General features: G+C 69.1%; 55 protein-coding genes (1 of these 55 running past the window's edge). 37 read left to right on the top strand and 18 right to left on the bottom strand.

The features are described 5' to 3' along the window. On the bottom strand, window positions 1-787 hold a 787-nt coding region (locus VGH85_16855; GenBank protein ID HEY2175478.1), incomplete at its 3' end, for a phytanoyl-CoA dioxygenase family protein. A 364-nt stretch (window positions 788-1,151) separates the two neighbouring features. On the opposite strand from VGH85_16855, the gene VGH85_16860 reads away from it, so the two are divergent. Further along, a complete protein-coding gene (locus tag VGH85_16860; GenBank protein ID HEY2175479.1) occupies window positions 1,152-2,624 on the top strand; it encodes an MFS transporter in 1,473 nt (490 codons plus the stop codon). Here VGH85_16860 and VGH85_16865 read toward each other — a convergent pair. Both VGH85_16865 and VGH85_16870 read right to left on the bottom strand, forming a co-directional pair. Next, complete coding sequence (locus VGH85_16865; GenBank protein ID HEY2175480.1) at window positions 2,621-5,059, bottom strand: CehA/McbA family metallohydrolase; 2,439 nt, start codon at window positions 5,057-5,059, stop codon at window positions 2,621-2,623. The two genes, VGH85_16860 and VGH85_16865, sit on opposite strands and share 4 nt — an antisense overlap. A 63-nt stretch (window positions 5,060-5,122) precedes the next feature. Beyond that, the gene (locus VGH85_16870; protein HEY2175481.1) at window positions 5,123-5,920 is read right to left on the bottom strand and encodes an arylamine N-acetyltransferase; all 798 of its coding nucleotides are present in this window, start codon (window positions 5,918-5,920) and stop codon (window positions 5,123-5,125) included. 103 nt (window positions 5,921-6,023) lie between these two features. Here VGH85_16870 and VGH85_16875 point away from each other — a divergent pair, with 103 nt between their 5' ends. Both VGH85_16875 and VGH85_16880 read left to right on the top strand, forming a co-directional pair. Then, a complete protein-coding gene (locus VGH85_16875) occupies window positions 6,024-6,608 on the top strand; it encodes a class I SAM-dependent methyltransferase (protein HEY2175482.1) in 585 nt (194 codons plus the stop codon). Window positions 6,609-6,695: 87 nt separating this feature from the next. Then, window positions 6,696-7,589: an aminoglycoside phosphotransferase family protein gene (locus tag VGH85_16880; protein ID HEY2175483.1), complete on the top strand. Its 894-nt coding sequence runs from the start codon at window positions 6,696-6,698 to the stop codon at window positions 7,587-7,589. On the opposite strand, the gene VGH85_16885 is transcribed toward VGH85_16880, so the two are convergent. The 3 genes from VGH85_16885 to VGH85_16895 are packed head-to-tail and all read right to left on the bottom strand — an operon-like array spanning window position 7,581 to window position 11,598. Next, a complete protein-coding gene (locus tag VGH85_16885; GenBank protein HEY2175484.1) occupies window positions 7,581-10,115 on the bottom strand; it encodes a molybdopterin cofactor-binding domain-containing protein in 2,535 nt (844 codons plus the stop codon). The two genes, VGH85_16880 and VGH85_16885, sit on opposite strands and share 9 nt — an antisense overlap. Window positions 10,116-10,167: 52 nt before the next feature. Beyond that, window positions 10,168-10,614 carry a YdeI/OmpD-associated family protein gene (locus VGH85_16890; protein ID HEY2175485.1) on the bottom strand — a complete coding sequence of 149 codons (447 nt, stop codon included), beginning with the start codon at window positions 10,612-10,614 and terminating at the stop codon, window positions 10,168-10,170. Between the two features lie 24 nt (window positions 10,615-10,638). Beyond that, entirely contained in the window at window positions 10,639-11,598 is a 960-nt protein-coding gene (locus tag VGH85_16895) for a sigma-70 family RNA polymerase sigma factor (protein ID HEY2175486.1), read from the bottom strand. A gap of 78 nt (window positions 11,599-11,676) precedes the next feature. Here VGH85_16895 and VGH85_16900 point away from each other — a divergent pair, with 78 nt between their 5' ends. Further along, window positions 11,677-12,108 carry a nuclear transport factor 2 family protein gene (locus VGH85_16900; GenBank protein ID HEY2175487.1) on the top strand — a complete coding sequence of 144 codons (432 nt, stop codon included), beginning with the start codon at window positions 11,677-11,679 and terminating at the stop codon, window positions 12,106-12,108. A 45-nt stretch (window positions 12,109-12,153) separates the two neighbouring features. Here VGH85_16900 and VGH85_16905 read toward each other — a convergent pair whose 3' ends face one another. The 3 genes from VGH85_16905 to VGH85_16915 all read right to left on the bottom strand — a co-directional run bounded on the left by VGH85_16905 (window position 12,154) and on the right by VGH85_16915 (window position 15,337). Further along, the gene (locus VGH85_16905) at window positions 12,154-13,251 is read right to left on the bottom strand and encodes a permease (GenBank protein HEY2175488.1); all 1,098 of its coding nucleotides are present in this window, start codon (window positions 13,249-13,251) and stop codon (window positions 12,154-12,156) included. Between the two features lie 100 nt (window positions 13,252-13,351). Continuing rightward, complete coding sequence (locus VGH85_16910) at window positions 13,352-13,864, bottom strand: methylated-DNA--[protein]-cysteine S-methyltransferase (protein HEY2175489.1); 513 nt, start codon at window positions 13,862-13,864, stop codon at window positions 13,352-13,354. 93 nt (window positions 13,865-13,957) lie between these two features. Beyond that, on the bottom strand, window positions 13,958-15,337 hold the full coding sequence (locus VGH85_16915; protein HEY2175490.1) for a PLP-dependent aminotransferase family protein: 1,380 nt from the start codon (window positions 15,335-15,337) through the stop codon (window positions 13,958-13,960). A gap of 54 nt (window positions 15,338-15,391) precedes the next feature. Between VGH85_16915 and VGH85_16920 the strand changes: the two genes are divergently transcribed. The 8 genes from VGH85_16920 to VGH85_16955 all read left to right on the top strand — a co-directional run bounded on the left by VGH85_16920 (window position 15,392) and on the right by VGH85_16955 (window position 24,188). Continuing rightward, window positions 15,392-16,027, top strand: coding sequence for a hypothetical protein (locus tag VGH85_16920; protein ID HEY2175491.1), 636 nt, complete (start codon window positions 15,392-15,394; stop codon window positions 16,025-16,027). Between the two features lie 232 nt (window positions 16,028-16,259). Continuing rightward, window positions 16,260-18,161 (top strand): methyl-accepting chemotaxis protein, encoded by a 1,902-nt coding sequence (locus VGH85_16925; GenBank protein ID HEY2175492.1) that lies wholly within the window; start codon window positions 16,260-16,262, stop codon window positions 18,159-18,161. Then, window positions 18,158-18,604: a chemotaxis protein CheW gene (locus VGH85_16930; GenBank protein ID HEY2175493.1), complete on the top strand. Its 447-nt coding sequence runs from the start codon at window positions 18,158-18,160 to the stop codon at window positions 18,602-18,604. Before VGH85_16925 ends, VGH85_16930 begins: the two co-directional genes overlap by 4 nt. Next, complete coding sequence (locus tag VGH85_16935; GenBank protein ID HEY2175494.1) at window positions 18,604-20,610, top strand: response regulator; 2,007 nt, start codon at window positions 18,604-18,606, stop codon at window positions 20,608-20,610. Before VGH85_16930 ends, VGH85_16935 begins: the two co-directional genes overlap by 1 nt. Next, window positions 20,607-21,647 (top strand): chemotaxis protein CheB, encoded by a 1,041-nt coding sequence (locus VGH85_16940; protein HEY2175495.1) that lies wholly within the window; start codon window positions 20,607-20,609, stop codon window positions 21,645-21,647. The genes VGH85_16935 and VGH85_16940 overlap by 4 nt, the downstream gene beginning before the upstream one ends. Next, entirely contained in the window at window positions 21,644-22,891 is a 1,248-nt protein-coding gene (locus VGH85_16945; GenBank protein ID HEY2175496.1) for a CheR family methyltransferase, read from the top strand. The genes VGH85_16940 and VGH85_16945 overlap by 4 nt, the downstream gene beginning before the upstream one ends. Continuing rightward, on the top strand, window positions 22,888-23,268 hold the full coding sequence (locus VGH85_16950) for a chemotaxis protein CheW (protein HEY2175497.1): 381 nt from the start codon (window positions 22,888-22,890) through the stop codon (window positions 23,266-23,268). The genes VGH85_16945 and VGH85_16950 overlap by 4 nt, the downstream gene beginning before the upstream one ends. Beyond that, on the top strand, window positions 23,265-24,188 hold the full coding sequence (locus VGH85_16955) for a diguanylate cyclase (GenBank protein ID HEY2175498.1): 924 nt from the start codon (window positions 23,265-23,267) through the stop codon (window positions 24,186-24,188). Before VGH85_16950 ends, VGH85_16955 begins: the two co-directional genes overlap by 4 nt. Window positions 24,189-24,207: 19 nt before the next feature. Here VGH85_16955 and VGH85_16960 read toward each other — a convergent pair whose 3' ends face one another. Next, a complete protein-coding gene (locus VGH85_16960; protein ID HEY2175499.1) occupies window positions 24,208-25,896 on the bottom strand; it encodes a metallophosphoesterase family protein in 1,689 nt (562 codons plus the stop codon). A 103-nt stretch (window positions 25,897-25,999) separates the two neighbouring features. Then, on the bottom strand, window positions 26,000-26,869 hold the full coding sequence (locus VGH85_16965) for a Rieske (2Fe-2S) protein (GenBank protein HEY2175500.1): 870 nt from the start codon (window positions 26,867-26,869) through the stop codon (window positions 26,000-26,002). Between the two features lie 121 nt (window positions 26,870-26,990). Here VGH85_16965 and VGH85_16970 point away from each other — a divergent pair, with 121 nt between their 5' ends. The 14 genes from VGH85_16970 to VGH85_17035 all read left to right on the top strand — a co-directional run bounded on the left by VGH85_16970 (window position 26,991) and on the right by VGH85_17035 (window position 41,104). After that, complete coding sequence (locus tag VGH85_16970; protein HEY2175501.1) at window positions 26,991-28,052, top strand: DUF2332 domain-containing protein; 1,062 nt, start codon at window positions 26,991-26,993, stop codon at window positions 28,050-28,052. Window positions 28,053-28,343: 291 nt separating this feature from the next. Then, window positions 28,344-29,738, top strand: coding sequence for an MFS transporter (locus tag VGH85_16975; GenBank protein ID HEY2175502.1), 1,395 nt, complete (start codon window positions 28,344-28,346; stop codon window positions 29,736-29,738). A 7-nt stretch (window positions 29,739-29,745) separates the two neighbouring features. After that, window positions 29,746-30,087 (top strand): tRNA-binding protein, encoded by a 342-nt coding sequence (locus VGH85_16980; GenBank protein HEY2175503.1) that lies wholly within the window; start codon window positions 29,746-29,748, stop codon window positions 30,085-30,087. A 67-nt stretch (window positions 30,088-30,154) separates the two neighbouring features. Further along, window positions 30,155-30,958: a metalloregulator ArsR/SmtB family transcription factor gene (locus tag VGH85_16985; GenBank protein ID HEY2175504.1), complete on the top strand. Its 804-nt coding sequence runs from the start codon at window positions 30,155-30,157 to the stop codon at window positions 30,956-30,958. Between the two features lie 145 nt (window positions 30,959-31,103). Next, entirely contained in the window at window positions 31,104-31,517 is a 414-nt protein-coding gene (locus VGH85_16990; GenBank protein ID HEY2175505.1) for a YciI family protein, read from the top strand. A 20-nt stretch (window positions 31,518-31,537) separates the two neighbouring features. Beyond that, window positions 31,538-32,842 (top strand): RNA polymerase sigma factor, encoded by a 1,305-nt coding sequence (locus VGH85_16995; GenBank protein HEY2175506.1) that lies wholly within the window; start codon window positions 31,538-31,540, stop codon window positions 32,840-32,842. A 128-nt stretch (window positions 32,843-32,970) separates the two neighbouring features. Further along, window positions 32,971-34,329 carry a cytosine permease gene (locus VGH85_17000; GenBank protein ID HEY2175507.1) on the top strand — a complete coding sequence of 453 codons (1,359 nt, stop codon included), beginning with the start codon at window positions 32,971-32,973 and terminating at the stop codon, window positions 34,327-34,329. Further along, a complete protein-coding gene (locus tag VGH85_17005) occupies window positions 34,329-35,900 on the top strand; it encodes a hydantoinase/oxoprolinase family protein (GenBank protein ID HEY2175508.1) in 1,572 nt (523 codons plus the stop codon). The genes VGH85_17000 and VGH85_17005 overlap by 1 nt, the downstream gene beginning before the upstream one ends. Then, complete coding sequence (locus tag VGH85_17010) at window positions 35,881-36,981, top strand: DUF917 domain-containing protein (protein HEY2175509.1); 1,101 nt, start codon at window positions 35,881-35,883, stop codon at window positions 36,979-36,981. The genes VGH85_17005 and VGH85_17010 overlap by 20 nt, the downstream gene beginning before the upstream one ends. After that, entirely contained in the window at window positions 36,978-38,075 is a 1,098-nt protein-coding gene (locus VGH85_17015) for a DUF917 domain-containing protein (GenBank protein HEY2175510.1), read from the top strand. The genes VGH85_17010 and VGH85_17015 overlap by 4 nt, the downstream gene beginning before the upstream one ends. Beyond that, on the top strand, window positions 38,072-39,466 hold the full coding sequence (gene hydA / locus VGH85_17020; GenBank protein ID HEY2175511.1) for a dihydropyrimidinase: 1,395 nt from the start codon (window positions 38,072-38,074) through the stop codon (window positions 39,464-39,466). Before VGH85_17015 ends, hydA begins: the two co-directional genes overlap by 4 nt. Beyond that, the gene (locus VGH85_17025) at window positions 39,463-39,804 is read left to right on the top strand and encodes a DUF6092 family protein (protein ID HEY2175512.1); all 342 of its coding nucleotides are present in this window, start codon (window positions 39,463-39,465) and stop codon (window positions 39,802-39,804) included. Before hydA ends, VGH85_17025 begins: the two co-directional genes overlap by 4 nt. Next, window positions 39,801-40,403: a nitroreductase family protein gene (locus tag VGH85_17030; protein HEY2175513.1), complete on the top strand. Its 603-nt coding sequence runs from the start codon at window positions 39,801-39,803 to the stop codon at window positions 40,401-40,403. Before VGH85_17025 ends, VGH85_17030 begins: the two co-directional genes overlap by 4 nt. Window positions 40,404-40,531: 128 nt before the next feature. Then, entirely contained in the window at window positions 40,532-41,104 is a 573-nt protein-coding gene (locus VGH85_17035; GenBank protein HEY2175514.1) for a GNAT family N-acetyltransferase, read from the top strand. On the opposite strand, the gene VGH85_17040 is transcribed toward VGH85_17035, so the two are convergent. Continuing rightward, window positions 41,098-43,623 carry a glycoside hydrolase family 3 C-terminal domain-containing protein gene (locus tag VGH85_17040; GenBank protein HEY2175515.1) on the bottom strand — a complete coding sequence of 842 codons (2,526 nt, stop codon included), beginning with the start codon at window positions 43,621-43,623 and terminating at the stop codon, window positions 41,098-41,100. The two genes, VGH85_17035 and VGH85_17040, sit on opposite strands and share 7 nt — an antisense overlap. A gap of 130 nt (window positions 43,624-43,753) precedes the next feature. Between VGH85_17040 and VGH85_17045 the strand changes: the two genes are divergently transcribed. Next, on the top strand, window positions 43,754-44,092 hold the full coding sequence (locus VGH85_17045; protein ID HEY2175516.1) for a metalloregulator ArsR/SmtB family transcription factor: 339 nt from the start codon (window positions 43,754-43,756) through the stop codon (window positions 44,090-44,092). After that, window positions 44,092-44,631 carry an SRPBCC family protein gene (locus tag VGH85_17050; protein ID HEY2175517.1) on the top strand — a complete coding sequence of 180 codons (540 nt, stop codon included), beginning with the start codon at window positions 44,092-44,094 and terminating at the stop codon, window positions 44,629-44,631. Before VGH85_17045 ends, VGH85_17050 begins: the two co-directional genes overlap by 1 nt. Here VGH85_17050 and VGH85_17055 read toward each other — a convergent pair. The 4 genes from VGH85_17055 to VGH85_17070 form a co-directional block, all read right to left on the bottom strand. Further along, entirely contained in the window at window positions 44,628-45,170 is a 543-nt protein-coding gene (locus VGH85_17055; protein HEY2175518.1) for a DUF1707 domain-containing protein, read from the bottom strand. The two genes, VGH85_17050 and VGH85_17055, sit on opposite strands and share 4 nt — an antisense overlap. 14 nt (window positions 45,171-45,184) lie before the next feature. Continuing rightward, window positions 45,185-45,733, bottom strand: a complete 549-nt coding sequence (locus VGH85_17060) for a DUF1697 domain-containing protein (protein HEY2175519.1) — start codon at window positions 45,731-45,733, stop codon at window positions 45,185-45,187. Between the two features lie 49 nt (window positions 45,734-45,782). Further along, a complete protein-coding gene (locus VGH85_17065) occupies window positions 45,783-46,718 on the bottom strand; it encodes a DUF5996 family protein (GenBank protein HEY2175520.1) in 936 nt (311 codons plus the stop codon). A 106-nt stretch (window positions 46,719-46,824) separates the two neighbouring features. Then, window positions 46,825-47,547: an SDR family NAD(P)-dependent oxidoreductase gene (locus VGH85_17070; GenBank protein ID HEY2175521.1), complete on the bottom strand. Its 723-nt coding sequence runs from the start codon at window positions 47,545-47,547 to the stop codon at window positions 46,825-46,827. A gap of 103 nt (window positions 47,548-47,650) precedes the next feature. Between VGH85_17070 and VGH85_17075 the strand changes: the two genes are divergently transcribed. From VGH85_17075 to VGH85_17105, 7 genes are all read left to right on the top strand, one after another. Further along, complete coding sequence (locus tag VGH85_17075) at window positions 47,651-48,205, top strand: TIGR03086 family metal-binding protein (GenBank protein HEY2175522.1); 555 nt, start codon at window positions 47,651-47,653, stop codon at window positions 48,203-48,205. A 30-nt stretch (window positions 48,206-48,235) separates the two neighbouring features. Continuing rightward, window positions 48,236-48,787: an arsinothricin resistance N-acetyltransferase ArsN1 family B gene (locus tag VGH85_17080; GenBank protein HEY2175523.1), complete on the top strand. Its 552-nt coding sequence runs from the start codon at window positions 48,236-48,238 to the stop codon at window positions 48,785-48,787. Further along, complete coding sequence (locus VGH85_17085; GenBank protein HEY2175524.1) at window positions 48,784-49,152, top strand: YciI family protein; 369 nt, start codon at window positions 48,784-48,786, stop codon at window positions 49,150-49,152. Before VGH85_17080 ends, VGH85_17085 begins: the two co-directional genes overlap by 4 nt. 70 nt (window positions 49,153-49,222) lie before the next feature. Further along, on the top strand, window positions 49,223-49,594 hold the full coding sequence (locus VGH85_17090; protein HEY2175525.1) for an MmcQ/YjbR family DNA-binding protein: 372 nt from the start codon (window positions 49,223-49,225) through the stop codon (window positions 49,592-49,594). Further along, window positions 49,591-50,520 carry a 5-dehydro-4-deoxyglucarate dehydratase gene (locus VGH85_17095; protein HEY2175526.1) on the top strand — a complete coding sequence of 310 codons (930 nt, stop codon included), beginning with the start codon at window positions 49,591-49,593 and terminating at the stop codon, window positions 50,518-50,520. Before VGH85_17090 ends, VGH85_17095 begins: the two co-directional genes overlap by 4 nt. Beyond that, window positions 50,517-51,788, top strand: coding sequence for a glucarate dehydratase family protein (locus VGH85_17100; protein HEY2175527.1), 1,272 nt, complete (start codon window positions 50,517-50,519; stop codon window positions 51,786-51,788). The genes VGH85_17095 and VGH85_17100 overlap by 4 nt, the downstream gene beginning before the upstream one ends. Before the next feature lie 248 nt (window positions 51,789-52,036). Next, on the top strand, window positions 52,037-54,175 hold the full coding sequence (locus VGH85_17105) for an ABC transporter substrate-binding protein (protein HEY2175528.1): 2,139 nt from the start codon (window positions 52,037-52,039) through the stop codon (window positions 54,173-54,175). 7 nt (window positions 54,176-54,182) lie between these two features. Here the strand turns inward: VGH85_17105 and VGH85_17110 are convergent, their stop codons facing one another. Beyond that, window positions 54,183-55,946, bottom strand: a complete 1,764-nt coding sequence (locus VGH85_17110) for an MFS transporter (GenBank protein ID HEY2175529.1) — start codon at window positions 55,944-55,946, stop codon at window positions 54,183-54,185. A gap of 192 nt (window positions 55,947-56,138) precedes the next feature. Further along, window positions 56,139-56,954, bottom strand: coding sequence for an SAM-dependent chlorinase/fluorinase (locus VGH85_17115; GenBank protein HEY2175530.1), 816 nt, complete (start codon window positions 56,952-56,954; stop codon window positions 56,139-56,141). An 18-nt stretch (window positions 56,955-56,972) separates the two neighbouring features. Here VGH85_17115 and VGH85_17120 point away from each other — a divergent pair, with 18 nt between their 5' ends. Together VGH85_17120 and VGH85_17125 are read left to right on the top strand one after the other, a co-directional pair. Then, on the top strand, window positions 56,973-57,620 hold the full coding sequence (locus VGH85_17120) for a phosphatase PAP2 family protein (GenBank protein ID HEY2175531.1): 648 nt from the start codon (window positions 56,973-56,975) through the stop codon (window positions 57,618-57,620). Then, the coding region annotated (locus VGH85_17125; GenBank protein ID HEY2175532.1) for a hypothetical protein crosses the window boundary (this coding region is incomplete at its 3' end): on the top strand, window positions 57,613-57,671 show 59 of its 243 nt. The annotated region continues 184 nt past the right edge of the window. The genes VGH85_17120 and VGH85_17125, both read left to right, overlap by 8 nt.

A 57,671-nucleotide genomic window follows, 5' to 3' on the forward strand; every position in this document is an offset into this window, starting at 1 on the left:
CCGGTGCGGCGCCCAGCGCGATCCCCCGCTCGTCGATGTCAGGATCCTCATGCCTGACGCCTCGCAGGATCATGCCCTGACCCTGGGAGAAGCGGTGCGAGTCGTTCAGCGGCGGGTCGGCCGGGTCGCGGAACTGCACCAGCCAGGTGGTCCGTGCCTCGTCACTGGTGTTGATGCCGGAGCCGTGCACCGTGAGGTAGGTGAAGAACAGCACGTCACCGGCCTCGGCCTCGAGCGGTATCGCCGAGTCCAGCGGCCACTCGTCGATCGGCAGGTGGTAGCTGCCGGCGGGATCGTGCCGTAGCGGGCCGTTCTTGTGGCTCCCCGGTACGACGCGCACGCAGCCCTTCGTGTCGGGGGCATCGTCGAAGTGGAAGATCGCGGCGGCCATCCGCCCGTATTTGTGCGGGAAGAACGGATGGTCCTGGTGCATCGGGAAGGGCGAGCCCTTCTCCGGCGGCTTGACGAAGAGCTTGGTGTGGTGCAGCTGCACGTCCTCGGAGCCGAGGACCTGCGCGGCGATGTCGACGAACCGCGGGTCGGTGAGCAGCCGGCTGAAGGCGGCCGAATAGAACTGCGTGTCGTGGAGGTGCTGCAGCGAGGTCTTCACCATCGTGCCCGCAGCCTCGCGGCCGGACGCCCAGGTCGCGTCGGGCTGTTCCTTCCGGCGCTCCAACACGGCGTGCGCCTCGGCCCGCATTTCGGCGGCCTCGCGCTTGGACAGCAGCCCCTTCACCAGAACGTAGCCGTTCTTGCGGTACGCGCGCTGCTCAGCGGCAGTGAGCATGGTCAGATCCTCCAGGCCGAATCTCCGTCGGCGCGATCGCTCGATCGCGGGGTTGTGGACGAGCCTAGAACACGCTCTCCGGACGGGGAACGCGGACTTCCACCGTGGCGCGGTTCACTGAAAGAGCCTCGTCACCGCCAGCCCAGCGCTGCCCCGCCGCCCACATGATCGTGATCGGATAAAGCCGCGAAACGCCGTGCAAATCCGATCACGATCATGAACCCGGGGGCGCTGCAGCTACTTGGCCCACGCCGGACGACATCGCCCCGAGCCCCGCCGAGAGCGCGCTAGCCGGTGCCGCCCGTCCAGGTGGTGGCTGGCTGTCGGTTGACTTCGACCATGCTCTAAATTTTAGGGTCAGACCATGGGACCCAGCCGACGCCGCCGATTCCTGGTCCTCGCCATCTGCTGCGCCAGCATGCTCGTCGTGGTGATGGACATCTCCATCGTCAACGTCGCGTTGCCCGCGATCCGCGCCGACCTGCACGCCTCGGTGTCGGGCCTGCAGTGGACGATCGACGCCTACACCCTGATGCTGGCCAGCTTCCTGCTGCTGGCCGGATCCACCGCCGATCGAGTCGGCCGTCGGCGGATCTTCCAGGTGGGTCTCGCCCTCTTCGGGGTGGGCTCTCTGGTGTGCAGCCTGGCCCCGAGCATCGGCTGGCTCATCGCGGCGCGTGCGCTGCAGGCCGTCGGTGGGACGATGCTCAACCCGGTGGCGTTGGCGATCGTCGTCACCACCTTCCCGGACCGGACTGAGCGGGCCCGAGCCATCGGCGTGTTCGGGTCGATATCCGGCCTCGCGCTGGCGCTGGGTCCGATCCTGGGCGGCGCCCTGGTCGACAGCTTCGGCTGGCGTTCCATCTTCTGGGTCAACGTGCCGATCGCGGCCGCCGCCATCGTGTGCACGGCACTGTTCGTGCCCGAATCCCGCGCCGCCCGGGCGCGTCGGTTCGACCCGGTGGGCCAGGCCCTGGTCATCCTGATGCTGGGCAGCGTCGTCTACGCGATCATCGAGTCCACCCGGTTGGGCTGGACCTCGCCGGTCATGCTCGGCCTGCTCGCCGTCGCCGTGGCCGCCGGGGTGGGCATCCTCGGCTACGAGCCACGGCGGGTCGACCCGCTGCTGGAGTTGCGCTTGTTCCGCAGCGTGCCGTTCAGTTCGGCGATCCTGTTGGCGCTGTTCGCCTTCTGCGGGTTCGGCGCGTTCCTGTTCGTGACCACCCAGTACCTGCAGAACGTACGCGGCTTGTCGGCGATGAGCGCCGGACTGTGCCTGCTCCCGGTCGGGATCCTGATCCTCGTTCTCGCTCCGCTCGCCGGCCGACTGGTCGGAGCCTGCGGCCCTCGACTGCCGCTGGTGCTCGCCGGAGCCGCACTGGCCCTGGGCGGTGGCGCGTCGCTCTGGCTCGCACCGACGACGCCGCTGCCGGCCGTGCTCGCGATCTACGGGCTGTTCGGCATCTTCCTGGGCACGGTCAACGCGCCGATCACCAACTCGGCGGTCTCCGGAATGCCCACCTCGATGGCCGGGGTGGCCGGCTCGTTGGCCTCGACCGGACGGCAGACCGGCACCAGTCTGGGCGTCGCGATCTCCGGCACGATCGTGGGCTCGGCCGTTGTCCGCGGGGGGACGGCGTACACCAGCGCCGAGCACACCGTGTGGTGGCTCCTGCTCGGGCTCGGCGTCGGCATCCTGGTGCTGGGGTTGCTCAGCACCGGACGATGGGCCCGGGGCACCGCACGGCGGGCGGCGACCCGGTTCGAGGAAGTGGACCCGGGGTCGTCCAACCCCACCTTCCGCGCCGACGACCGGACGCCGGCCGGCAACGTCTAACGCAGGTCGCGGGCCCGGGCCGCGAGCGCGTCGAGGGCTTCGCCGAACGGGCGCTCGAGCCAGTCGAGATGGTTGGCCTCTCCGTGGTGGTGCGTCGTGAGGCGGTCGTCCCGGAGAGGGGCGGTGTGCCGGACGTAGTCACGGGTCCCCTCGACCAGCGTCCGGATGTAGTGCAGGCCCTGGGGGTCGGCCATTCCCCATTCGCCGCCGCACGCGACGTACACCGGGGAGGTGTGGGCGAACACTCGCCGACCCCACTCGTCGAGATGGTTGTCGACGCCGTACGCGCGGCACGCGATCCAGGAGTGCCCGTCGACCCGGACCTGCTCGGAGAGGGACAGGCTCCGGCCGCCGTCGGTCCTGGCCGCGGCGATCACCTCGCCGTTGCACACGAGTTCCAGGGAGCGCAGCGGGAAGACGCTGGTGACCGCGGCGTCGACGGTGACTGTGCCCGGCCCGGTCAGCTCGACCGTGTCACCGGCTTCCCGTCCGTCGACGGTGAGCGTGAGCAGTGGGCCGCCGGACAGGAAGGTCCGGCCCGCCCGCACCGCGCGACACCAGCCGTCGTAGGACTCGTCGCCGTCGAGCCGGGCGTAGGTGCGGTAGAGGCCGACCGGGACCTCGCTGGACATCTTGTCGGTGCCGCCGACGAGCGGTAGCCGGTAACCGCAGTTGAGGTAGCGGTAGTACTCGAGCAGGGCATTGTCGGACTGCGCGAGCATCTCGACCGCATCGGCCCGCCCGGTGGCGACGAGTACGGCGGGTTCACCGTTGGGGTTGGGGAAGTGCGCGGCGACGACGGTGCCACCCTGCCCGTGCGCACGGTCGGCCCAGTCGCTGAGCGTCGCATCCAGCGCACCGCCGAGCTCTCCCTCGTCCGGCCCGTCGGTGCACCACGGCATGACGGGCTCCTTCAGACCCCACAGGATGAGGTGCCCGAGGGCGTGCTGGCGGTTCTCCTGGCCGACATAGGTGAAGTAGCCGCCGCCGTCGACCACGGTCGGGCGTCCGGTGAAGTCCTCGGTATTGGTGAAGAGCGCGCCCCACTGTGACTGGAGGAGGTTCACCACGCGCAGGTCCTCGCCCAGCTGCTCGAGCTGCGCGCCGGGCGTGGACAGGAAGTGGACGTGGGAGTCGCCCGACCACCAGCCGGCCGCGGCCAGGTCGGTCATCCGGGCGATCCGCAGCGTCAGCTCCCGCTGACCGGGCTCGATCCGTACGGTCTGCCGGAGCGGTTCGTATTCGAAGCCGCGGGCCACGTCGACGAGAACGTCGCCTCTCGGCAGCCATCCCTGGCAGGTGCCGTCGATGTAGGCGTAGGTCTGCTGTCCGAGCCGGACGTCGCCGCCGACGTCGTAATGCCAGGTTCCGAGGTTGGAGGCGACGTGGTTGTGGTGGCCGTGCGGCTGGTAGGGGACGCCGGCGGGGGAGCGGAAGTGCACCCGGCACGGCACCGGGCGGCCGGTCGCGTCGTCGAGCACGGTGACGTGCACCCAGTTGCGGCCGCTCTCGGCGACCTCGAAGCGCACCCGGCCGTCGTCGATCCGGCCCTCGCGCTGCACCTCTTCCCACTGCGCCTGCCCGAGCTGCTGTCCTTCCCGGCGTACGACGACCGTGGCGGACGGGACGGCCGCGATGGAGGTGTAGGCGGGACTGGTGCCCGGCTCGCCGACGGCCGCGCCCCATCCGGGCCGGTCGTCGTCGCCGGGTAGCCGCTGCGGATAGGTCGCGACGCCACGGTCGACGGTGACGTCGAGTGCTCCGCTTTGGTCCGCGCCCTCCGGATCGGTCACCGTCAGGAGCACCGGACGGCCCGGCGTCCGCACGAACGGATGCTCCTCGAGGTGACCGAGCGTGATGCCCGCGACGAGGAACGGCGAGCCCTCAGGGATCAGCTCGATGCGCTCGATCGGGATGTCGGGCTCGGGATTCTCCCAGCACCACAGGTAGTACGCCGCCGGCCGGCCCTTGTCGTGCTCGGTGAGACGAAACCCGGCCTCGCTCCAGCTGCCCTCGAAGCGGGGGGCATTGCTGTCGAGGGTGTCGCTGACGGCGAGGAACGGGTCGCGCCCCCACTCCGGGGGGACGACCTGGATCTCGAACCGTTCCCGGATGGGCACGGTCACGACGCGACCGCCGGCAAGGTGGAAGGAGTAGTGGGCCACCGTCTCGCCGACCCCGTGACCCGCGGGACCGGCCGGCTCGAGTAGGCGGTGCGCGACGATCACCCGGCGGGCCGACCGACCGACGTCGACCGACACAGGGGAGCGGGGCGCGACGAAACAGCTGTCCTTCGACGGTTGCTCCGGACCGATCAGGAAGGGCAGACCGCGTAACTCCACCCGACCCAATGCTGGATCGGTGTCGGCGGCGCCGAGGACATCCAGCCCGGCGTTACAGACTGACGCAATATCGAGCGGCTCATAGCTCGGCATCGCCAGATCGTATTCCCGCCACCGAAGTCTGGCCGACCGACTTTCGCCGCGGGCAACCCTTAGTCAGCCGTCCAAAGGCACGGGCGGACGATCGAGCACGATCCCGAAGTGGTCGCGGTAGGCCGCCAGCAGTTCCTCGTCGTCGACCAGCACGGTCTCTTTCCGATCTCCGCCGTCGCTGCTGATCAGGGTGTGGTCGGCCAGCGTGATCAAGCCGAACGTCGTGGTGAGCCGCGAGCAGACGGGCGATTTGCGGAAGTGCGACCCGGGTCGAGTCTGCTGCCACCAGCAGGTCGGCCCGAAGTCGGGCAACGTGCGCGGGCGGCTTTCGAGGCGATACTGCGGGGCGCCGTCGCGCGACACGTCGATGTCGCCACCGGGCAGTGTGTTCACGGTGAATGTGCCGCACGGATCGGGCTGCTCGACGCCCGACTCCAGCCGAAGCGGGTAGGCGCTGTGGCGGCCGAATCCCACGTCGACGAGCCAGCCGTCCACCAGCAGGGCCAGGTGGTCGAACGGCGGGCCGAGACCGCGTGGTCCGTACACGCCGCCACCGAGCAGCGTCACCCCGAAGCCGAGGGAGGTCAGTAGCGAGGCGAGCAGGCCGTTGAGCTCGTAACAGAATCCGCCCCGTCGTCCGGTGACGATCTTGTCGAACAGGTCTCCCACCGAGAGCGAGATCGGCTCGCCGAGATGGATGGTCAGGTTTTCGAACGGCGTGGTCTGCAGGTGGCGACGTTGCAAGTCCCGGAGCGTGGCTGCGCCATCTTCGGGCAGGTTCGAAGCGCCGATGCGCGCGAGGTAGGCACTGACCTGCGGGTCATCCAGCGGCTCCACCTCGCTCGTTTCCCGCTCGCTCACCTGCGCACCTCTCCCTGCCCGGCCCCCGGGGACTTTCAGTCATTCTGGTCCGCGGTCGCACCCTTCAGTGATGTGACCGTGCTTGTGGGGACAAGATCAGTCGATGAACGAGACGCATCTGGCGCTGTGCGCCAGCGCAGAGTGGGCCGACGCGGTGCAGCGCTGGATCATTCCGTGGGCGCTCGAATCGGTCGATCTCGGCGACGACGTGCTCGAAGTCGGACCGGGGCCCGGGTTGACCACCGACGTCCTGCGCACCCGATTCGCGACGCTGACCGCGGTGGAGATCGACGCCGACCTTGCTGCGCAGCTTGCCGCTCGACTGGCGGGAACGAACGTGACCGTCGTCCATGCGGACGCGCGTGCGACGGGCTTGCCGGCCGACCGGTTCAGCGGCGCGACGTGCCTCACCATGCTTCACCACGTGCCGACCGCCGATCGGCAGAACGCTCTGCTCGCCGAGGTGCATCGGGTCCTCCGTCCGGGCGGGACCCTGGCCGGCACCGACAGCCTCGACAGTCCCGACTTCCGCGATCTGCACGTGGACGACGTATGCCTTCCGGTCGATCCGCAGACCTTCGGCACTCGACTCGAACAGGCGGGCTACGTCGACGTGCACGTCGATACGAACGAGTACGGCGTCCGCTTCCGAGCGAGAAAGGCCGGGCCGACGCGATCATCTGGCTGACGTCAGGTCAGCGCCTTGGCTAACCGTTCGACGGTCTGAATAAACCCGGTTGTCGGGGTCGGCCGCGGTCCTCGACGATGAGCCTCGATGGAAGCAAAGATGCACGCCGACCAGGCCGAAACGGACGACGCACTCGTGCGACGTCTTCTGGCGGGACAGTTCCCGCAGTGGGCCCGGCTGCCGATCGACCGGGTCGCGTCCTCCGGTACCGATCACGACATCTATCGGTTGGGCGATCATCTTGCGGCCCGATTGCCTCGAATCGAGTCGGCCACCAGGCAGGCGGCCCTGGAGGCGGAATGGTTGCCGAAGCTCGCCCCACACCTTCCGCTCGCCATCCCCACGCAACTCGCGATGGGACGGCCGGCCGAGGGCTATCCGTTCGACTGGTCGGTGTACGAGTGGTTGCCGGGCGAGACGACCGTCCGCACGATCGACCCTGAGCAGGCGGCCGTCGACCTTGCCGCATTCGTGATCGCCTTACGTGGGGTCGATAAGGCCGGCGCGCACCGGCGCCCCCCGTACGGCCGAGGCGGCCCACTCACCGAACGCGACGACCACGTCCGGCGAGCGGTGGCCGAACTCGGCGACCGAATCGATGGTGACCGCATCCTGGGGCTGTGGCAGGAATCGCTCGACGCCGCGCCGTGGAAGGGTGCGGAGGTCTGGGTGCACGGTGATCTGTTGCCGGGCAACCTCCTCGTCGTCGACGGCCGGTTGTCAGCGGTCATCGACTTCGGCGGCCTCAATGTTGGCGATCCCGCGTGTGACCTGCAGCCGGCGTGGAACGACTTCGACGGTGTCAGTCGTACGACGTTCCGGGCCGAACTCGGGGTCGACGACGCGTCCTGGGTCCGGGGCCGTGGCTGGGCGCTCTTCCAAGCTGTGACGGGGCTGGCGTACTACTGGGACACCAATCCCGGGATGATCCGCCAGGCGTCATACGCACTCGCGCAGGTCCTCGCCGGCGACTCAGCGTGAGGCGGATGCGTTGAGGCCCGGAAGCATCGGCAGCTGGCGAATGCGCCGGCCCGTGGCGCGATAGACGGCATTGGCGATTGCGGGTGCGACGGTGATGATCGGGGCCTCACCGGCGCCGGCGGAGGGCTGGTCCGGACGGTCGACGATGACGACCTCGATCGTCGGCAGGTCGGAAAACCGCGGCACCCGGTAGTCGGCGAGGGACGCGTTCTGGATCCGCCCGCCCTCGAAATGGATCGCCTCGAACAGAGCACCGCCGAGCCCCATGATGGTGGCGCCGGTGACCTGGTTTCGTAGGCCCTGAGGATCGACGACAGCGCCGCAGTCGAAGGCAGTGACGATGCGGAGCACGCGCAGCATGCCGTCGGCGTCGACGACGACCTCCGCGGCTGTGGCGACCCGGCCGTCCTTCTCGATGCCGCAGGCGATGCCGGTGCCGCACCCGTCCCGGCCCGCCGGCGGCGGCCAGCCGATGCGTTCCGTGACCGCCGTCAACGTGTCCTTGAGGCGGGTGTCGTGCAGGTGGCGAAGTCGCAGGTCGAGCGGGTCGAGGTCGAGTTCGACGGCGATCTCGTCGAGGTGAGATTCGCGGGCGAAGTTGTTCGCGGTCGCCGCCAGGGCCCGGTAGGAGCCCTGGGGCAGCGGTGAGTCGGCGGGCTGGAAGCGTTCTCGCCGGTGCCGCACGTCGTACGGCGTGAAGAGTCCGGCCGCGCCGCTGTTGACGTTTCTGAATTCCCAGCTCTCGAGGCGACCGTCCACGCTGGTGGCGCTGCGTACGTCGATCACGGCCGCCGGCCGGAAATAGGCCCAGGTGAGCTCTTCCTCGCGGGTCCATGACAGGCGGACCGGTCGCTGGGCGGCCCGGGCGAGGAGCGCGGCTTCGACCGCGACGTCCGCGGTGTGTTTGCCGCCGAATCCACCGCCGAAATCCGGTACGACGATCCGCACGCTGTCCTCGGGCAGACCGAGAGCGTCGGCAACCGTCTCCCGGACTGCGAACGGGCGTTGGGTGCCGACCCAGACGGTGGCGTCGCCGGAGTTGACCTGGGCCAGGGCGACGCGCGTCTCCATGGGGACGTGGGCCACGTAGGCGGTGGTGTAGGTCGCCGCGAGGCGCAGATCGCCGTCGGCGCCGGCCGTGTCGACGTCTCCGACCTCGCGGCATGCGGCGGGCGCGGTGGGCTGCGGCGGATGCGCACGCAGGTAGCTTTCGAGCTCGCCCTCGTCGGGCTGGTCGGTGAGATCCCACATCGGGCGGAGCACCTGCAGCGCCGCGTCGGCGGCCCTCCGGGTCGGGGCGGCGACCGCGAGGAAGTTGCCGTCCCGGACGACCACCGCGTCCGGTATCCGCCGTACGCCGGTGGTATCGACGGTCGTCAGCGTCGCGCCGTATGCGGGTGGGCGCAGCACTCTGCCGTGCAGCATTTCGGGGAGGGTGAGGTCGGAGGGGAACCGCTTCCGCCCGGTCACGGCGGCGATCAGGTTGGTGCGCAGGCTATCCGCGTCGAGGTCGGTGAGCGCGGGTGTCGCGGTCGGCAACGGATCGTCGTGGCCGACGGTGATCGTCCGCGGGTTGCCGGCGACGATGTCGCCGTAGCCGCTCTTGCGGGAGCCGTCACCGACAGCGCCATCCTGCGGGGTCACGGCGTCGGGGGCGGTGTGCCACCGCCGCGCCGCCTCCGCGCACAGCTCGTGCCGTGCGGCGGCCGCGAGCAACCGCAAGGCATGCCCGGCATCCGGTGTGGAGCGGCTGCCGACCGTGCCGCGGTCGAAGGGCGACGATGCGGTGTCCCCCATCGCGATGTGGACCATCGACGTGGAGGTGCGCAGTTCGCCGGCCACCATTCGGGCGATCGACGCCCGGTTGCCCTGTCCGGCGTCGACCTTTCCGGTGAATGCGGTGATCCGGCCCCGGCCGTCGATCACCAGACGCGCGCCGCCCGGTGTGGACCAACCCCAGTCGCGGCCGGCGTCTGCCTCGGTGGTCGGGGGGATTACGAGCGTCCACTGCGCTTCGTCCGTACCTGCTTCCGACGTACCGCCGGGCGCGGTCACGCCCTGCGCCGAGGCCGCGCCGTCGGCCGCCGACCGGACCGCCTCCAGGACTCGTGGATAGCCGCCGCACCGGCAGATGTTGCCCTCGAGCGCGCACCGGATCGTGTCGTCGTCCGGCGCCGGATCGCGATCCAGCACGGCGGCCGCCACTAGCACCATTCCCGGTGTGCAGTACCCGCATTGGAAGGCTCTCTTCTCGACGAAGGCCGCCTGGATTGGGTGTAGCTCCCCGTCGCGGGACAGTCCCTCGATCGTCGTAATCGAATCGTCGTCGTCGAGTGCTGCGGGGTCCAGGGTGCAGGCGCGCGTCGCGGCGCCGTTGACGAGCACGGTGCAGGCGCCACACACTCCTTCGCCGCATCCGTATTTCGCGCCGGTCAGGCGGAGGTCCTCGCGCAGCAGATCGAGCAATGAGTTGCCCGCCTGCATGTCAACGTCGTGGGGGCGGCCATTGACGTTGAGCTTCACCATCGGTCCACTCTAGAGAATGGACGAACGCCCGGCGACTTCTCGCCCCAGCGGCTCAGATGCTCCGCGAGCTGAGCACATCGACCGCCTTGGCCACCCGCCGCGCGCGCGTCTCGGGCGTCTTGGCCTGGCCGATCGGGTCGACGAGCTGACGCTTCTTGCTTCTTGAGATGGACTCGAAGTGCTCGCGCGCGGCCGGGTCGGCGGCCAACGCGGCCGCCAGATCCGCCGGCACCTCCACCTCGCGCGGGGCGGTGTCGAGCTCGACGTCGACGGTGACGACGTCGCCGGCCGCGACACCGGCCTGCTCCCGGTTCTCCGCGCTGACCCCCAGCATCGACCGACCGCCCATGACCGCGATGGTGCTCCGGTAGCTGTGCCCGTTGATCGTCACCGTGACCGGCGGGCGCTTGCCCTGTCCGAGTGCGGTCACCACGTCGGCCGGGACCTCGACACCGGTGGCGGTCTTGCCGCCGAGCTCGACGGTTGCCTCGAACTTCATGCCATATCCTTTCGGGTGGACCGCTTAGGTGGCTGTGAGCTTCGCCGGCAGGCCGAAGGCGGTGAGGTCGGCGGAGAGGAATGCGGTCACCTCGGCCACCCGACCGTCCCGGATCGTGAGGACGTCGAGCCCGCCGGGCAGGTAGGAGTCCGCGTCGTCGTCCCACAGGTAGGTGCCGAACGCGATCTGGCCGTTGGCCGTTGTCGGCAGGAACCGCCACCGGGACTGCAACGGGCCATCTGTCAGGAACGCCCGGATGGCGTCCGGACCGTCGTACCACTCGGGCAGCGGTGGCATCGAGTACCGCGCGTCGTCGGCGAGCATTGTCACGATGGCGTTCACATCGCCGGCGTGCCAGGCGTCCGACCAGCGGGTGACGATCTCGTCGACACCGTCCGGGCCGAGATCGCGCAGCACGGACTGCTGGCTGACGTCGGGCGCGTCGACGACCTTGCGCGCACGCTGCAGCGCGCTGTTCACCGAGGCGGTGGAGGTGTCGAGCAGGTCCGCCACCTCGGCTGCGGAAAACCGGAGCACGTCACGCAGGATCAGCGCCGCGCGTTGTCCCGCGGACAGGTGCTGCAGCGCAGCGACGAACGCGAGCTCGACGCTCTCGCGCTCGAGGTACTGCGCCTCGGGCGACGCGTCGGGGTAGGGCTCGAGCCAGCTGATCTCGGTCGAAGGAGTCCCCGGAAGGACGTCGACCGGCAGTTCGCGCCGGCCGCGTCGCTCGAGGGCGGTCAGGCAGCGGTTGGTCGCGATCTTGTAGAGCCACGCCCGGACGAACCCGCGCTGGTCGAGCCCGCCGAGGCTGCGCCAGGCCCGGACCAACGATTCCTGCACCGCGTCCTCCGCGTCGTGCAGGGATCCCAGCATCCGGTAGCAGTGCGCCACCAGCTCTGCCCGGTATGGGCCGACGAGCCGCTCGAAGGCGTCGGAATCCCCGGACCTCGCGGCGTCGAGGAGGTCGGCGGGCGGGCTCATCCGACCATCCTGGCCTCCGCGATGATTTTGCCGGTCGGCGCGGGTTCCATCCATGACACCCCGACATGAGGAGACGACATGACCGACGAGCAGCAGATCCGGGACCTGATCGAACGCTGGGCGATCGCCGTCCACGACGGAGACATGGCCACTGTACTGGCCGACCACGACTCCGAGATCGTGATGTTCGACGTGCCGCCCCCCAACGAGGGTGTGCGGGGGATCGAGGCATACCGGGAGACCTGGCCGGGATTTTTCGAGTGGCAGGCGAGCGGCGCGGTCTTCTCGATCCAGTCCTTGGACGTCACGGCCGGCGCCGACGTCGCGTTCGCCTACGCGCTGCTGCGATGCGGAACGCCCACCGACTTCGAGCGTCGACCCGATGAGCGGCTACGACTCACCCTCGGGCTCCGCAAGGACGGCGACCGCTGGATCGTGGTGCACGAGCACCACTCCTTCCCGGACACCTCCAGCTCGTCCGACGAATCATCGCAATACCACGACGCCTAGCGCCGGGCTACGGCTGGCGGGGCGACGGTTCCGCAGGCTTGACCATCAGAGCAGGGTGAGCAGAGCGCCTGCCGCCACTCCGCCGACGGCGACCACCCCCGCGGTGGCGATGGTTGCCCGCCAGCCGAACGCCCGCAGCACCATCGTCATCCCCGGCACGCTCACCGCGGGCAGGGTGACGAGCAGGGCGCCGACGGCGCCCATCGACAGGCCGGCCACCGCGAGCCCCTGGATGATCGGGATCTCACCGGCGGTCGGGATGACGACGAGCGTGCCGACGATGGCTGCCACGAGGATGACCAGTAGGCCCGAATGCAGCGCGTCGCTCCCGAGAGGGAACAGCCAGCCGCGGAATGCGCCGACCAGCAGCACCATCACGAGGTACTCCGGAAGCACGGTCACCACGAGCCGCAGGAGTGCGCGGGCGAAGCGGTCCGGCGACTGCGCCCACCAGTCTTGGCCGTCGGGAGCCTCGACGTCCGCGGTCAGTAGGGCCGCGGCGTCGGCGGACGTGCCGCGATCGGCGATGCGCGCGACGACCGTCGAGCCGACCACGACGAGCAGCGCGCCGATCGCCAGCCGGGTCACTGTCCACTGCCACGGAGCGACGAAGGCCAGGAAGACGATCACTGCAGGATTCAGCAGCGGGTTGCCGAGCCAGTAGGCGACCGCCGCCGCGGTCGGTACGCCGTCGCGCCGGAGCGTCGACGCCACCGGAGCGGCGCAGCAGGTGCACATCATCGACGGCGTACTCATCAGGCCGCCGACCACGGCCGCTCCGGTGGGTCGGCGGCGACCCAGCAGGCGCCGCAGCCAGGTACGCGGGACGAGGGCCTGGATCGCCGCGCTGATGAGCACCGCAGCAACGAGTGCCTTCCAGATCGCGAGCCCGTATACGCCCAAGAAGCTCGTTGCCGCGTGCCAGCTCGGCGCATCTCCCGGATGAACTCCGCCGGTGGCCAGGATGTCGGTGCCAGACCATTTGTGGCTGGAGGAAAGGGTCACCGCCTTCGCGAGGTAGGGCGCCCACTTCGCCCAGAGTAGGGCGAGGGAACCAATGACCAGGGCGATCAGCACCCCGACTACGGCGGCGCTACGGGTGGGCCGGGACCGCGGTCGGTCATCGATAAGGGTGGCGAGCACCGCGACAGCTTACGAATGCGCCGTCCCGGGGTTCGGCGCGGTTCCGCTCAGCCGCGTTGGCTGCCGCACCGTGCGGTCAGTGGGACGGGTAAGGCGACGGTCAGAACAGCCTGGCCGCCGCCACAGTCGCCGGCTCCTCGAGTTCGAGGAGGAACTGCTTGCGCGATAGGCCGCCGGCGTAGCCGGTGAGCTTGCCGTCCTTCCCGACGACCCGGTGGCACGGGACGATGATGGACAGCGGATTGTGCCCGACCGCCTGACCTACAGCCTGCGCCAGCGTCTTGTCGCCGAGCCGCTCGGCAAGCTCGCCATAGGTCGTGGTCGCGCCGAACGGAATCTGTTCGAGCATCGCCCAGACCCGCTGTTGGAACTCGTCGCCGTTCGCCGTGGTCGGCAGGTCGAACGAGGTCCGCTCCCCGGCGAGGTACTCGTCGAGCTGGATCCGCGCCGTGTCGAGCAGGAGGTCGTCGTGGGCGTCGACCCGGGACCCAAAGGCGTCCCGGTCAGGGTTGGTCCAGTGGTGCGCGAAGTAAAGCCCGATGATGGCGTCGTCGGTCGCGACGAGGGTCAGATCGCCGATCGCGGTGTCGACGATCGCGTGGCGGGTGTTCATGATCTGCACCTTCCCTGGTGTGAGCTGCCGTCACGAGGAAAACGCATCGGCGCGGCGAAACGTGAGATCAGCCGCGGCGAAACCGCGACACGGCTAGGCGGTCCACCGCGACGGCGCCCGGGGGGTCGCGCGGCGCGACATGCTCGACGCCTCCCGCAGCATCCGTACGACGTCGTCGATCCGGTCGAGCGGCATGGTGAACGGCAGGCGGAACCAGCGGTCCGCCGTACCGTCGACGGTGAAACGCGGCCCCGGCGTGAGGCGCAGTCCGGCGTCGAGGGCGCGGGCGGCGAGGCGGGTCGCGCTCGGCTCGGGCAACTCCACCCACAGCACCATTCCGGCTCGGGGAATCGCGCAGCGCCAGTCGGGCAGCTCGCGGGCAAGGGACTGCACGAGCGCATCCCGTGACCGACGAAGCAGGGCCCGGCGTGCGGGGAGGACCTCGTCGGCGCGGCGCAGCAGCTGCGCCGCGACCAGCTGGTCGAGGACCGGGCTGGCCAGATCCTGGCCCGCCCGCGCCTGAGCGAGCCGGCCGAGCAGCTCGGGCTCCGCCCGTATCCACCCGATCCGCAGTCCGGCCCAGAAGGCCTTGCTGATCGATCCGAGGGTGACGACGCGGCGGTCGAGCGCGCCGAGCCGGGGCGGCGGCCGGCCGTCCAGGACGAGATCGGCGAACGTCTCGTCCGCCGCCACCACGGCGGATCCGCCGACGTCGGTCAAGAGTCGGCGGCGCTGCTCCGCATCGGCGAGGAATCCGGTGGGGTTCTGCGCGTCGGGAGTGACGTGCACCAGCCCGGCCGAGGCGGTGGGAGCTTCCCAGCCATGCGCGGTCACCGGTATCGCCGCCGGACGCAGCCGATGTGCGGACACGGCGTCGAGGACCGCCGGGTAGGTCGGCTGCTCGACCAGCACCCGCGTCCCCGGCCGGGTGAGCACCCGCAGCAGGAGGTCCCAGCCGTGCAGGGCACCACCGGTGACCAGCACTTGCTCCGTCCGGGTGGGCAGCCCGCATCCGGACAGGTGGTCGGCTACCGCGGCACGCAGCTCGGGAACACCGAGCGGATGCAGGCCGTGGCCGGCCAGCAGCGGCCGGAGGGCGACCGCGGCGTCCTGGACGGCGTCCACCAGCAGCGCCGGCGCCGGGAGCGCGGCGACACTCAGGTCGAGGACGTCCGCGCGGTCCGCGGGGTCGGAGTCCGGTCGCACCGGCACGGCGGCCGGCAGGGCCACCCGGCTGCCGGCGCCGTGATCGCTGCGCAGATAACCCTCACCGCGCAGGACGTCGTAAGCGGCGCTGACCGTCGTACGGCTCACCGACAACGCGGCCGCGAGCTCCCGCTCCGACGGCACCCGCGCACCGGCGGGCAGGCGGCCGTCGAGCGCCAGGCCGCGCAGCCCGGCGGCCACGGCGGCGTACGCCGGGCCGCTGTCCAGCCACGGGTCGAGTAGCTCGGCGAGCCGGGACACCAGCATCCGGCCATTGTCTCTCACTTGGCCCTGTTCGCACCAGGCCAAAGCGTGCACGGTGTGGGAGTGTTGCTGCTCGCCTCAGTCCCCGCGACCCGCCGGCCCACCCGTTTTGCGCTGCTCCTCGGCGGTCTGACCCTCTACGGCGTCAGCGACGGATTGCTCGTGCTGGCCGGCCTCGGTCTCGACCCGTGGGACGTGTTGCACCAGGGCCTGTCCCGGACCTTCGGTCTGCAGGTCGGCACCTGGGCGATCATCGTGGGCGCGGTGGTCCTGCTCGGCTGGCTCCCGCTGCGTCAGCGGGTCGGGCTCGGGACGGTCTGCAACGTCGCCGTGATCGGCCTGGTCATCAACGCGACCATGGCGATCGTGCCGGCGCCGCACACGCTGATCGTGCAGATCGGCACGCTGGTCGGGGCCGTCGTACTCAACGGCATCGCCACCGGCGCATATATCGGTGCCGGGCTCGGGCCTGGTCCGCGGGACGGGCTGAGCACCGGCATCGCCGCTCGGGGAGTCTCGCTCCGGGTGGTGCGCACGGTAGTCGAGGTGAGCGTGCTGGCGCTCGGCTGGCTGCTCGGCGGCTCCGTCGGCGTCGGCACCGTCGTCTACGCCCTCGCCATCGGCCCGATCACCCACGTGACGATTCCGGCTCTCCGGCTTCGCTCGAGGCGGTCTCCTGCGGCGTCACGGTGACGGCCGCCGTCCCCGCCGCCCTCCCCCACCCCGGTGATCAAGAGGGGATTCCTTCGGCGTTTCGTGCTGAAATCCCCTCTTGATCACGGGGTGTGTGGGGCATCGCCGCATGAGAGCCGCGAGATCTCGGTACAGTTACGTTCAGTAGTCAAACGATTACTGGCCGGTGGGCGGCAGCGCCGCCGGACGTGACGGCGGCCGAAGTTCCCCGCGGCAGCTCAGGAGCGCCGCGATGGGCATCAGCGCCGCAGACCAGAGCAAGGTCGGTACGGACGTGCCCTCACCCAGCACCTCGTCGTGGCGCACCTGGCATCGACGCTTCGCCTTCCGGCTGGTGGCGGCGATGCTCCTGGTGTCGTTGCCGTTGATGGTGGTGCTCGCGGTCCTGCTGACCACATCGGCATCGAACAGCATCACGTCACTGGCGCAGAGCAAAGGCGAAAGCCTCGCCCGGGCGGTCGCACTGCGGACGGAGGACTGGCTCGCGGAGCGGCGACAGAGCCTGACGGTGCTCGCTGCGGCCGCAGCCGGTCACATGAGCGGCCCGACGACCGAGTCGACGCTGCGCAAGGTTGACTCCACGTCGGGGGATTACTCGTTGATCGAGATCACCAATCTCGAGGGCAAGGTCCTCTCGTCGAGCCGGCCCGGCGCGAGTGTCGACGTCGCCGGGGAGGACTGGTTCCATGCCGCGGCCGCGGGTCACGCCGTCGTGACCTCGCCCGTACGGCGCGGGGATTCCATCGAATGGATCATCACCGAGCCCATCATCGGAAACAACGGCCGTCAACAGGGGGTCGTGATCGGTGACCTCGATCCGACCGTGCTCACCACGCTCCTCAATCCCGAACTCGGCAAGGGAAGCAACGTCGTCGCCGTCGACCCGCAGCACCGCCTGATCTACAGCACCCGAGACATCGGGAAGGTGAGCGACGACGCCGCCCTGCTCGCGGGCGGATCGCTCAGCACCAAGGTCAACAACTCGGCGACGCAACAGGCAGCCAGCACCGGGGAGCCGGGAGCCACCCAGTTCACCGACCCCCACGGCAAGGAGGTCATCGGCGGGTTCGACGTCGTCGACAATCTGCATTGGACGCTCATCGCCGAAGAGCCCGCCAGCCTGCTGCTCGCGCCGGTCGCCACCCAGCGCCAGCATGCGATTTTGATCGTCGTTCTCGGCGCTGTCCTCATCACGATTGTGTCGATCCTGGTGGCGTGGCGCACGACGCGGCCGATCCTGCGGTTGACCCAGGTCGCGCGCAAGGTGACGGAGGGCGACCTCAATGCCCGCGTGGACCCGTCGGGTTCCAGCGAAGTCGTGCTGCTGGGCGAGTCCTTCAACTCGATGGTGGCCAACTGTCATCGGCTCATCGAGCAGGTCTCGAGCGCCGGCGTCGAGGTGAATACGGCGGCCGCGGAGCTGTCGGCCTCCTCGGATGAGTTGGCGGCCACCACGACCGAGCAGAGCGCGACGGTGACCCAGGCCACGGCGACCACCGAGGAGTTGGCGCGGTCGTCGGCCACGATCGCGGACACGGTCGACGACGTCGCCCAGCAGACCGGCGAGACCCGCGACAACCTCGAACGGGCCGAGGCCGACATCTCCCTCTCCAGTGAGCGGACCCTCGCCCTGGCCGGCCGGGTCGACGACATCGACGCCCTGCTGGATCTGATCAACGACATCGCCGACCAGACCAACCTGCTCGCTCTCAACGCGGCGATCGAGGCGGCGCGGGCCGGCGAGAACGGTCTCGGCTTCGCGGTCGTGGCCGACGAGGTACGCCGGCTGGCCGAGCGCTCCAAGGCCTCTGCCGGCGACATCGCGACGATCGTCGCCGCCATCCAGAACGAATCCAATGCCACGGTCATGGCGATGGAGAAGGGTTCGAAGCAGATGCAGCAGGGCCTGCACCTGCTGGAGGCGGTCACCGACGCCAATGCGCAGGTGCGGCTGACCACGCAGCAGCAACGCAGTGCGACCGCCCAGGTCGTCGAGACCATGGAGCAGCTCACGGATGCCAGCAGGCAGGTGTCCGCGACCGCCCAGCAGATAGCCGCCGCGGCCGGCAACCTCACCGATCTCGCCGGCAACCTCGAGACGACCGCGACTGCTGCGAGCAACGGACACCGATGACGGCCGTGCAGGCACTGGTGCTGCCGGTGGGAAGCGACCTCTATGCCCTGCCCGTCGACTGGGTGCGGGAGGTGGTCGCCACTCCGGCCCTGACCCCGCTGGTCACCGCGCCGGCGCTGGTCCTGGGCCTGTTCAATCTCCGGGGCCAGATCGTTCCGCTGCTCGACACCGCCGCCCTTCTGGGGATCGGCGTGGTGCAGGCAGCCATGTTCGCCGTCGTCGTCAACTGTCCGCAGGGTCCGATCGGACTGGCCGTCACCGGCTTCCCGCAGCGTGGCGTGCTCGATACGCCGGTCGGGCCGTCGGAGCTTCCGGGCACGAGCGGCCTCTACCGGCTCGATCAGCGGGTGGCGGCACTGCTCGATCCGGCGGTCCTGTTGACGGCCGGACGCATCATGGGACCGGAGCTGCGCACCGACTCGCCGGCCGTCGGAGCGGGCTGATGGCCGGGATCGATCCGGACATGCTGCGCGCGTTGTTCGTCCAGGAGGCCGAGGGCCGGCTCGCGGAGCTCGGCAGGTTGCTGTTGCAGCTCGAGCAGGCCGGCGAGGATCCGGACCTGGTGGGGGCAATCTTCCGCGAGATGCACACCCTCAAAGGGTCGTCAGCGGTGGCCGGCCTGGAAGAGGTCACGGGTATCGCGCACCGTCTGGAAGATCTGGTCGACGAACTCCGGTCGGATCAGCGGCCGGTTACCCCCGAGGTGATCGACACGCTGCTGCGCGGTGTCGACCAACTCGGCGCCGCCTTGTCCGCACCGGCCGGCAGCCCACCGCCTCGCAAGCCGGCGCGGGTCGATCGGACCCACACGTCGGTCCGTCCGACTCCGGCACCCGCCGGACCGGCGGCCGATCCACCCGCACCGGCGATCGACGGCGGCGGTGTCATCATGGTGCCGGTCGAGCGCCTGGAAGAGCTCACCCGACTGGTCGGTGAGAGCGCCTCCGCGCATCTGCGGATCGGGCGGATGCTCGAAGACCGGTTCAGCATCGACCCTGCCACCTGCCCCGAGTTCAACGAGCTGTCGCGCTCACTCACCGATCTGCAGGACCGTGCGATGCGCACCCAGATGGTGCCGGTTTCCACCGTGACCGATCAGCTGCAGCGCGCCGTACGCGACCTGGCGCGCACGCATGGCAAGGATGTCCGCTGGGAGACCGAAGGCATGACGACCGAACTGGACCGCGGCGTCCTGCGGCAGCTGTCGGACTCCCTGATGCATCTGGTACGCAACGCCGTCGACCACGGGATCGAATCGCCGGACGGGCGGGAGGCCGCCGGAAAGCCACGGCAGGCGACGCTTCGGCTGCACGCGATGCAACTCGGTTCCGAGGTGATCATTGCGGTGGCCGACGACGGCCGGGGGATCGACGTCGACGACGTGAGCCGACAAGCGCGTGAGAATGGTGTTGACACAGACGGGCTGACCGACGACGAACTGCTCGAGCTGACCTTCGCGCCGGGCTTGTCCACCGCCAAGTTCGTCACGGACGTCTCGGGCCGGGGAGTGGGTCTCGATGCCGTCCGGGCCAGCGTCGAGGCCGCCCACGGACGCGTCGAGGTGCGGTCCACGCCAGGCGAGGGCACTGAATTCAGAATCGTCGTACCCATCACCGTCGCGGTGTTGCGCTGTCTCCTCGTCGAGGCGGGCGGGCAGAACTTCGCGCTGCCGTTCCACCGCGTGTTGTTGTCCCAGGCGCACGCGCCGGCCAAGTTGACGCACAACGAGGGGCGACCGGTGGTGTGGGTCGACGATCAGCCGGTGCCCGTGCAGGGCCTGGCAGAGACGGTCGGGATGGTCAGCGAGGTGACGACCGGACCCGTCGTGGTCCTGGCCGACGCGACCAGGGGACACGCTTTCGCCGTCGATCGGCTGATCGGTCAACGCGACGTGGTCATCAAAGCACTGAACCCGCTGCTACCCCACCTGAGGTCGGTGGCCGGGGCCAGCGTCGAGCCGGACGGTTCGGTGCTCCTCGTACTCGATCCGCCGGGTCTCATCCAACGAGCCCGCCACGCGACCCGACGGAATGGGTTCGCAGCACCTCCCGAACACCACCCGACGATCGCGCACCGTCACAGCGTCCTGGTCGTCGACGACGCACTCACGATCCGTGAGCTACAACGCAACATCCTCGAACGCGCCGGCTTCGACGTACGGGTGGCGACGGACGGAACCCAGGCATTGTCCAGTCTGGCGCAGGCGCCCGCCGATCTGGTGCTCACCGACATCGAAATGCCGAACATGAACGGCTTCGAGCTGACCGAGGCGATTCGGGCCCGTCCTGCGCTGGCCAATATTCCGGTGCTGATTCTCAGCTCCAGGTCGAGTGACGTCGACCGGCAACGGGGACTCGACGTCGGAGCGGACGGATATATCACCAAGAGCGGGTTCGACGAGTCCAGCCTGCTGACGGCCGTAAACCGGCTGCTCGGGAGTCACCCATGACCGCCGGAGCGGGTGCGCACACCGTTCGCGCCGTCGTCGTCCAGGATGTACGGGGGCGCCCGAGCCGGCTGGTCGACGCCCTGTGTGGCGAGGGTGACATCGTCGTCATAGGCCGACCGACGACCTCGGTCGATGCCATCCGGGAAGTGGCGGTGCTCCGTCCCGGTGTCGTCGTCCTCGACCTCCATCTGCCCGACGGTCAGAGCCAGTACGTCATCGAGCAGATCATGGCCCGTAGTCCGACGCCGATCCTGGTCCTGTCGGCACCTGCCGACGACCACCAGGCTCCATCCGCCGTCGATGCCCTGGTCGCCGGCGCTCTGGAGGCCCTTCCCCGCCCGCCCCGGTGGACGCCGGAGCTTGGCGCGGACCTGAGGCGCACGGTACGCAGGATCAGCCGGGTCACGGTGATCCGCCATCCGCGTGGCAGTCGCGCGATCAGCACACGGCACGACGCCGATCCGTCCGGACGCCGGCCCGTCGTCGCGATCGCCGCGTCCACGGGCGGACCCAATGCGCTGGCCGTTCTCCTTGCGGGCCTCGGCGGCCTCCGCGCGCCGGTGCTGGTGGTCCAGCACCTGCATCCCGACTTCATCACCGGACTCGTGGAATGGATGTCGCGCGTATGTCCGCTCCCGGTCGAGACTGCCCGTCATCGGCAGAGCACCCGCCCTGGGCGCGTCTACTTCGCGCCGGGGGAACACCACCTCCACTACTGCGCCAACGGCCGTCTCGAGCTCGCGGCTGCCCCCGCGACGGTGCATCGCCCGTCAGCGGACGAGCTGTTCCGGGCGGTCGCTGCTGGTGCCGGATCCGCGGGAATCGGTGTCCTGTTGACGGGCATGGGCGAGGACGGTGCTGCTGGTCTGCTGGCCATGCATCGGCAGGGCGCAGCCACCCTCGCCCAGGATGAGGCGTCGTCGGCCGTGTTCGGAATGCCGCAGGCCGCGAATCGGCTGGGCGCCGTCACCACTCTGCTTCCGCTCGACAAGCTCGCCGGCGCCATCCAGCAGGCTGTCTGCGAGGTGCTGTCATGAGCCAGGACGGACCGGAGGTCGCCCTCGACCAGGTGGCCGGGCTGCTGGCCGAGGCGATAGGGCTTCGCCCCGACCCGACACTTCGCGGCCGGCTGGGCCGAGCCGTCCGGGACGAGGTGGCCGCACGCGGCGGGGATCTCACGACGTACGCCGCGACTCTGATCACCGACCAGGACGCGATGCAAGGTCTGATCAATCGGATCACCGTGCAGGAGTCGGCGTTCTTCCGCCACCCTCGACACTTCCAGGTGCTTGCCGAGCAGGTCCTCCCGGCGCTCTCGCCACCGGTGACGATCTGGAGCGTGGGTTGCGCCAACGGTCAAGAGGCCTACAGCCTGGCGATGCTGCTCGAGGAGCAGGGTGTCGACGGCCGGGTCATCGCGACCGACGTCTCGACCGCTGCACTGCAGCGAACGGCGGCCGCGCGCTACACCGGTCGCGAGCTGGCGGGCCTGTCACCGCAGCGCATCGCCGACCACCTGACGCGATCGGGCGAGGCGTGGAAGATGAGCCCGTCGATCAGGGCGCGGGTCAGCACCCGGCAATACAACCTTGTCGATCCGCTACCGAGCGAGATCCTCACCTGTCAGGTCGTCTTCTGCCGCAACATCCTCATCTATCTCTCACCCGAACGTGTGTGTGCGTTCCTCGACCAGCTCGCCGACAACCTTCCCTCCACGACCTCCCTGTTCGTCGGTGCCGGTGAAACTCTCCTGCAGGTATCGGACCGCTTCGAAGCCGTCCCGTCAGGGGATACCTTCGTGTATCGGCCGCCTGTGGCCGACGCCGTATCGGCACCGAACACACCGAGGCGTCGACCTGTAGTGGCGAGTTCGCACCGCGCCCCCGTCCCGCGCGTCGCCCGGGACAAGCCGACCACCGCGCCGGAGCGGAGGTCATCGACGGCTGACAGCAGTCGATCGGAGGCGCCGGAGCAGACGGGTACGGCGGCCGCCCTGCTGGCGGCGGCGGGCCAGTCCGCCGTTGCCGCGAACGACTACGACGCGGCCGTCGTGGCATTCCGTAAGTGCGCCTACCTCGAACCGGACGATCCGATGTCCCAGCTACACCTGGGGTTGGCCCTCGAGGGTGCCGGCGATCCCGGCTCTGCGCGACGCGCCTACGCCTCCTCCCGCCGCCTGCTCGAATCCAATCCGTCCCACGATCTCGACGGGATCGAAGGCTATGCGACGGCCGAGCTCCTCCGGCTGCTCGACTTCAAACAGCGGGCGCTCAGCAAATGACGACCATGGTGTGCTTCGAAGCGGCCGGCGAGGACTACTGCCTGCCGGTGCAGGTGACCCGCGCGGTACGGACTGCCGAGACGGTGATCGCGCTGCCCGATCCGGTTCCGGACGTCGTCGGCGTCATCGCGGGCGATCCTCCGCTGACCGTGATCTCCGCGTTGCAGTCGAAGGGCATGCAGATCCTCGTCGTTGACACCGGCGAGAAGACCTTCGGTCTGCTCGTCGACAAGGTCACCGGCCTGCTGCGCGTCGATGACGATCTGATCCGACCCGCACCGCCCGGACAACAGTCTCCGCTCATCTCCGGAACTCTCGACGCCGAAGGCCACCCCGTACTCGTGGCAGATCCCATCGCATTGGCAGGACGACTATGACGATCGCACATGTGCTCATCGCCGACGATTCCCTCGTCATCCGGACGGTGGTCCGGACCCAGCTCGAGGAGAAGGACTATCGCGTCAGCGAAGCCGGCAACGGAATCGCGACGCTCGAGCAGTGCCGCCTCGACCCACCGGACGTCGTTCTGCTCGACATCGAGATGCCCGGACTCGACGGATACGAGGTGCTGTCCGAGCTCAAGGCCGACGCCCGGCTGCGGAATATCCCGGTCGTGTTCCTCACCGGTCGCAGCGACATGCGAGACCTCCTCGCGGGGCTGCGCGGCGGTGCCCACGACTACCTCAAGAAGCCCTTTCACGGCGCCGAACTGCTCGCGCGGGTCGGAGCCGCCGCGAACGTCAAGAAACTGCAGGACCAACTCGAGGAACGTAACGCCGATCTCGAACTGATGAGCCGCACCGACGGGCTGACCGGGCTGTACAACCGCAGACATCTCGACGATGAGCTGGTGCGCCGGCGCAACGACGCGCAACGCCATCAGGAGCCGCTCTGCCTGTTGCTCCTCGACATCGACCACTTCAAACACGTCAACGACACGTACGGTCACTCGACCGGCGACCTGGTCCTGCGCGCGTTCGCCGCCCGGCTCCAGGCGGAGCTACGCGCCGGCGACGTCGCCGGTCGGTGGGGCGGGGACGAGTTTCTGGTGATCCTGCCGCACACCGACCTCGCCGGCGGCCTGGAACTCGCCGAGCGGATCCGCGGCGCGATGGCGTCCGACAGCATCGAGGCCGCGGGGAAGGACATCAGCGTGACCGTGAGCGGGGGCTGTGCGCTCGGCGCGGTCGGCGACTCCGCGGACGCCGTACTCGACCTCGCCGACAACTGCCTCTACGAGGTGAAGGTCGCGGGCCGGAATCAGATCGTGACGGCCAAGCTCCCCGCGCGCACCTGATACCCGTCCTCGCCCATGATCAAGAGGGGATTCGTACGGCGTTTCGTGTCGAGATCCCCTCTTGATCACGGGTGGGGGGTGGGGCGTCGGCGCGGGGGCGACGCAGCGTGAAGGTCTCGAACGGCTGCAGCTGGCCGTACGGGCCCGTCACGTCGTAGTAGGTGACCGTGATCGAGGTGTGCCCGGAACGGCGGCTCCCGGGGTCGACGGTGAACGCCGCGAAGCCGTAGGAGTGCGCCGCGTCGCGGACCGCCGACCAGGGCGCGTTCTCGTGCACGTAGACCGGCGGCCGCTTTCCGGTGGTCGGGTCGGGGTCGCCGACTGCGGTGATCACCCGGCAGGCGGGCGGGGTGAAGAAGAGCTTGTTCGACGGCGCCGACGTACCCCCGCCGCCGAGCACCATGTGCACCGTGCCCGCGTCGGTGTCGACGACATCGGTACGGCTGGAGACCGGGACCGGGGTGCGGGTGGCGTTCTTCTGCTGACCGAGGATGGGGTGGGATCGCTCGTAGTGGTGTTCGTGACCGCACACCACCAGGTCGACGCCGTACTTGTCGAAGAGCGGCACCCATTCCTGCCGGATGCCCAGGTCGGCGCCGTTGAACTGGTCCGCCGTGCTGATCACCACCTGATGCATGCAGACGACGATCCAGTCGATGTCCCGGTCGGCGCGGGTCGTCGCGAGTTCCTGCTCGAGCCAGGCCTTCTGTGCACCGTGGGAGTAGCCGCGGACGTAGCTGCTGCCGGCGTCCTGATAACAGACGTCGTCGTTTGCCAGGCTGATGACCCGCACCGATCCGGCCGTGAACGAGTACCACAGGCCGCGGGTGGTCGCGTCCTGTCCCGGGGTCGGCGGCACCGAGAAGTAGGTCTGGTAGGCGGCGTACCCGATCGGCCCGTTGCCGAGTTCGTTCTCATGGTTCCCGGCCGCCGGCATCCAGGGCCGGTGCCGCGCGCTGCGGGTGTTGTTCTCCCAGAAGTCCGACCAGGTGCGCACCCGGTCGGTGGCGAGGTTGGCGTAGCAGAGGTCACCGTTGAAGAGGTGGAAGAGCGGGCCGACCCGCTCCACGCCGGAGGTGACGTCGCCGGCGGCGGGCGAACCGAGGTTGTCGTTGACGTACGGCGGACTCGGGATCGTCACACCGGCCGGCGGAGTGAAGACCTTGCCGAGGGTGGGCGTTCCTTGGTCGCCGAAGCTGGTGAAGGTGAACGCGGCCCGTCCGCGAGGGCCGGTGCGGAACGATCCCAGCTCCGGCTCGGCGCCGTCGTGGACGGCGGCGTACATGTAGCCGGTGTCGGCGTGGAGCCCGTCGATGCGCGCGTGGTGGGCGTAGACGACCTGCGTGGACTGGTCGTCGGTGTACGACGTGGTGTCCGCGCCGACGGTGCGTTCATAGCGGTGCCCGGTCCGCGCGGTCAGCACCCGGGGGTGGCGCACCGGTTGGAGGGTGTGCCAGGAGACGACGACCTCGCGTGACGCGTCGGCACCGAACTGCGTGTGCAATCCCGAGACGCGGGGGTCCGCAACCGGATCCGATGACGACGGGCCGAGGGCCCCGGCCGCCGCGGCAGCCGCCGAACCGCCGCCGAGCAGCGTTCCCGCCGCGATGCCGGCGCCGCCAACGGCCGCGGCGGCGAGCAGGCTACGTCGGGTCAGGCCGACGTCGGAGTCGGAGTGGTCGTCGGGCGGCGGGCTGATATCGGTCACGGCATGCAGTCTGGCGACGATGCCTTGCCGCCACCACAACGTGATGGTGAACGGCTCGCCAACTCATGAGTTGCGATCGCAGCGCCTCGCTTCGCCGCCGCCGTCAGCCGGCGCCGCGAAGCCGGACCTGCAGCTGGCCCGCGCGGACCCGGGTCTCGAAAGCCGGCTGAGAAGCCGTCGCCGGACCGCGCACCACCCTGCCGTCGTCGAGCCGGAAGGTGCTCTGGTGCCACGGGCAGACGACGCACGGCGCGCCCCTGATCTCCACGACCGCGCCCTCGTCGAGCGGGCCGGACAGATGGCTGCACTGCGCCGCCAGCACCCGGGCCTTCCGGCCGGATCGCACGACGACGAGCGGTACGTCGAACAGCGCACGACGTGCCGGCTTGCCCTTCGGGAGGTCGGCGAACACTCCGACCTTGTGCCAGCCCGGCCGGATGAGATGGGGCACCTGCTCGGCATGGTTTGCGCCGGCAGCCTGACGGAAGGCGAGGTGGCCTCCGATGAGTCCGCTGGTCCCGATCGTCGCGAGCCCGGCGAAACCGAGGGCCTTCCCCAGGCCGACGTGACCACGACAACGGGCCAGCAGCGACCCGGCGTAGAGCCAGATCGAGGCGACGTTTCCGGCCCAGTGCACCACGCCCACCCGCATCTGCTGCTCGTGCAGGTCGGCCCAGTCGACGGCGCCGGCGGCCGCGGCCGGCAGCGCGCCGGCCAACCCGACCACGATCAGGCCGCGAGCCTGCCGCTCGCCACCGGTGGCGTCGAGCACGCCGGCCGACACGAACGCGCCGATCGGTAGCTGGACGAGCGCCGGGTGAGCGGGGTGACCGAGCCACACTCCGTGCAGCGCATCCCGGATGGGGCCGGCCGGCACGACGCCGTGGACCACACGCTGGCCGACGCGCACGATCCGATCGAGGGTCTCGGCCTTCTCGATCCGCTCAAGCAGACTCGTCGGTCCGATCGGCATGCAGTCTCCATCTCCGCGCCACCTGCGGTTCTGCGAGTGGTCACTCCCCGGTCTCCAGGGTAGGAAGCCTGCCCGACTCGGGAGCAGAAAACCACGCCGCGAGGCACATAAACTCGGCCGGGTGATCGATCGCGCGGTGGTACGACGGGCCTTCGACCGTCCGCGCGAGTTCACGTCGTCGCCGCTGTATCGCGCGTTGAGTCGCACGGTGGTCGATGACGAGCGGCTGCTCGACCTGGCGTCCCGCGGTACGGCGGGGCAATATCCCACCTTCCTGTTCTTCGGCGCGATCCACCTCATGTTGCTGGCCGGCGTCGATCACCCGCTGGCCCGGTTCTATCCCTCGGTCGTGGCCGGCGCCGCCCCTCCGGACGGCGCCGGTCCGGCGCTTGTCTCGTTCTGTACGGCGTACGAGGAGCGGCTGAGCGAGCTGATCAGCACGCGGTTGGTGCAGACGAACCACGTGCAGCGTGCCCTCGGTTTGCGGATCGGGCTTGCCGCGATCGCTCGAGACACCAGCACACCACTACATCTGATCGAGGTCGGCGCGAGCGCGGGCCTGAACCTGCGGTTCGATCGATATGGCTACCGGATCGCGGGCCGGGCGTTCGGTGACCCGACAAGTGGAGTCCAGATCGTCGCCGATGCATACGGTCCGACGCCGGTCCCCGACCTCGACGTCCTGCCCGCCGTCGCCTCCAGGTCCGGTGTCGATCTGCATCCGATCGACCCGCGCAACCCTGATGCTCGCGCCTGGCTGGAGGCACTGATCTGGCCGGAAAATCGGCACCAGCGTGCATTGCTCGCCGCTGCGCTCCGAGTTGTCGACGCCCATCCGGTCACGATCCATCCGGGCGACGCCATCGACGTCCTTCCCGTGCTGGCCGACTCGCTTCCGGTCGGTGAGCCCCGGATCGTTTTCCACTCCGCCACCCGACTGCATGTCCCCGCCGATCGCCGACCCGCATTCGACGACGCGATCCTGGCATGTGGTCGCACCGGGTCGCTGTGGTGGCTGTCCGTCGAGGACGCGCCGGATTCGACCGTTAATCCGGCGCGTTCTGGAACCGCGTTGAAAGTGCGCGCTCCCGACGGCGACACGACGACCATCGCTGTGCTCGACGGGCATCTGGGTTGGGTCCAGATGCTTCCTGGATCAGCGCCCGGCGTCACCAGCGGGTAGTCGTCAGGTCACTAGTCACATCATTGAACGGTTTCAATCATGGCGACGCATTTGGGTGCTGAAGCGCAGCTCACGAGCGCGGTCCAGACCTCTCGATTCTGCAAAAAGCGGTTGATTCTCCGCCTGTTTTTCTCGAATTGGTGCGCGCCGACGGCTTGACCGTGCGGACCGGGCGCTTCTAGGGTTCGCCGCTGAACGGTTTCAGGAGGCCCGAAGCGGGAACGCCTGGCCACAATGCTGTTTCGCTAGCCGCGCCTCATGGCGCCCGAGGCGACGGAGACAGGAGAAGACGTGACTGCTCAGCGCGACGTCGAGACCAACGTCGACCAACACGGCCACGCGGTAACGAAGCAACAGTGGCGCTGGTCCGTTCTTGCCGGGATGGCGTCCTTCCTCGACGCCGGATCGATCGTGGCACTGGGTGCCAGTCTCGCGCTGTGGAAGACCTACCTCGGGATGAGTACGTCGTTGGTCGGCACGCTCGCGGCTCTCGGACCGAACGCGATCGGATGTGCGGTCGGCGCGTTGATCGGTGGCCGGCTCGGCGACCTGCTGGGGCGCAAGCTCATCTACCAATACGACCTGATGGTCTACGCGTTCGGGGTCATGCTGATCGCCTGCTCGGTGAACATCCCGATGCTCCTGATCGGCACCATCATCGTCGGCATCGCCGTCGGCGCGGACGTCCCGACATCGCTCGCCCTCGTCGGCGAGTTCTCCCCGGCCAGGGCGCGCGGCAAGCTGCTCGGCTTCTCGCAGGTGGCATGGAACAGCGGGCCGATCGTCGTGCTGCTGCTCGCATTGGCCACCACCCCGTTCGGCACCTGGGGCGGTCGCATCCTCTTCCTGATGCTGTTCGTCGTTGCGGTCGTCACCTATCTGCTGCGTCGGGGCATGGTGGAATCTGCGCGGTGGGCCGCTGCGGCCGGAACGATGGAGACCTCGGACGCGTCGGCGGAGAGCGAGCAGCCCGAGTCGGCGCCGATCCCGCGCAACGCCTCCTCAGTCAGCAAGGTGGGCCAGCTGTTCCGGGGCAACAACCTGAAGGCGCTCGTGTGGACGGCGATCATCTACGTCTTCTGGAACATCGCGGCCGGCACGACCGGCATCTTCACGCCGTACATCATCACCACGCTGCACGCCGGGAGTCAGGCCGCGAGTGTCGCCCTGTCGTGCGCCGGCTTCGTCATCGGCGTCCTGGCGACGATCTTCATCTTCATGCCGCTCAACGACCGGACCCACGGCACCCGCAAACGGCTGTGGGGCATCGGGGCCATCATGCAGGTGGCCGCGTGGGGCGCGTATCTGGTGCTGCCGTTCAGCATCCCGGTGATCGTCGCCAACATCTTCCTCTTCGGGGTCGGCGGTGCACTCGCCGGCGAGGCGTTCTACAAGGTCGTGAGCCAGGAACTCTTCCCGACCATGTTGCGCGGCACCGCGCAAGGAGTCACCTTCGGGACAGCACGGCTGTGTCTCGGGATCTGGAGCTTCTTCGTTCCGGCGCTCGCGTCGGTCGGGATCCGTCCGGTCGCCGCCATTCTTGCGGCGTTCCTCGCGATCAGTGGTGTCGCGGGCTACTTCTGGATGCCCGACACCTGCGGCAAGTCGTTGGAGGACATCGAGCGGGAACGGGAGATCGGCGAGCACAGCTCCCAGCCCTCGTCGTCCGCGGTCCGCGCTGCATGATCGGACGGTGACCACCGAAACCATCGAGTTCGACGACTTCACCCGCGTCGATCTCCGCATCGGCACCGTGACCGCAGCCCAACCCAACGCGAATGCACGCAAGCCCGCCTACGTCCTGACGATCGATCTCGGCCCGCTGGGGACCAGGACGTCGAGCGCACAGATCACCGACCACTACACGGTCGACGACCTGGTCGGCACGCAGGTGCTCTGCGTCTGCAACTTCGCGCCGAAACGGATCGCCGGGATCAAGTCCGAGGTGCTCGTGGTCGGCGGGCTCGACGCGGAGGACCGGGTCGTCCTCGCCGGCTTCGGCCACCCCGTCCCGGACGGCACACCGCTGCGCTGAGGCGGGTACTCCGACCCTTGACATTGGGCAGGTAAACGCCTGCATAATGTCCGGCGTGGCCGATGAGATGGACCAGGTGTTCCGGGCGCTCGCCGACCCCACCCGTCGGCACGTGCTCGACCGGTTGCACGAGCGCAACGGGCAGACCTTGGGCGAGCTGTGCGAGGACCTCGACATGGCTCGTCAGTCAGCGACGCAGCACCTGGCCGTTCTCGAGGCGGCCAACCTCATCAGCACGGTCCGGCAGGGTCGGACAAAGCTGCACTACCTCAACCCGGTTCCCCTCCATCAGATCCAGGACCGATGGATCGACAAGTTCGAGCGTCCTCGACTGCGGGCGCTCAACGCCGTGAAGAGACAAGCAGAGGAGCACCTCATGGCCGACAGGCCCACCTTCGTCTACGTGACCTACATCCACAGCACGCCAAAGGAGGTCTGGCATGCCCTGACCGACGCGGACCTGACAGCGGAGTACTGGGGGCACAGCAACGTTTCCGACTGGCAGCCCGGATCCGGGTGGGAGCACCGGCGCACCGACGGCTCCGGGATCGCTGACGTCGTCGGCACCGTCCTCGAGGCCGTTCCGCCCGAGCGACTGGTGATGAGTTTCGGCGGCCCCGGCGCGCAGCCGGCCGACGGACCGTCCCAGGTCACGTTCGACATCGAGCCCTATGAAGAGATCGTCAAGCTCACCGTCACCCACGAAAACCTCGCAGACCGGGCCGAATACGACGCAGCATCCGCCGGTTGGCCCGCCGTGCTCGCCAACCTCAAGTCTCTGCTGGAGACCGGACACGTGCTTCCGCAGGCCCCCTGGGAGATGCATGGCGAACAGCGGGCGGCGAACATGGCGAAGAACGACGCACGGTGACCACGGGTGGACCGAAAGGCGCCGTCAAATTCTCCTGAACGTCATGTCGAAACAGCGCTCCACTGTTCGACGCACTGGTAGAGGTTGGGCTTCACACCCGTCGACAGCGTCGGGGGCCCACTCGGACGGACGAGGAGATACCGCGATGCGATTCATGATGTTCATCTACCCGGGCATCGAAGACGAGGCGAACTGGAACCCCAGCGCCGAGGATGTCGCCGCGATGACGGCGTACAACGAGAAGCTGACCCAGGCCGGCGTACTCCTGGCCCTCGACGGGCTGCACCCGTCGGCCGAGGGCGCGCGGGTCACGTACCCCGGCGGCAAGGCCAAGGTGACCGACGGGCCCTTCGCCGAGGCGAAGGAGCTGATCGGTGGCTACTGGCTGATCCAGGCGAAGTCCAAGGAAGAGGCCGTGGAGTGGGCGTCGCGCTGTCCCTGCACCGAGGGTGCGGTGGTCGAGGTACGCCGCGTCTTTGAGATGTCGGACTTCCCGGCCGACGTCCAGGAGGCGGCCACGTTGTCCTCGACTCCGCCTCAGCAGACGGCCAGCGCCTAGTTCGTTCCGGCGTGGACGACGTGGGCGACGCATCCGAGGACCGCACGGCGGGCGCAGCAGCCGCCCGCCGTGCGGTGGAGGCCGTCTGGCGGATCGAATCGGCCCGGGTGATCGCCGGCCTCGCGCGACTGCTGCGCGACGTGGGCCTGGCCGAGGATCTCGCCCAGGACGCACTGGTCGCCGCGTTGGAGACGTGGCCGAAGACAGGTGTGCCGGACAACCCGGGGGCCTGGCTCATGGCCACCGGGAGGAGGCGTGCGATCGACCTCATCCGCCGGAACCGGCGGCTGGAGGACAAGCAGCAGGAACTCGCCCGCGACCTCGCGATCCAGCTCGCGATGGGGAGCGCGGATCTCGATGCGGCACTCGACGACGACATCGGCGACGACCTGCTGAGTCTGATCTTCACCTGCTGCCACCCGGTGCTGTCCACGGAGGCGCGCGTCGCGCTGACGCTGCGCATGCTCGGCGGGCTCACCACGCCGGAGATCGCCCGGGCCTACCTCGTGCCGGAGTCGACGGTCGCCCAGCGCATCGTCCGGGCGAAGCGGACCCTCGCCGAGGCGCACGTCCCCTTCGAGGCGCCGACCGGCGCCGACCGCACCGACCGGCTGGGGTCGGTGCTCGAAGTCGTCTACCTCATCTTCAACGAGGGCTATTCGGCGACGGCCGGCGACGACTGGCTGCGCCCGGGACTGTGTGAGGACGCCCTGCGCTTCGGCCGGATCCTCGCCGGGTTGACGCCGCGCGAGCCGGAGGTCCACGGCCTCGTCGCGTTGATGGAGATCCAGGCCTCGCGCACCGCGGCGCGGATCGGGCCGTCGGGCGAAGCTGTTTTGCTCCTCGATCAGGACCGCGCGCGATGGGACCAGATGCTCATCCGGCGTGGCCTCGCGGCGCTGGAGCGTGCCCAGGATCTGGGTGGTGCCTTCGGGCCGTACGCCCTGCAAGCGGCGATTGCGGCCTGTCACGTCCGGGCACGCACCGCCGCCGACACGGACTGGGAGCGCCTCGCGGCGCTCTACGACGCCCTGGCCCAGCTCGCTCCCTCGCCGGTCGTGCAACTCAACCGTGCGGTCGCCGTCTCGATGGCCTTCGGACCGCAGGCCGGTCTCGACCTCGTCGACGTACTGGAGTCCGACGGGACGCTCGACGGCTACCACCTCCTCCCGAGCGTCCGCGGCGATCTGCTCGCCAAGCTCGGTCGCCTCGACGAGGCCCGAGCGGACTTCGAGCGGGCCGCGGCGCTGACTCGCAACACCCGCGAGCGCGATCTGCTCCAGCAGCGCGCGGCCGAGTGTGCGCGCGGAGCGGCCGGGCACTGAGCCCCGCGGTGTGTTAATTCGAGGTATCTGGTGGGCAGCACATCTTGACGCTGCGGGTCCGGCCGTGTGTTCTGTGACGGCCCGTGATCTCGCACGGGCCGGCTCGAGTCGGCAGGAGGGCCTCGACGATGGCAGATACGGTGCGTAGGTCCGGCGTCGACGTGGCGCACGAGCCGATCGAGGGCGACCTCGGGATCGGGCGGGACGACTACGCGGTCACCCGGGTGCCGGATGCGCAACGCAAGCACTGGTTCGTCGTCTTCCTGCAGCGCTACGGCCAGATGTCGGCCCTCTCGCAGTTTCTGCTCGGCGCGACGCTGGGCTTCGGGATGACCTTCTGGCGGGCCTTCCTCGCTCTCACTCTCGGCGCGGTGATCCTCGAGGTCGTCGCGGTGTTCACCGGCCTCGCCGGACAGCGCGAGGGCCTGAGCACCTCCCTGCTCACCCGCTGGACCGGATTCGGACGCTACGGGTCGAGCGTTCTCGGACTGGTCATCACCATCAGCCTGATGGGTTGGTTCGGGGTGCAGAACGCCGTCTTCGCCCAGGGCCTGGTGTCGTTGCTGCCCCACGCCCTGCCGCTGTGGGCGTGGGAGGTGCTCACCGGAGCGTTGGTGACCGGGATCGTCATCTGGGGCTTCCTGTCGATGACGTGGACGGCGTACATCACCGTGCCGGCCTTCGTGCTGCTGTGCTTCTATTCGATCGGCAAGGCGCTGCGTCACGAGTCACTCGGCGCGCTGGTCAACTCGCCGCACCCGGGCCCGGCGCTCGGTCTCGGCGCCGGCGCGACACTCGTCGCCGGCGGGTTCATCGTCGGGGCCGTCATCAACCCGGACATGTGCCGGTTCAACCGCAGTGGCCGGGACGTGGTGGTCAACACCATCCTCGGAATCACCCTCGGCGAATACACCATCGGCCTGATCGGCGTACTGCTCGCGCACTATGCGAAGACCGCCAACGTCATCGGCATCGTGACGACGACGTCGGGCGCGGTCGGGGTCCTGATCCTGGTCGCGGCGACCACCAAGATCAACGACTGGAACCTCTACAGCGGATCCCTGGGGCTGGCGAACTTCGTCGACACCGCATTCGGCCGGCGCATCCACCGCGGCCTGCTGACGCTCGTCGTCGGAGGCATCGGGACGCTGCTGTCCGCCCTCGGGATCCTCACCCACTTCATCAGCTTTCTGACCATCCTGGGCGTCGCGATTCCGCCAGTCGCCGCGATCATGGTGGTCGACTACTTCATCCTGAAGACCCACCGCGACGTGCTCGAGGCGACCCGCCGCACGGGGATCCCGGCGCATTGCCCCAATTGGAATATCGCCGGGTGGATCAGCTGGATCGTCGCCGGCCTGGTCGGCTACTACGTCGACTGGGGCATCGCCAGCGTCAACTCCCTGGTCGTCGCCGCCGTCATCTACTACGGACTCACCAAGGCGTTGGCGGTGACCCGTCCGGCGACCGCCGGGTCGGCCGCCTGATGCGGATCGGAATCGACGTCGGGGGCACCAACACCGACGCCGTCCTGATGGACGGGCGCACCGTCCTCGCCGAGTTCAAGACGCCGACGACGCCGGAGGTGACGGGCGGAATCGTCGCCGCGCTCGACGGCCTGCAGGCCGGCCGGCCGTTCCCACCGGCCGACGTGACCGCGGTGATGATCGGGACGACGCACTTCACCAACGCCGTCGTCGAAGCGGAGCGGCTGTCGCGGACCGCCACCGTGCGGCTGGGCCTGCCCGCGACCGCAGGTCTGCCGCCGATGACCGACTGGCCGGCGCAACTCCGTCGGGCGCTCGGGGAGCACGTTTATCTCTGTCACGGCGGGTACGAGTTCGACGGGCGGCTCATCTCGGACTTCGACGAGTCGGAGGTGCGGGCGGCCGCGGCCGACATCGCCGCGAAGGGCATTCAATCCGTCGCGGTCTCCTCCGTCTTCTCGCCGGTCAACCCGGAGATGGAGTTGCGCGCGGCCGACGTACTGCGGGAGGTCATCCCCGGCCTCGCGGTCAGCGTGTCGCACGAGATCGGGCGGGTCGGACTGCTCGAGCGGGAGAACGCGACCATCCTCAACGCGTGCCTCCGTGAACTCGCCGAGCACATCACCGCCGCGCTCGAGAAGTCGGTGCGGGGCGCGGGCATCGAGGCACCGGTCTACATCAGCCAGAACGACGGCACGCTGATGAGCGTCGACTACTGCCGGCAGTACCCGGTGGCCACCTTCGCGTCCGGCCCGACGAACTCCATGCGCGGGGCGGCGTTCCTCTCGGGGCGGAGCGACTGTGTGGTCGTCGACGTCGGCGGTACGACGAGCGACGTCGGCGCCCTCGTGCACGGCTTCCCGAGGGAGGCGGCGGTCGCCGTCGACATCGGCGGTGTACGGACCAATTTCCGGATGCCCGACGTGCTCTCCGTCGGACTGGGTGGTGGCAGCCTGGTCGCCCGCGCGGAGGAGGCGGTGACGGTCGGTCCACGCAGCGTCGGCTACGCGATCCGGGACCGGGCGCTGGTCTTCGGCGGCGACACCGTGACCGCGACCGATCTTGTCGTCGCCGCCGGCATGTGCGTCGTCGGGGATCCGGCCCGGGTCGCCGACCTCGACGCAGACCTCGTCCGGGCCGGTGTGCGGCACATGCAGGAGCGTCTCGCGGAGCTGGTCGACCGCGTGAAGACCAGCGCCGATCCGCTGCCGGTCGTCGTCGTCGGTGGCGGAAGCATTCTGCTCGAAGATCACCTCGAGGGTGCCTCGGAGATCCTCAAGCCCGACCACTTCGCGGTGGCCAACGCAATCGGCGCGGCGATCGCCCAGGTGGGCGCGGAGGTCGACAAGGTCTTCTCGCTCGCCGAGCTGCCCCGCGAGCAGGCGCTCGACTCGGCCCGCCAGGAGGCCGTCGCCAAGGCGACCGCCGCCGGTGCGCAGGCGTCGACGGTGCAGATCGTCGACGTCGAAGAGGTTCCGCTGGCCTACCTTCCGAGCAACGCGGTGCGGATCCGGGTGAAGGCCGTCGGCGACCTGCCCCTGGGTGGTGAGGATGTCGCGGCTGGTACATGAGGAGGACCTCGACGACCTCGCCCGGGGCGCGGCCGTCCTCGGGACGGGCGGCGGAGGCAACCCCTACATCGGCAAGCTGATGGCCCAGCAGGCGATCCGCGAGCATGGTCCGGTGACCCTCGTCGACGCCGCCGAGGTTCCCGACGATGCGGTCGTGGTGCAGGCGGCGATGATGGGCGCGCCGACGGTCATGGTGGAGAAGTTGCCCCGGGGCGACGAGGCCGCGCAGGCGTTCTCGATGCTCGAGGAGTTCCTCGGCCGGCCCGTGACACATGTGGTGTGCGGTGAGGCCGGGGGAGTCAACTCCACCATTCCGTTCGTCGTGGCCGCGACGCTCGGGCTTCCGCTCGTCGATGCCGACGGCATGGGCCGCGCCTTTCCCGAGCTGCAGATGGTGATGCCGGGCCTGCTCGGCGTGTCGGCGACGCCACTGGTCGTGGCCGACGAGAAGGGAAACAGCATTCTGCTGCGCACCGTCGGCAACCGGTGGACGGAGCGGCTCGCCCGGACGGCGACGATCGAGATGGGCTGCTCGTCGGCTTTCGCGTCCTACGTCATGAGCGGACAGCAACTGCGCGACACGATGGTGCTGGGCACCTTGAGCCTGTGCCAGGACATCGGCCGGCTCATCGTCCGGGCGCGGGCGCAGCACCGCGATCCGGTGCGCGCGGTCGCCGACCGGCTCGACGGCCGGCCGGTGTTCACCGGACGGGTGGTCGACATCGAGCGGCGTACCGAGACCGGATTCGCCCGGGGACGCGCGGTGCTGTCCGGGACCGGCGACGACGCCGGCTCCGACCTGGTGCTCAACTTCCAGAACGAGCACCTGGTCGCGACACGTGACGGATCGGTCGTCGCCTCCGTGCCCGACCTCATCATCGTGCTGGACAGCGACACGGCGGAGCCGGTCACCACCGAGGAGATCCGTTACGGCTTCCGGGTATCGGTGCTCGTCGCACCCTGCGACCCGCGCTGGCGCACCGAGGCCGGCCTCGAGTTGGTCGGGCCGCGCTACTTCGGCTACCCGTTCGACTACATCGCCCTCGAGGACCGATTGAGCACCGGGACCGGTACACCGTGAGCAGGACGATCGCCCGTCAGGACCTGGTGGACCTTGCCTACGGTGCGGCGCTGTTGGGCTCCGGCGGCGGTGGAGATCCTTACATCGGCCGGCTGCTGGTGGAGCGGGCGCTCGACCGCGGGCGCACCGTGACGGTGTGGGATCTCGACGAGGTGCCCGACGACGGGCTGGTCATCTCCACGGCCATGATGGGCGCGCCGACCGTCATGGTGGAAAAGCTGCCGTCCGGCACGGAGGGTGTCACGGCGCTGCGCGCACTAGAGGAGCAGCTGGGGCAGCAGGCGGTCGCGACGATCCCGATGGAGTGCGGCGGTCTGAACTCGACGCTGCCGCTCGTCGTCGCCGCCGAGGCCGGCATCCCGGTCATCGACGCCGACGGCATGGGTCGGGCCTTTCCCGAACTGCAGATGGAGACGTTCCACGTCTACGGCGTGTCAGGCAGTCCGATGACCATCGCCAACGAGCATGGCGACGTCGTCACCGTCTCGGCCCGGGACAACTGGGCGATGGAGTGGTTGGCTCGCGGCATCTGCGTCCGCATGGGAGGCGCCGCGATGATCGCCGAGTATTCGATGACGGGTGCGACCGCCAAGCGGGTGTCCATCCCGGGAACGCTCGGTCTCGGGATCAGCCTTGGTGCAGCGGTACGCCGCGCGCGGGAGCGCCACGACGATCCGTTGGAGCACCTCGCCGAAGCACTGGGCTCGATCTCCTACCTCGGCCCGCGGCTGATCTTCGAGGGCAAGGTGGAGGACGTGTTCCGGCAGACGACCGGAGGATTCGTCAAGGGCCACGCGCTGATCCGGTCCCACGGCTCTGACGAGCAGATGAGAATCGCCTTCCAGAACGAGAACCTGATCGCCGAGGTCGACGGGCAGGTGCTGGCTGTCGTGCCCGACCTCATCTGCATTCTCGCCGCCGAGACGGCCGAGCCGATCACGACGGAGAGCCTGCGCTACGGCCACCGCGTCAAGGTCGTCTCGATCACGCCGCCGGAGATCATGCGGACGCCCGAGGCGCTTCAGGTCTTCGGGCCGCAGGCGTTCGGCCTCGATGTCGCCTACGTGCCGTCTTGTGTACGGTCCTTCCGGTGACCTACGACCGCATCATCCGAGGCGGCACCCTCGCCACCGCCGACAAGGTCTACGACGCCGACATCGGCATCATGGGCGGGCGCATCACTGCCATCGCCGAGGAGCTCTCCGACCCAGACGCCGACATCATCGACGCATCCGGCCTCGTCGTCGCTCCGGGTGGGATCGACGTACACACCCATTTCGACACCGGGATCGGGGAGTCGTCGACCGCGGACGACTACACATCCGGATCGCGGGCGGCAGCCGCCGGCGGGATCACCACTTTCGTCAACTTCGCCTTCCAGGAGCCCGGTCGGGGACTGTCGGCCGCACTCGATCGCGAAGTGGGCAAGGCGGCCGGTCGATCGGTGATCGACTACGGCTTCCACATCGCGATCACGGACCTCTCCCCGCCCGGGGTGCTCGACGAACTGCCGGCGCTGGTGCAAAACGGCTTCAGCAGCATCAAGGTCTTCACCGCCAACGCCGGGATGGCACTCGGCGACCCGGACGTGCTCCGGGTGCTGCGCGCCGCCGCCGACGTCGACGTGATGGTGAACGTCCACGCGGAGGACGCGTCGCTCATCGACCACCTCACCGACGAGTTGCTGCGGGCCGGGCACCGTGACGTCGCCCATCTCGTCGAGGCCCGACCGGCGCAGGCGGAGGCGATCGCCACCGCGCGCGTGGCCGCCTACGCCGCCGCACTCGGTGCGACCGTCTACTTCGTCCACCTCTCGTGCCGGAGCGCCCTCGACGCGGTGCGGCAGGCGAGGCGCGACGGATCGCGGGTCTACGTCGAGACGCGGCCGGCGTACCTCTACCTGTCCGCCGACCGCTACACCCTTCCGGCGAGGGAGGGCAACAAGTACGTGTGCTGGCCGCCGCTGCGTACGGTCGACGACCAGAAAGCCTTGTGGGAAGGGCTGCGGGACGGCGAGATCCAGACTTACGCCACCGACCACACGACCTGGCTGGCCGGACAGAAGATGGATCCCGCGTTGTCCTTCGCCGAGATCCCCGGCGGGGTCTCCAACGTGCAGACGAGCCTGGGAATGCTCTATGCCGAGGGCGTTGCGACGAAGCGGATATCGATGGCCACCTTCGTGTCGGTGACGTCGACCAACCCAGCGAAGCTGTTCGGCTTGTGGCCGCGGAAGGGCACGCTCGCGGTCGGCTCGGACGCCGACCTCGTGCTCATCGACCCGGACCGATCGTTCCGGGTCACCGAACCCGTCATGCACTCGCGCTCGGACTTCGACCCCTACGAGGGCTATGAGGCGCACGGGTGGCCGGTCCTGACGGTCTCGCGGGGTGAGGTGGTCGCCCGGGACGGCACGATCACCGCGACACCCGGGCGGGGCCAGTTGCTGCGGCGCGGCCGTTACCAGGACCCGGAGGACGCGTGAACGCGACACCGCCCGAGCCGACCGTCACGATTTCGCGCCGGCAGGTCTACGAGTTGCTCGCGCACCTGGTCGCGAGCGCCGACCTCTGCGCCGTCGAGCCGAGCTACTACGGCACTTTCCGGCTGCTCGACGCGGCCGGCAAGCTTGCCGGTGTCGCCGTCGGCTCCGGCCTGGACGACGAATGGCTCGCCGACCTGCGGTCCGACATCGAGCAGAACAAGACGCTGATGATGAGCGATCGCGCGGCATACTACGAATATCTGCCCCAGGTCACCAAACGGGTGGCGCAGCACCTCATGGATACCGTCCCGGCCGACGACACGACTGCGACGCCGTGACGACCGCACCGGCTCGTGGCGACTACGTCGACCCGCACGACCTGCTGGGTCTGATCCGCTCCCGTCGGGTGGTGCGAGATCTCACCCCCGAGCCGGTGAGTGACGACGACCTGATGATGGTCCTCGAGGCGGGTTTGTGGGCGACCAGCGGGGGAAACAACCGCATCCACCGGTTCCTGGTGGTTCGCGACCCGCGCACGGTTCGACTCATGGTCGACGTGTCCCCGGGAATCTTCTCGCCGCCCGGTGTCATGATCGTCGTGTGCGCCGACCTCGACGTCGCCGAACGCCTCGAGCTGGACATGGAACGCTACAAGACCCCGTGGATCGACGTCGGTACGGCGGCGATGAACATGATGATGCAGGCGCATGCGCTCGGCCTCGGCAGTTGCCCGGCGACGTCGTTCAGCAGATCGGGGATCGAGGCGGTCCTCGAGCTCCCGCCGCAGGCGCTGCCCGCGCTGATCCTGCAGGTCGGACACCGACCCGCGGGCACCGGTGCCGCAACCCGGCCGACCGGGGCGTCGTCCCGCCTGGCGCGGTTCGTGTACTGGGAGCGGTACGGGCACACGCGTCCCGAACTCGGGAGGCGAGCATGAGTCAACGCTTGTATCGTTTCGTCTCGGACCGCACCGGGCCCCCCACGGATGCGGTTCCGGGAACCCCCGGCTCGTCGTTTCCCCCATAGCGGCGGCCCGGGGGATTCTCGGACACTCCAGGAGTCACGATGCAGGTGTTCCTCGAGACCGATCGTCTTCTGTTGCGGCGTTTCACCGCAGACGACGGCCACAATCTCGTTGACCTCGACAGCGATCCCGACGTGATGCACTACGTCACCGGCGGCCGAACCACGCCGCTGGAGGAGGTCACCGACGACCTGCTTCCGACGTATCTCGACTACTACCGTCGATTTGACGGTTACGGGTTCTGGGCCGTGATCGAGAAGGCCACGTCGGAGTTCCTGGGCTGGTTCCACTTCCGCCCGGCGCCCGGCGACGCCGCGGACGAGGTCGAGCTCGGTTACCGGCTGCGTCGGTTTGCCTGGGGGAAGGGCTACGCGGCCGAGGGATCACGCGCGCTGATCGACAAGGGTTTCTCGGAGCTGGGGGTACGCCGGGTGCATGCGGAGACCCTCGCCGTACACACTGCATCGCGTCGGGTCATGGAGAAGGCCGGACTGCGTTACGTCCGCACCTTCCATCAGGACTGGCCGTATGCCATTCCGGGCGACGAGCACGGCGACGTGGAATATGCCCTGACCAGACAGGAATGGGACGGGGGTCGCCGGGCTGGTCAGTGACGACCGGTTGCCGATTTCGCGGGCGCCGTCGCCGTCACACTGACCGACCTGGCCGCCGCACCCGGCGTCAGACCCCGCCACGACGCATGCGCCGTGAGGACGTAGGTCCCGGGACCGGCACCGGCGGGAGCGCCGATCCGGTAGGACAATTGCGCCGTTGTGTGCGGCGGGACCGACGTCGGGACGCGACCCGTCGTCGTGGCGGTCCAACCGACCGGAACGCGGAGCGCGAACTGCGGGTCGAGCAGTGGCTGGCCGCCGCTGTTGGTCATCGTCACCGCGAGCGTGCTCGCCCGCCCACTGACAATGCTGCCCGCCGTCTTAACGCCGATGCCTTGCGCACCGTCGGCATTCCGCACCTGGAACGCCGCGTGCACGGGTAGGTCACGGGAGGACGTGCCGGCCCACACGGTGTAGTCGCCGGAGGCGACGTCCCAGTTGTGCGCGCCGCTGTTCCACAAGGAATACGCCTGGCGCGGCACCGTCAAGGTGACGCGTTTCGACTCGCCCGGCGACAATGGCACCCGCGCGGTCGCCACCAGCCGCCGCGGTGGCTCGCCGGACTTGGCCGGGAAGCCGAGATAGACCTGCGGCGTGGCGGTGCCGGGCCGGGTGCCCGTGTTGGTGACCTGCACACTCGTTCGGACTGTGTTTCCCAGGTTCGGAAGCGTCGGGGAGACGCTGATGTCGCTCACCCGGAAGGTCGTGTAGGACAAACCGAAGCCGAACGGGAAGAGCGGCGTCAGATGCTGCGCGTCGTACCACCGGTAGCCGACCTGCAGGCCCTCGGTGTAGGCGTAGCTGCCGTTCTGCGCGGGATAGCGCGGCGGGGTGTGACAGCAGTCCTGGCTGAGCGCAGTCGGAAATGTCACGGGAAGCCTGCCGGCGGGATCGACGTCGCCGAAGAGCAGCGCCGCCAGCGCGTTGCCGTCCTCCTCGCCCGGATACCACATCTCGAGGAGCGCGTGGACCTGGGAGAGCCACGGCATCGTGACGGCGCTTCCGGTGTTGAGCACGACGACAGTGCGCGGGTTCGCCGCCCGGACCGCGGCGACCAAATGGTTCTGGTTACCTGGGAGATCGATGGTCGGCCGGTCGGTACCTTCCTGCTCGACGTCGTTGACCACGACGACGGCGACCTGCGCCTGCTTCGCCAGTGCGGCAGCTTTGGCGGGGTCCGCACCGTCGGCGGTCGTCACCTTGGCCGAAGCGCCGAGACGTTTCGTGATCCCCTGCACCGGACTCACGGCGTAGTAGGGGTCGACCTTGGAACTGCCCTTGCCGCCGGTCATCGCGGTGTCGGCGTATTGCCCGACGACCGCGACCGACTTCACCGACGACGCGTCGAGGGGCAGGATGCCGGCGTCGTTCTTCAGCAGTACCGAGCCTCGTTCGGCCACTGAGCGGGAGAATGCGCCGTCGGCTGCGACGTCCACCTTTCCGGTCGAACGCCCGGGATCGAACATGCCGAGCTTGAACATCATCCGCAGGATGCGACGTACGTGCGTGTCGATGACGGCCCCGCTCACCTGTCCCTGGCGGACCAGGTCGGGCAGCGCGCTGTACCACTTGCCCCAGTCCAGGCCGGTGAACTCCTCGTCCAGGCCACCGTTGACCGAGCCGAGCGCACTGTTGGTGGCCGCGTAGTCCGAGCCGACGACGCCACCCCAACCCCACTCACCTGCCAGGATCTGCCGCAGGAGCAGGGTGTTCTGGCAGTTGTAGACGCCGTTGACCGGGTTGTTCGCGCACATCAGCGAGTCCGCGCCGCCCTGGGTCACCGCTTCCTGGAAGGCGGGGAGGTAGATCTCGCGCATGGTGCGCTCGTCGGCATCGGATGACGCCGCATGCCGGTCGTTCTCCTGGTTGTTCAGCGCAAAGTGCTTGACCTGTGCGGCGACAGCTTCGGTCTGCAGTCCGCGTACCCATGCGGTGGCGAGACTTCCGGTCAGATACGGGTCTTCGCTGAAGTACTCGAAGTTCCGCCCGCCCTGCGGAATGCGGACGATGTTCATCGCCGGTCCGTAGAGGACGTCGACTCCGCGGGCGCGGGATTCGGCGCCGACGATCCGGCCGTAGTCGTGCGCCAAGGTGGGATCGAAGCTGGCGGCGAGCGACACGGTCGCGGGAAGGGCGGTCGACGTGCCGAGCTTGCAGTTGTCCGGGAACTGCTCGCCGAAGCAGCTGTCCTTCACCCCGACCGGGCCGTCGGACAGCAGCAGCGGCGGGACTCCGAGGCGGGGTATGCCGGGGACAAAGCCCACCGAGTGCACGCCGCGCGGCCGGGCCACGCCGTACATCAGCCGCACCTTCTCCGCCAGGGTCAACCGGGAGAGAAGCTGCTGGACCCGAGTCTCGATCGGCGTCTTTCGGTCGAGCCACGGACGGTCGACCGCGGCCGGGCTGCTGTGCCGGGTGGACCCGGCGGTGGCTACCGGCAGCACCAACGCGGCGGCGACCAGTCCCACCGCGACCGCAGCGAGCACCCACGTCGACCGACGACCCATCCGTCGCGACATCGCAGCCTCCCCAGGGCAGCCGGCTCCCGCGTCGCCCGCGGGTCCGGTGCTGCCACGGTGCTCCAGCATCCTATGACCCATGGCGTACATGCCTTGACACGTACATACGCTGACTGGCATATTCGTGGCCATGACGGAGACGATCTGGTCGGCGCTGGTTGATCCGCACCGGCGGGCGGTACTCGACGAACTGCGCGCGCGGCCGTGTGCGGTGGGTGAACTCGTCGACCGGCTCGGATTCAGCCAGCCGATGACGTCGAAGCACCTGCGGGTGCTTCGCGACGCCGGCCTCGTGCAGGTGCGCAAGCAGGCGCAGCAGCGGATCTACACCATCGACCCGGCGCCGATCGCCGGACTCGACGCCTGGCTGGCGCCGTACCGACGTCTGTGGAACGACAGCCTCGATGCCCTCGGTCGGCATCTCGACGACGACATTCCGAACGGCAGCTCACACGAGAGGAAGATCTGATGGACCGCGGAACCTATCTCGAGTACGACGGCCGCCCGGCGGTGCGCTTCCGGCGCAGCTATCCGTACCCGCTTCAGCGGTTGTGGGCCGCCGTCACGGAGCCGGATGACCTCAAGCACTGGTTCCCGTTCCGCGTGAGCATGCAGCCACGCGTCGGAGGGAGCATCGAGTTCTCCGACGATTCGGGCAACCCGCCGACGTCCGGCACGATCCTGGCCTACGACCCACCGCGGCGGTTGGCCTACACCTGGGGCGGCAGCGAACTTCACTTCGAGCTCGAACCGACCGGCGCGGACGGCTGCACGCTCACGCTGGTCAATGTGCTCGAGGCATCCGACGAGGCGTCCCGCAACGCCGCCGGCTGGAGTGTCTGCCTCGCGGAGCTCGACAAGCTGATCACGGGCGCTCGGGCCGGGGGACCGCACAGCGACACCGCCGAGGACTGGGCGTCGTTCTTCGACGCCTACCGGGCCGAGGGCATGCCCTCAGGTGCAGCCATCCCCGGCGCGGCGGAACAGCACGATAGTCAGACGAGCTAGTCGCGGGCCCGGCGCACCTTCACCCGCCCGAACGCCGTCTCACCGCGCAGGGAGAGGATCGGTCCGCTGTCGGACGGCCCGGTCGATTCGGGGAGCTTCGTGCGATTGGGGCGCACCGACTCGACGTCGATGCCGACGTTATGAGGAACGATCAGGAGCACCGTCGAATGGGCGGTGGTGAGATCGATGGTGACGATCGGGTGGGCGAAGCGTGCGTCCCGGAAGTCCAGTGTCACCGTGGTGTGTCGGGCCTCGATCACGATGCGTGAGGGCACGGTCCAGCGGCCACGGCGCCGTATCTTGCTGCCCACGGTGGAGATCCGCAGCGGTTCCTCGGCGAGCGCTGTGTGGGTGACGACGTCGGGCAGATCGGCGACGACCGCGGCGAGTTCGACGGTGCTCGCCGCGGCCAGCACCCGATCGGTGCGGACGCTGAACTCGTCGAGCGTGATCAGGCCTCGGCCGACCGCGGCCTGCAGCGCCCCGATCGTGCGCTCCTGCGCTGCAGGGGTGACATCGGGTCGGGGGACCGGATCCATGACATCTCCCGTCGTCAGGCGTCGAGCATGGCCAGCAGCTTCGTCACCGTCGCCCAGTTGCGCGCGGTTCCGCCGACCTTCGTCCGGGAGAGCTGGGCGGCCAGCTCACTACGACCCAGTCCGTCGGGCGTATGCATGAACAGCGTCCGCCCGACGATGACGGCCTCGCCCGGGTCACCCTTCGCCTTAGCGCGTTGCTCGGCGGTCGCGACGGCGGCGCGGGTGTCCGGCCCGGCCGCCTCTGCTCGGAAGACGGCGTGCAGTGCCTTCGGGTTGGTCTCGTCCGGATACGGGTTGTCGGCGACGACCTTGGCGAATTCCGCGTGGGATAGCACGACGACACTGATCGGTACGCCGAAGCGCTTCTTGACCGCTCGTTCGAGCGCCGCGCCGAGCGCGTCCGAGTCGGTCTTCTTGCTGGTGAAGACGACGTTGCCGCTCTGGATGTAGGTCGCTACCTCCGTATGTCCGACGGAGGTCACGACGTCACGGAGGTCGGCCATGGCCACTTTGTTGCGTCCACCGACATTGATACCGCGAAGCAGAGCGACGTGAGTGGGCACGACAGCATGCTGCCAGGGCCCGCAGGCCGCGGCAACGCATCGCGACGACTTAGTGGGGCCGGGCCATGAGAGCGGGGTCGTCCTCGAGGGCGGCGCGATCCCAGCGTCCGAGATCGGCCGCGGCGGCGTAGGTGCTGTGCAGGAAGCCGAGGAGGGTGCCGTCCGGGTCGTCGGCCGTGCGGACCGTCTCGTAGGGCAGCAGGAAGAGCCCGGCGTCCTTGTTGTAGGACGCGGCGTCCGGTGTGACGGCGTAGTCGGGGAAGCCGTCGGGCTCGGGGTAGGCGTAGGCGTAGAACCCACCCTCTTCGCCGCCGCCCGCCCAGAATCCGCAGCTGGACAGCTCGTGCGAGTAGCCCTCCACCATCACCCAGTCGCCGCAGTTGGGCGCACCGCCCGGATGGACGGGGGCGGGCCGCCCCGAAAACCTGGTGCAGGCGAGGTCAAGGCCGCCCCAGAACAGATGGACCGGGCTCACCTTGCCGATGAAGTAGGAGCGGAACTCGGTGAAGATCCGGTTGGCCTGCACGAGCTGCCCCCAGAACAGCTGCACGGCGTCGCCGTCGTAGGAGGCGTGCACGGTGTCTTCGGGGAACGGGATCGCCAGCTCGACCTCCGACGGGATCGGCCGGATGTTTACGGCCAGGTCGAGGTCGCGCAGCGCCGCCATGGTCTCGGCGTAGAAGTCCGCCACAGACTTCGGTTCCAGCGCCACGGCGCGACTGGCGCCTTCTCCGGACCGGATGCGCAGCTGGTGATCGAAGAAGTCGAACTCGATGTCGAAGACGCGTCGGCCGTAGGGGATCGTCGAGGTGGTCAGACCGCGAGGAGTCACGTACAGAGTCGTCTGCCACCAGTGGTTGACCATCGGCGCATTGGCGAGGCGGATCTTGCCGACGATCTGCGTCCACATGTGCAGCGTGTCGCGGGTGTCGGTCCAGTCCTGCACCCGGAGCGCCGGCCACGGCTCTGTCGTCACGCCATCCACGGTAGACGCGCGGAGGCCGGGCTACCCTGCGATTTCGTCCGCCACCTTGTGATCCACTTCCGGTCGGGACCGTCTATGCGCTCACAAGGAGCGGAGACGCCGGGTACTACCACGGAGCGACTGTGCCGTCCCAGGAGAAGAGCTGGCCGGTGGGTCCATCGTCTGGTAGCAGTGCGAGCCGTACTGCGCCCGCTGCTGCTTCGGCTGGGTCGCCGCCGGCGGCTCCGGCGCGTGCGTTCAGGTTGGTGGCCCGTAGACCGGGCGCGAGTGCGTTGACCTTGATGCCGTCGCCGTCGAGCGCCTGCGCGTAGAAGACGGTCAAGGCGTTGAGCGCCGATTTTGAGGACCGGTACGCGGCGCCGGATCCGGTGGCAACCGCCTGGTAGTCAAACTGTGGATTCGGCGCCGTGCTCCAGGTCAGCGACCCCGTGCCGCTGGAGACGTTGACGATCCGCGGATGAGCCGAGCGCCGCAGCGCCGGCACGAAGGCGTTGGTTACGGCGGCGACGCCGAACACGTTCGTCTCGTACGTGCGGCGGAACACCTCGACGCCGGTCTCGGTGACCGGTGCTCCGGTGTCCAAGGAGATGCCCGCGTTGTTGACCAGAACGTCGAGCTCAGAGACGGCAGCGACCGCAGCAGCGATCGTGTCCGCGTCGGTGACGTCGAGCGACAACGGGCGGCCGCCCACCTGGGCGGCAACCTCCGTGCCGCGATCGGCGTCGCGTGCGCCGACAAGCACCGTCCAGCCCTGCTCGGCAAGTTGGCGGGCGATGTGTGTGCCGATGCCGCTGGTGGCACCGGTGACCAGTGCGGTGGGAGCGTTCACCCGTCCACGATGCCATCCGGGTCCTCGCGCGGTCTCGAGACCCAGAGCTACCCTGCGATTTCGACCGCCACCTAGAGTCGGCTCCGGACCCGAGGAGGGCTACGTGAGCGACGTCGACGTACTCGAGAGCGTGCTGGCCAAGGACGGAGCGTTGATCGCCGCCGTCGGGCCGGACCAGCTGAGCGCGCCGACTCCATGCCCCGAGTACGCCGTCCACGATCTGGTGAACCACCTCGTGCGGTGGGTGAAGCTCTTCGACGCCAGCGCCAACGGGCGGTCGTTCGACATCGAGGCGGCACCGGTCGAGAGCGATGATCCGGCCACCGACTTCCAGAGGTCGGCGACCAGCCTCATCAGCGGCTGGCGTAGTGGTGGCGTCGACCGCACCGTGCCGATGACCGGTGGCGACCTGCCGGCGCAGATGGTCCTGTCGATGACGTTGATGGAATACCTCGCGCACGGATGTGACCTCGCGATGGCCACCGGCCAGCCGGTGCCGTTCAGCGACACGGAACTCGCCATCGGGCTCGACCGGGCGCAGGGCACGCTGCCCGAGCAGTACCGCGGCGAGGGCCAGCCCTTCGGCCTGATCATCGACGTCCCGGATGCCGCGCCGGTGCTGCACCGCTTTCTCGGATTCATGGGCCGCGCCGCCTGAGTGTCCGCCACACCGCGCCATGATGTGTGCATGACGGTGCCCACCATCCGACCGGCGACCGCCGAGGACGCCGACGGACTCCGGCGGATCTACGCCGCCGTCGTCGCGGACACCGCGATCTCGTTCGAGGAATCGCCGCCCGACGCCGACGAGATGCGGCGACGGATGGCGACCGAGCCCCGACTGCCGTGGCTGGTCGCCGACCGGGGCGATCAGGTCGCCGGCTACGCCTATGCCGCCCTCCATCGCCAGCGGCCGGCGTACCGGTGGTCGGCGGAGTGCTCGGTGTACGTCGACGCGGCGCACCGCTCGCAGGGCGTCGGCCGGCTGCTCTATGAGCGCTTGATCGAGGAGGTCCGCGGGCTGGGCTACGTGTCGCTGTTCGCCGGGATCGCCCTCCCGAATCCGAGCAGCGTCGCCCTGCACGAGGCCGTGGGTTTCCGGTCCATCGGCATCTTCCCGGACGTCGGCTACAAGCACGGCCGCTGGCATGACGTCGGATGGTGGCGCAAGACGCTGGTCGACCCACCGGTCCGCCCCGCCGAACCGCGCACCTGGAAACCGGAGGCCCGCGAACGATGAAGCACTACCTGCTCAGCATCCAACAGCCCGACGGAGGGCCGCCGTCCCCCGAGTCCCTGGAACCGATCGTGCGCGATCTCGAGGCCCTCAACCAGGAGCTCCGCGCCGCCGGAGCCTGGGTCTTCGCCGGCGGCCTCGAGCTCATCCGACCGGGCGCGGCGACCGTGGTCAAGCTTCAGGACGGCCAGCCGCTCACCACCGACGGCCCTTACGCCGAGGGCAAGGAGCATGTCGGCGGACTGTCGATCATCACGGCGCCGGACCTCGAATCGGCGCTGGAGTGGGGCCGCAAGCTGGCGCGGGCGATCACCCTTCCGGTCGAGGTGCGCGCGTTTCAGGGCGCACTCGACGACCATCTGCCCTAGGCACCGCCGTCTCTGGCGGACCGTCGCACCTCGGTAGTCTGCCCTGGATCGACGTACTGAAGGGATGGACATGGCTGCTGCCGAGGACGTGGCTACCTTCGCGTTGCGGTTCGCCGAAGTCACCGAGGAGCAGCCGTTCGGACCGGGGACCGACGTCTACAAGGTCGCCGGGAAGGTCTTCGTGATCCTCTCACCGGAGGGCACGCCGCCGACCGTCGCGCTGAAGTGCGAGCCCGGCCTCGCGATTCACCTGCGCGAGCAGTACGCCGCGGTCAGCAGCGGCTATCACCTGAACAAGAAGCACTGGAACACCGTGACGCTCGACGGAAGCCTCCCCTTCGAGGAGATCGAGGAGATGATCACGCACTCCTACGAGCGGGTCGTCGCCGGGCTTCCCAAGAGTGTGCGGCAACGACTCACGGACGCAGGGAGCGGCAGTTGATTTCGCTCGACGGTGTGCTGTTCTTCCCGGTGACGCCATTCGACGACAAGCTGGCGGTGGACGTCGGCTCCCTCGCCGCGCACGTCGAGCGCGGCGTCGCCGCGGGTCCGGGAGCGGTCTTCGCCGCCGGCGGCACCGGCGAATTCCATGCGCTCGCGCCGGACGAGCACCGGACGGTCGTCGCCACTGCGGTCGATGCCACTGCCGGTCGGGTGCCGGTGTTCGCCGGCGCCGGCGGGCCGCTTCCGGTGGCCGTCGAGCAGGTCCGGGCGGCGTCGGACGTCGGCGCGGACGGCGTCCTGCTTCTTCCGCCGTACCTCGTCGAGGCGCCGGGTGCCGGTCTGGTCGCCTACTGCGCGGCCGTCACCGAAGCCACCGACCTCCCGGTCATCGTCTACCACCGGGCGAATGCGGTCTTCGACCCCGTCTCGGCGGCTGCGCTCGCCGACCTCCCCACCGTGATCGGCCTCAAGGACGGGTTGGGCGACCTCGACCTGCTCACCCGCATCATGGCGGCGATCCGCGCCCGGCTCGGCCCGTCCGGGCGCACCTTCCAGTTCTTCAACGGCCTGCCGACCGCGGAGCTCACCGCACCGGCCTACGCGGGGCTCGGGGTCCGGCTGTACTCGTCCGCCGTCTTCTGCTTCGCCCCGCAGATCTCGCACGCCTTCGCCCGCGCGCTGGCGACGGATGACACCGAGGCGGTACGAGGATTGCTCGACGATTTCTTCGTTCCGCTCGTGGCGCTGCGTCGACAGGTCCCCGGCTACGCCGTGTCGTTGGTCAAGGCGGCGACGCGGTTGCAGGGCCAGCCCGTGGGCGGCGTACGACCACCGCTGGTCGATCCGTCGGCAGAACATCTCGACGAGCTGCGGCGGATCATCGACGCTGGAACGGCGCTCACCGAGTCGCTCGCCCGCCGATGAGCGCGCTCGCCGTCACGGAGATCGTGGTCACGCCGGTCGCCTTCCACGATCCGCCGCTGCTGAACGCAGTCGGCGTACACGAGCCGTTCGCGCTGCGTGCCGTCGTCGAGGTGCGCACCGACGCCGGCATCAGCGGACTCGGCGAGACCTACGGAGACGCCGAACACCTCGCCCTGCTCGAGGCGGTCGTCCCCGAGGTGATCGGTCTCGACGTCTTCGCGCTCAATCAGCTGAGGCAGCGGATCGGCACCGCGCTCGGTGGGTCGGCCCGCGCCGACCGGCACGGGACCACCGGGCAGGTCACGGCGACCGGCACCGTCGACCGGGTCTTCTCCGCCCTCGAGGTCGCGTGCCTGGATGCGCAGGGCAAGGCGGTCGGCCGATCGGTGAGCGACCTGCTCGGCGGCGCGGTTCGTCGCGCCGTCCCCTACAGCGCGTACCTCTTCTACAAGTGGGCCGCGCATCCCGGTGACGATCCGGACCGGTTCGGAGCGGCGGTCGATCCGGCCGGCATCGTCGAGCAGGCGCGTCGCATGGTGGCCGACTTCGGGTTCTCGGCCATCAAGCTCAAGGGCGGCGTGTTCGCTCCCGACGAGGAGGTGCAGGCCATCCTCGCGCTGCACGAAGCCTTCCCCGACCTGCCGCTGCGGCTGGATCCGAACGCAGCCTGGACGGTCCCGACCTCGATCAAGGTGGGCCGGGCGCTGGAGGGTGCGCTCGAGTATCTCGAGGACCCCACGCCCGGCATCCCCGGAATGGCGGAGGTCGCCCGCTCGGTGCCGATGCCGCTCGCAACGAACATGTGCGTGGTGTCCTTCGACCAGTTCCCCGAGGCGGTCGCCGAGTCGCCGGTGCAGATCGTGCTCTCCGATCACCACTTCTGGGGCGGGCTCACCCGCTCGCGCCTGCTGGCCGGGCTGTGCGACACCTTCGGACTGGGGCTGTCCATGCACTCCAACTCGCACCTCGGCATCAGCCTCGCCGCCATGACCCATGTCGGCGCCGCAACCCCCAACCTCACCTACGCCTGCGACACCCATTGGCCCTGGAAGGACCCGGCCGAGGACGTGATCGTGCCTGGAGCGCTGGGGTTCGCCGCCGGCTCGGTCGCAGTGCCGACCGGTCCCGGGCTCGGTGTCGACCTCGACCGCGACGCGTTAGCTCGGCTGCACGAGCAGTACCTCGGGTGCGGCGTACGGACCCGGGACGACACCGCCTACCGGCGTCGGTTCGACCCGGACTTCGCGCCAGCTGCGGCCCGCTGGTAACCCGACCCCCGCTACCGCGGTTCCGCGCCGCCCCCATTCCGCGTCAACGTGACGTTGATGCGGCTAGAGCGCTTGAACGTGACGTTCAAGCCGAACGGGGAGCACAGCAACCGAGCGTTGCCAGCGTCAGGCAACTTTGTGCAACCGGTTGCCAGTGGATTCTGCAGCGTGGTACTCATACGGTCCGCACCGGCCGGGAGCAGTCCCCGCGGGTCGGACACACCGCCATACGGAGAAAGGGCTCGACGATGCTGGACGGTTCCAGGCAGGTATCCCGGCGGGGCTTTCTCTATGGCTCGGCCACCCTCGCGGGCTCGGCCACGCTCGCCGCGTGCACGAGCGGCGGCGGCAGCAGCACCGGATCCACCGGATCCTCGGGCGGTGCGGCCGGTAGCGCCAAGAAGGGCTCGGCGAGCAAGCCGCTGGCGACGCCGAAGAAGTTCTCCGAGGCGACCTCGCTGAAGAACAAGGGCCTGCCGCCCGTCGAGCAGCGACTGCCGGAGAACCCCTACGTCGTACCCCACAACTGGGTCGAACGCGGAAGGTACGGCGGGAAGATCAACATGATCGTCTTCTCGAGCCAGGGTGCTGTGAAGGCCGATTCCAACCGCGAGTTCTTCTACGGGCACTCGTTGCTGCGCTGGCTCAACGACGGCCTCGACGTCGGCCCGGGACTGGTCGAGAAGTGGTCGTCCAATGCGGACGCCTCCGAATGGATCCTGCACTTCCGCAAGGGAATGAAGTGGTCCGACGGCCATCCGTTCACCACCGAGGATGTGCTCTTCTGGTGGGAGGACATCGTCCTTCCCGGACATGACGCGCAGTCGCCTCCGGACGACTGCCGCTCCGGGACGGGCAGCCTGGTGAAGATGAGCGCGATCGACGACACCACGATGCGGATGCGCTTCGACGCCCCGGCACCGCTGTTCGCCGACCGGCTCGCCACCTACGTCAACGGCGGGATCGGCGCCAATGGCGCGATCTGGGTGCTGCCGAAGCACTACTGCAAGCAGTTCCACCCCAAGTACAACAAGAAGGTTCCGAAGAACTGGGACACCGTCGGTGGCCTGTGGGAGTCGAAGACCGACTGGGCGCGCAACCCGGACTGCCCGACCATGACCGGCTTCAGGACGAAGTCCTTCGACAACAACAAGGGCGTCGTCCTCGAACGCAACCCTTACTACTGGGCGGTCACCAAGGACGGCGATCAGCTGCCTTACCTCGACGAGATCGCCATCGACGTCATCCAGGACGCGCAGGTCGGAAAGCTGCGGGTGCAGCAGGGCAACGTCGACTTCTGCATGGGTTACTTCAACCAGATCAGCGTCTCGGACGTCTCCGCGCTGATGCAGAACCGTGAGCGGGCGCACACCGACGTACTGCTGTGGGACAGCGGGTCAGGCACCGGGCCGTGCTTCTTCCTCAACTACGACTACCCGGACCCGCAGCTGCGCAAGCTGTTCCGTGAGCCGAAGTTCCGGCAGGCGATCTCGCATGCCTTCGACCGGAAGACCGCGCGCAAGAGCCTATGGTTCCAGACCGGCGAGCTGACCACCGGCACCCTGAGCCCGAAGGCGAAGGAGTACCACTCCAGCAGCGTCGGCAAGTCGATGTACAAGCAGTGGCGCGACGCCTACGTGAAGCACGACCCGGCGAAGGCCAAGCAGTTGCTGGCCGAACTCGGTCTGAAGGACGCCGACGGAGACGGTTACGTCGAGCTGCCGGGCGGCAAGAAGCTGACGATCCGGATCGACTACTCGGCCGACATGGACCAGACCTACAGCGCCAACGACGACCAGATGGTGCGGGACTGCAAGGAGATCGGCCTCAAGGTCACCCGCAACCCGGTGTCGCCGCAGTCATACGGCGACCTGTGGTCGGCCGGAAAGCTCATGGCCCATACCAACTGGGAGTGCAGCGACGCGGCGAACCATCTGGTGCGCGCGCCGTGGCTGGTGCCCCTGGAGTCCTCGCGGTGGGCGCCGCTGGAGGGGGCGATGTACAGCGTGAAGGGCACGCCGGACGAGCACTCCCAGCAGGACGTCGACCCGTGGAAGCGCACGCCGCCGCGACTCGAGCCCGAGGCGGGTGGCCCGATCGCCAAGCTGTGGAAGCTCTACAGCCAGGCCCAACTCGAGCCGGATGAGCTGAAGCGCACCAAGCTCGTCTTCGAGATGGTCAAGGTGCACATCACCGACGGGCCGTTCTTCATGGGCACGGTGGCCAACTTCCCGGAGGTCATCGTCACCAAGACCGACCTGGGCAACGTGCCGCGCAGGGAGAACCTCGCCCAGGGTGGCTTCGTGAACCCGTGGAACCACCCGACCCCGGCGGTCTACGACCCGGAGACCTTCTTCTGGTCCGACCCGGTCGCGCACAACGCCTGAGCGGTCGTCACTGCCCGGCGCCGGGTGCCTCACTGGGCACCGGCGCGCCGCTCTGCCGGCCACCGGAGCGGTCAGGTTCCGACGGTGCGGATGAGCGGGTGTCGGCCGGCGTACCGGCGTCGGTCGCGTCGACAGCAACCGATGCCGGCGCCACGCGACGCAGCTCGGCGCCCTCGACGTAGTGGTACTTGCCGCCTCGCAGGTACGACGCGACCGCGGCGACCAAGCAGGCGACGATGGCGAACAGGAAGGCGACGCGCAGCCCGTCCTGGAACGGCGCCGAGATCAGGTGCGGGAAGAAGCCGCGCCCGGTCAAGAACTCCGCCTTGCCCGGTGGCAGGTTGGCGAGGACGTGCGGGCCGAGCAGGGTCCGGATCGGGTTGTAGCCCAGCAAGGCGGCGAACAGCGTGCTCACCGGCGGCAGCCCGGATAGTTGGTGCGCCGTGGCGGCCGGTACGCCCTGGGCGGTCAGCCCGTTGTAGAGCTGCGACGGCAGGTGCTGCGAGAGCCCCAGGATGATCAGCGAGAAGAACACGCCGATCGACAACACGGTCGCGGAGTTCTGGAAGGTCGCCGTCATCCCGGCGCCCGCGCCGCGCTGGTTGGGCGGCAGGCTGTTCATGATGCCGGCCCGGTTCGGTGAGGCGAACAGACCCATCCCCAGACCGTTGAGCAGCAGGATCAGCGCGAACCAGAGGTAGGAGAAGTTGACCGGCAGGAAGTTCAACAGCCCGAAGCTGGCCGCCGCGACGATCATCCCGCCGGTGGCGAACGGGCGCGCGCCGAACCGGTCGGAGAGGATGCCGGAGATCGGCGCCGCCAGCAGGAAACCCGCGGTCAATGGAAGCATGTAGATGCCGGCCCACAGCGGCGTCCGTTCGAAGCTGTACCCGTGTTCGGGCAGCCAGATGCCCTGCAGCCAGATGATCAGGATGAACTGCAGCCCGCCGCGACCCAGAGCCGAGAGCAGGCTGGCGATGTTGCCGGCGGTGAAGGCCCGGATCCGGAACAGCGGCAATCGGAACATCGGATGCTCGACCCGGGTCTCGATGATCCCGAAGATCACGAGTACGACGACACCGCCGATGATCTCGGTCAGCACGGTGGGGTTGGTCCAGCCCATGTTGTGCCCCTGGTAGGGCTGGATGCCGTAGGTGATCCCGACGAGTACGGCGATCAGGCCGACGGCGAAGGTGATGTTGCCCCACCAGTCGATCCTGGCGGGTTGTCGGATGCCGGTGTCGCGGAGCTTGAGGTAGGCCCACACGGTGCCGAAGAGTCCGAACGGCACCGAGACGACGAAGACCAGGTGCCAGTTGACCGGGCCGAGCAGTCCGCCGAGCACCAGTCCGATGAAGGACCCGGCGATCGCGGCGACGGCGTTGATGCCCAGCGCGAGGCCGCGCTCGTTCTCCGGGAAGGCGTCGGTGAGGATCGCCGAGGAGTTGGCGAAGAGGAAGGCCCCGCCCACGCCCTGCAGGATCCGCATGATGATCAGCCACCAGGCGGCCGCCGTACCGTGCATCCAGGTGACCGAGAGCAGGATCGAGAAGACGGTGAAGACCAGGAAACCGAAGTTGTACATCTTCACCCGGCCGAACATGTCGCCGACCCGGCCGAGGCTCACCACGAGGACCGCGGTGGTCACCAGGAAGCCGAGGATGAGCCACAGCAGGTAGCTCACGTTGCTCGGCAGCAGCGGGTTGAGCGCGATGCCGTCGAAGATGTTCGGCAGCGCGATGAGCATGATCGACGCGTTGATGGTGGCCATCAGCACGCCGAGGGTGGTGTTGGACAGCGCGATCCACTTGTAGTGCGGATCATGCTGCTGGGCGGTACGACGAGCGGCTCCGTCGCCTTGAGTGGTGACGTCGGCTGCCACGGGCGGCTCCCGGATGAGCAGGGTAGTTACTTGACCTATGCTAACAACCTGCCGGTCGCTGATTTGTTCCCGTCCCGAGATTCAGCTCGGTCCGACCGCCGAGATCGTCAGCGGGTCGGATGCGGCGACGCCCAGTCGGGCGGCCGCGTCCCCGCCGTTGACGGCGATGGCGAGCCGGCCGGCGGAGTCCAGGAAGCACAGCGGCGCCCCGGCGGCGACCTCGCCGAAGGCGCCGGCGAAGGGCATCCGGTGTCGGCCGGATGGAGTACCGACCAGCACGTCGTCGCCCTGGGCGAGACCGGCGACGGCGACGTCGTCGGTCCGCCCGCTGGTCTGGACGTTGCCGAAGCGGTCGACGGTGAGGACCTCGCAGTCCAGCCGCCCCGGGACGGCCCGCCGGCGTGGCTCGGGGAGAAGCACCAGGTCGCGCGGGTCGAGCGGAGTTCCGACTGCGGCGAAATCTGCGCCCGCGGCGAGGTGCGCCGCCACCGGGGCGAAGACGTCCCGGCCGTCGAACGTCGAGGCCGCGCTCGGCAGGTGGTACGCGGGATCGGTGAGGGTGACCGCCGCGGTGATCCCGCCCAGCGCCTCGGCCGCCCAGCCGAGCAGGCCGTTGTCCGGCCCGACGAGGACCCCGCCCGGCGTACGAAGCGCGATCGCCCGGCGTGCCGTCCCGACGCCGGGATCGACGACAGCGACGTGCACCGCCGGCGGGAGGGCCGGCACGGTCTGGGCCAGGACGACTGCGCCCCGGCGGATGTCGCCGGGCGGCACCTCGTGGGTGATGTCGATCACCCGCACGGCCGGGGCGATCTGGGCGATCGCACCGTGGCAGGCGGCCACGAAGCCGTCGGCGGTGCCGTAGTCGGTCAGCAGCGAGACCCAGTCGTAGGCCACGGGCCCTACGGTATTGGGATGGTCGAATTGCACCCGCGGGCGGTGTGGGTCGCGGGGATCTGTGGGCTCGCCTTCCTCGTGTTGAGCCTGTTGGTCGGCCTCGGCCTCGCCGGGGTGGGGCACGTCGACGTCACCGAGGCGCGGGCGCTGACGGACGAGACGGCGGGGCATCCGGGCTACGTGAGCGCCTTGCGGTTTCTCACCAACGCGCTCTCCCCGACCACGTTCCGCGTGCTCGGGCTGGTCGTCGCTGTGGCGCTCCTCGTCATCGGCGAGCGTCGCCTCGCGGTGTGGGTGGTGGTCGCGATGGTGGTCGGTGGTGCGCTCGGGATCGGGATCAAGGACGCGATCGCCCGGCATCGGCCGACGCCGGAGCATCCGATCGGGCACTTCGGTGGTTTCAGCTATCCCTCTGGGCACGCCCTCAACGCCGCGCTCGGCTGCGGGGTGCTGCTCATCGTCGTGCTGCCGATGCTGTCGCACGCCTGGCGGCGGGTCGCATGGGTGGTGGCGGTCGTCCTCGTCACCCTGACCGGCTGGACCCGGCTCGCGCTGGGCGCCCATTACCTCAGCGATGTGGTCGGAGGATGGCTGCTCGGGGTGTGTGTGATCGCCACGACGCTCGTTCTCCTGCGGGTGACTCCGCTACGTTGGCCGCGTGCCTGACCAAGTCGTCCACAGTGGACGGTTCACCCGCGACGACCGCGCGGCGTCGAT

Source organism: Mycobacteriales bacterium, assembly GCA_036497565.1.
In the GTDB taxonomy this organism is placed as follows: domain Bacteria; phylum Actinomycetota; class Actinomycetes; order Mycobacteriales; family QHCD01; genus DASXJE01.

Coding starts and splice junctions, on each gene's coding strand:
- VGH85_16860 (HEY2175479.1), top strand. CDS start 1,152: ATGGGACCCAGCCGACGCCGCCGATTCCTGGTCCTCGCCATCTGCTGC.
- VGH85_16865 (HEY2175480.1), bottom strand. CDS start 5,059: ATGCCGAGCTATGAGCCGCTCGATATTGCGTCAGTCTGTAACGCCGGG.
- VGH85_16875 (HEY2175482.1), top strand. CDS start 6,024: ATGAACGAGACGCATCTGGCGCTGTGCGCCAGCGCAGAGTGGGCCGAC.
- VGH85_16880 (HEY2175483.1), top strand. CDS start 6,696: ATGGAAGCAAAGATGCACGCCGACCAGGCCGAAACGGACGACGCACTC.
- VGH85_16885 (HEY2175484.1), bottom strand. CDS start 10,115: ATGGTGAAGCTCAACGTCAATGGCCGCCCCCACGACGTTGACATGCAG.
- VGH85_16890 (HEY2175485.1), bottom strand. CDS start 10,614: ATGAAGTTCGAGGCAACCGTCGAGCTCGGCGGCAAGACCGCCACCGGT.
- VGH85_16895 (HEY2175486.1), bottom strand. CDS start 11,598: ATGAGCCCGCCCGCCGACCTCCTCGACGCCGCGAGGTCCGGGGATTCC.
- VGH85_16900 (HEY2175487.1), top strand. CDS start 11,677: ATGACCGACGAGCAGCAGATCCGGGACCTGATCGAACGCTGGGCGATC.
- VGH85_16910 (HEY2175489.1), bottom strand. CDS start 13,864: ATGAACACCCGCCACGCGATCGTCGACACCGCGATCGGCGATCTGACC.
- VGH85_16915 (HEY2175490.1), bottom strand. CDS start 15,337: ATGCTGGTGTCCCGGCTCGCCGAGCTACTCGACCCGTGGCTGGACAGC.
- VGH85_16925 (HEY2175492.1), top strand. CDS start 16,260: ATGGGCATCAGCGCCGCAGACCAGAGCAAGGTCGGTACGGACGTGCCC.
- VGH85_16930 (HEY2175493.1), top strand. CDS start 18,158: ATGACGGCCGTGCAGGCACTGGTGCTGCCGGTGGGAAGCGACCTCTAT.
- VGH85_16935 (HEY2175494.1), top strand. CDS start 18,604: ATGGCCGGGATCGATCCGGACATGCTGCGCGCGTTGTTCGTCCAGGAG.
- VGH85_16940 (HEY2175495.1), top strand. CDS start 20,607: ATGACCGCCGGAGCGGGTGCGCACACCGTTCGCGCCGTCGTCGTCCAG.
- VGH85_16945 (HEY2175496.1), top strand. CDS start 21,644: ATGAGCCAGGACGGACCGGAGGTCGCCCTCGACCAGGTGGCCGGGCTG.
- VGH85_16950 (HEY2175497.1), top strand. CDS start 22,888: ATGACGACCATGGTGTGCTTCGAAGCGGCCGGCGAGGACTACTGCCTG.
- VGH85_16955 (HEY2175498.1), top strand. CDS start 23,265: ATGACGATCGCACATGTGCTCATCGCCGACGATTCCCTCGTCATCCGG.
- VGH85_16965 (HEY2175500.1), bottom strand. CDS start 26,869: ATGCCGATCGGACCGACGAGTCTGCTTGAGCGGATCGAGAAGGCCGAG.
- VGH85_16985 (HEY2175504.1), top strand. CDS start 30,155: ATGGACCAGGTGTTCCGGGCGCTCGCCGACCCCACCCGTCGGCACGTG.
- VGH85_16990 (HEY2175505.1), top strand. CDS start 31,104: ATGCGATTCATGATGTTCATCTACCCGGGCATCGAAGACGAGGCGAAC.
- VGH85_17000 (HEY2175507.1), top strand. CDS start 32,971: ATGGCAGATACGGTGCGTAGGTCCGGCGTCGACGTGGCGCACGAGCCG.
- VGH85_17005 (HEY2175508.1), top strand. CDS start 34,329: ATGCGGATCGGAATCGACGTCGGGGGCACCAACACCGACGCCGTCCTG.
- VGH85_17010 (HEY2175509.1), top strand. CDS start 35,881: ATGTCGCGGCTGGTACATGAGGAGGACCTCGACGACCTCGCCCGGGGC.
- VGH85_17035 (HEY2175514.1), top strand. CDS start 40,532: ATGCAGGTGTTCCTCGAGACCGATCGTCTTCTGTTGCGGCGTTTCACC.
- VGH85_17040 (HEY2175515.1), bottom strand. CDS start 43,623: ATGTCGCGACGGATGGGTCGTCGGTCGACGTGGGTGCTCGCTGCGGTC.
- VGH85_17045 (HEY2175516.1), top strand. CDS start 43,754: ATGACGGAGACGATCTGGTCGGCGCTGGTTGATCCGCACCGGCGGGCG.
- VGH85_17050 (HEY2175517.1), top strand. CDS start 44,092: ATGGACCGCGGAACCTATCTCGAGTACGACGGCCGCCCGGCGGTGCGC.
- VGH85_17055 (HEY2175518.1), bottom strand. CDS start 45,170: ATGGATCCGGTCCCCCGACCCGATGTCACCCCTGCAGCGCAGGAGCGC.
- VGH85_17080 (HEY2175523.1), top strand. CDS start 48,236: ATGACGGTGCCCACCATCCGACCGGCGACCGCCGAGGACGCCGACGGA.
- VGH85_17085 (HEY2175524.1), top strand. CDS start 48,784: ATGAAGCACTACCTGCTCAGCATCCAACAGCCCGACGGAGGGCCGCCG.
- VGH85_17090 (HEY2175525.1), top strand. CDS start 49,223: ATGGCTGCTGCCGAGGACGTGGCTACCTTCGCGTTGCGGTTCGCCGAA.
- VGH85_17100 (HEY2175527.1), top strand. CDS start 50,517: ATGAGCGCGCTCGCCGTCACGGAGATCGTGGTCACGCCGGTCGCCTTC.
- VGH85_17105 (HEY2175528.1), top strand. CDS start 52,037: ATGCTGGACGGTTCCAGGCAGGTATCCCGGCGGGGCTTTCTCTATGGC.
- VGH85_17110 (HEY2175529.1), bottom strand. CDS start 55,946: ATGGCCACCATCAACGCGTCGATCATGCTCATCGCGCTGCCGAACATC.
- VGH85_17120 (HEY2175531.1), top strand. CDS start 56,973: ATGGTCGAATTGCACCCGCGGGCGGTGTGGGTCGCGGGGATCTGTGGG.